The 54,889-nt window shown below is 67.5% G+C and carries 53 protein-coding genes and 4 tRNA genes (1 of these 57 cut by a window edge); 31 read left to right on the top strand and 26 right to left on the bottom strand.

What is annotated here, in order from left to right; translation table 11 throughout:
- On the top strand, nt 1-747 hold the 3' portion of the coding sequence (locus tag AB9O74_RS09240) for a UbiH/UbiF family hydroxylase (protein WP_369349111.1). 429 nt of this gene lie to the left of the window's left edge; 747 of the gene's 1,176 nt are visible here — the last part of the coding sequence; the start codon falls outside the window, past its left edge; it ends in the stop codon at nt 745-747.
- A 9-nt stretch (nt 748-756) separates the two neighbouring features.
- On the opposite strand, the gene AB9O74_RS09235 is transcribed toward AB9O74_RS09240, so the two are convergent.
- From AB9O74_RS09235 to AB9O74_RS09220, 4 genes are all read right to left on the bottom strand, one after another.
- Nucleotides 757-1,152: an EF-hand domain-containing protein gene (locus AB9O74_RS09235; protein WP_369349110.1), complete on the bottom strand. Its 396-nt coding sequence runs from the start codon at nt 1,150-1,152 to the stop codon at nt 757-759.
- A 113-nt stretch (nt 1,153-1,265) separates the two neighbouring features.
- Nucleotides 1,266-2,312 carry a 23S rRNA (cytidine(2498)-2'-O)-methyltransferase RlmM gene (gene rlmM / locus AB9O74_RS09230; RefSeq protein ID WP_346491311.1) on the bottom strand — a complete coding sequence of 349 codons (1,047 nt, stop codon included), beginning with the start codon at nt 2,310-2,312 and terminating at the stop codon, nt 1,266-1,268.
- Between the two features lie 24 nt (nt 2,313-2,336).
- Entirely contained in the window at nt 2,337-2,897 is a 561-nt protein-coding gene (locus AB9O74_RS09225; RefSeq protein ID WP_369349109.1) for a nucleoside deaminase, read from the bottom strand.
- A gap of 202 nt (nt 2,898-3,099) precedes the next feature.
- Nucleotides 3,100-4,848, bottom strand: a complete 1,749-nt coding sequence (locus AB9O74_RS09220) for a glutamine--tRNA ligase/YqeY domain fusion protein (protein WP_369349108.1) — start codon at nt 4,846-4,848, stop codon at nt 3,100-3,102.
- Between the two features lie 210 nt (nt 4,849-5,058).
- On the opposite strand from AB9O74_RS09220, the gene AB9O74_RS09215 reads away from it, so the two are divergent.
- Nucleotides 5,059-5,325: a DUF2007 domain-containing protein gene (locus AB9O74_RS09215; RefSeq protein WP_176990334.1), complete on the top strand. Its 267-nt coding sequence runs from the start codon at nt 5,059-5,061 to the stop codon at nt 5,323-5,325.
- A gap of 30 nt (nt 5,326-5,355) precedes the next feature.
- Complete coding sequence (gene msrA / locus AB9O74_RS09210; RefSeq protein WP_369349251.1) at nt 5,356-6,009, top strand: peptide-methionine (S)-S-oxide reductase MsrA; 654 nt, start codon at nt 5,356-5,358, stop codon at nt 6,007-6,009.
- Between the two features lie 182 nt (nt 6,010-6,191).
- Here the strand turns inward: msrA and AB9O74_RS09205 are convergent, their stop codons facing one another.
- The 5 genes from AB9O74_RS09205 to ahpC form a co-directional block, all read right to left on the bottom strand.
- Entirely contained in the window at nt 6,192-7,154 is a 963-nt protein-coding gene (locus AB9O74_RS09205) for a transaldolase (protein WP_369349107.1), read from the bottom strand.
- Between the two features lie 53 nt (nt 7,155-7,207).
- Nucleotides 7,208-7,615 (bottom strand): nucleoside diphosphate kinase regulator, encoded by a 408-nt coding sequence (gene rnk, locus AB9O74_RS09200; RefSeq protein WP_019182413.1) that lies wholly within the window; start codon nt 7,613-7,615, stop codon nt 7,208-7,210.
- 138 nt (nt 7,616-7,753) lie between these two features.
- Entirely contained in the window at nt 7,754-8,710 is a 957-nt protein-coding gene (oxyR, locus tag AB9O74_RS09195) for a DNA-binding transcriptional regulator OxyR (protein ID WP_346478247.1), read from the bottom strand.
- 90 nt (nt 8,711-8,800) lie between these two features.
- Nucleotides 8,801-10,393, bottom strand: a complete 1,593-nt coding sequence (gene ahpF / locus AB9O74_RS09190; protein ID WP_369349106.1) for an alkyl hydroperoxide reductase subunit F — start codon at nt 10,391-10,393, stop codon at nt 8,801-8,803.
- A 151-nt stretch (nt 10,394-10,544) separates the two neighbouring features.
- The gene (gene ahpC / locus AB9O74_RS09185) at nt 10,545-11,108 is read right to left on the bottom strand and encodes an alkyl hydroperoxide reductase subunit C (protein WP_176990330.1); all 564 of its coding nucleotides are present in this window, start codon (nt 11,106-11,108) and stop codon (nt 10,545-10,547) included.
- A gap of 426 nt (nt 11,109-11,534) precedes the next feature.
- Between ahpC and prmC the strand changes: the two genes are divergently transcribed.
- Nucleotides 11,535-12,380 (top strand): peptide chain release factor N(5)-glutamine methyltransferase, encoded by an 846-nt coding sequence (gene prmC, locus AB9O74_RS09180; RefSeq protein ID WP_369349105.1) that lies wholly within the window; start codon nt 11,535-11,537, stop codon nt 12,378-12,380.
- A gap of 102 nt (nt 12,381-12,482) precedes the next feature.
- Nucleotides 12,483-13,427: a prolyl aminopeptidase gene (gene pip, locus AB9O74_RS09175; RefSeq protein WP_121044630.1), complete on the top strand. Its 945-nt coding sequence runs from the start codon at nt 12,483-12,485 to the stop codon at nt 13,425-13,427.
- Between the two features lie 89 nt (nt 13,428-13,516).
- On the opposite strand, the gene AB9O74_RS09170 is transcribed toward pip, so the two are convergent.
- Nucleotides 13,517-14,404, bottom strand: a complete 888-nt coding sequence (locus AB9O74_RS09170; RefSeq protein WP_369349104.1) for a LysR family transcriptional regulator — start codon at nt 14,402-14,404, stop codon at nt 13,517-13,519.
- A gap of 109 nt (nt 14,405-14,513) precedes the next feature.
- Here AB9O74_RS09170 and AB9O74_RS09165 point away from each other — a divergent pair, with 109 nt between their 5' ends.
- Nucleotides 14,514-15,959, top strand: a complete 1,446-nt coding sequence (locus AB9O74_RS09165; RefSeq protein WP_369349103.1) for an MFS transporter — start codon at nt 14,514-14,516, stop codon at nt 15,957-15,959.
- Between the two features lie 4 nt (nt 15,960-15,963).
- The gene (locus tag AB9O74_RS09160; RefSeq protein ID WP_369349102.1) at nt 15,964-16,629 is read left to right on the top strand and encodes a hypothetical protein; all 666 of its coding nucleotides are present in this window, start codon (nt 15,964-15,966) and stop codon (nt 16,627-16,629) included.
- Nucleotides 16,630-16,682: 53 nt separating this feature from the next.
- Here AB9O74_RS09160 and AB9O74_RS09155 read toward each other — a convergent pair whose 3' ends face one another.
- The 4 genes from AB9O74_RS09155 to AB9O74_RS09140 are packed head-to-tail and all read right to left on the bottom strand — an operon-like array spanning nt 16,683 to nt 19,575.
- Nucleotides 16,683-17,492, bottom strand: coding sequence for an N-formylglutamate amidohydrolase (locus AB9O74_RS09155; protein WP_369349101.1), 810 nt, complete (start codon nt 17,490-17,492; stop codon nt 16,683-16,685).
- Entirely contained in the window at nt 17,485-18,036 is a 552-nt protein-coding gene (locus tag AB9O74_RS09150; RefSeq protein ID WP_369349100.1) for an NUDIX hydrolase, read from the bottom strand. The genes AB9O74_RS09155 and AB9O74_RS09150 overlap by 8 nt, the downstream gene beginning before the upstream one ends.
- Nucleotides 18,033-18,971, bottom strand: a complete 939-nt coding sequence (locus tag AB9O74_RS09145; RefSeq protein ID WP_179460999.1) for a 5'-3' exonuclease H3TH domain-containing protein — start codon at nt 18,969-18,971, stop codon at nt 18,033-18,035. The genes AB9O74_RS09150 and AB9O74_RS09145 overlap by 4 nt, the downstream gene beginning before the upstream one ends.
- A 28-nt stretch (nt 18,972-18,999) precedes the next feature.
- Entirely contained in the window at nt 19,000-19,575 is a 576-nt protein-coding gene (locus tag AB9O74_RS09140) for a nitroreductase (RefSeq protein WP_369349099.1), read from the bottom strand.
- Nucleotides 19,576-19,905: 330 nt separating this feature from the next.
- Here AB9O74_RS09140 and AB9O74_RS09135 point away from each other — a divergent pair, with 330 nt between their 5' ends.
- The gene (locus AB9O74_RS09135) at nt 19,906-22,224 is read left to right on the top strand and encodes a DUF1631 domain-containing protein (RefSeq protein WP_369349098.1); all 2,319 of its coding nucleotides are present in this window, start codon (nt 19,906-19,908) and stop codon (nt 22,222-22,224) included.
- A 71-nt stretch (nt 22,225-22,295) separates the two neighbouring features.
- The gene (locus tag AB9O74_RS09130) at nt 22,296-23,378 is read left to right on the top strand and encodes an NAD(P) transhydrogenase subunit alpha (RefSeq protein WP_369349097.1); all 1,083 of its coding nucleotides are present in this window, start codon (nt 22,296-22,298) and stop codon (nt 23,376-23,378) included.
- Between the two features lie 50 nt (nt 23,379-23,428).
- On the opposite strand, the gene AB9O74_RS09125 is transcribed toward AB9O74_RS09130, so the two are convergent.
- The 3 genes from AB9O74_RS09125 to AB9O74_RS09115 are packed head-to-tail and all read right to left on the bottom strand — an operon-like array spanning nt 23,429 to nt 24,758.
- Nucleotides 23,429-23,851 carry a DUF3106 domain-containing protein gene (locus AB9O74_RS09125; RefSeq protein ID WP_369349096.1) on the bottom strand — a complete coding sequence of 141 codons (423 nt, stop codon included), beginning with the start codon at nt 23,849-23,851 and terminating at the stop codon, nt 23,429-23,431.
- On the bottom strand, nt 23,851-24,162 hold the full coding sequence (locus tag AB9O74_RS09120) for a hypothetical protein (RefSeq protein WP_369349250.1): 312 nt from the start codon (nt 24,160-24,162) through the stop codon (nt 23,851-23,853). Before AB9O74_RS09120 ends, AB9O74_RS09125 begins: the two co-directional genes overlap by 1 nt.
- 20 nt (nt 24,163-24,182) lie before the next feature.
- A complete protein-coding gene (locus AB9O74_RS09115; protein WP_369349095.1) occupies nt 24,183-24,758 on the bottom strand; it encodes an RNA polymerase sigma factor in 576 nt (191 codons plus the stop codon).
- Nucleotides 24,759-24,888: 130 nt separating this feature from the next.
- Between AB9O74_RS09115 and AB9O74_RS09110 the strand changes: the two genes are divergently transcribed.
- Together AB9O74_RS09110 and AB9O74_RS09105 are read left to right on the top strand one after the other, a co-directional pair.
- Nucleotides 24,889-25,197: an NAD(P) transhydrogenase subunit alpha gene (locus tag AB9O74_RS09110; protein WP_121044596.1), complete on the top strand. Its 309-nt coding sequence runs from the start codon at nt 24,889-24,891 to the stop codon at nt 25,195-25,197.
- Nucleotides 25,194-26,648: an NAD(P)(+) transhydrogenase (Re/Si-specific) subunit beta gene (locus AB9O74_RS09105; protein WP_176990317.1), complete on the top strand. Its 1,455-nt coding sequence runs from the start codon at nt 25,194-25,196 to the stop codon at nt 26,646-26,648. Before AB9O74_RS09110 ends, AB9O74_RS09105 begins: the two co-directional genes overlap by 4 nt.
- A 201-nt stretch (nt 26,649-26,849) precedes the next feature.
- Here the strand turns inward: AB9O74_RS09105 and AB9O74_RS09100 are convergent, their stop codons facing one another.
- Nucleotides 26,850-27,269, bottom strand: coding sequence for a hypothetical protein (locus AB9O74_RS09100; RefSeq protein WP_369349094.1), 420 nt, complete (start codon nt 27,267-27,269; stop codon nt 26,850-26,852).
- Between the two features lie 118 nt (nt 27,270-27,387).
- Between AB9O74_RS09100 and sufT the strand changes: the two genes are divergently transcribed.
- The 3 genes from sufT to AB9O74_RS09085 all read left to right on the top strand — a co-directional run bounded on the left by sufT (nt 27,388) and on the right by AB9O74_RS09085 (nt 31,370).
- Nucleotides 27,388-27,939, top strand: a complete 552-nt coding sequence (gene sufT / locus AB9O74_RS09095; RefSeq protein WP_313212203.1) for a putative Fe-S cluster assembly protein SufT — start codon at nt 27,388-27,390, stop codon at nt 27,937-27,939.
- Between the two features lie 57 nt (nt 27,940-27,996).
- Complete coding sequence (locus AB9O74_RS09090; protein ID WP_179460833.1) at nt 27,997-29,094, top strand: branched-chain amino acid aminotransferase; 1,098 nt, start codon at nt 27,997-27,999, stop codon at nt 29,092-29,094.
- A 530-nt stretch (nt 29,095-29,624) separates the two neighbouring features.
- Nucleotides 29,625-31,370, top strand: a complete 1,746-nt coding sequence (locus AB9O74_RS09085) for a S8 family peptidase (protein ID WP_346479633.1) — start codon at nt 29,625-29,627, stop codon at nt 31,368-31,370.
- 76 nt (nt 31,371-31,446) lie between these two features.
- Here the strand turns inward: AB9O74_RS09085 and AB9O74_RS09080 are convergent, their stop codons facing one another.
- From AB9O74_RS09080 to wrbA, 3 genes are all read right to left on the bottom strand, one after another.
- Entirely contained in the window at nt 31,447-31,932 is a 486-nt protein-coding gene (locus AB9O74_RS09080; protein WP_121044584.1) for an asparaginase domain-containing protein, read from the bottom strand.
- Between the two features lie 103 nt (nt 31,933-32,035).
- On the bottom strand, nt 32,036-32,383 hold the full coding sequence (locus AB9O74_RS09075; protein WP_369349093.1) for a DUF2069 domain-containing protein: 348 nt from the start codon (nt 32,381-32,383) through the stop codon (nt 32,036-32,038).
- Nucleotides 32,380-32,970 (bottom strand): NAD(P)H:quinone oxidoreductase, encoded by a 591-nt coding sequence (gene wrbA, locus AB9O74_RS09070; RefSeq protein WP_019186096.1) that lies wholly within the window; start codon nt 32,968-32,970, stop codon nt 32,380-32,382. Before wrbA ends, AB9O74_RS09075 begins: the two co-directional genes overlap by 4 nt.
- A 105-nt stretch (nt 32,971-33,075) precedes the next feature.
- Here wrbA and AB9O74_RS09065 point away from each other — a divergent pair, with 105 nt between their 5' ends.
- Nucleotides 33,076-34,350 carry a YihY family inner membrane protein gene (locus AB9O74_RS09065; RefSeq protein ID WP_369349092.1) on the top strand — a complete coding sequence of 425 codons (1,275 nt, stop codon included), beginning with the start codon at nt 33,076-33,078 and terminating at the stop codon, nt 34,348-34,350.
- Nucleotides 34,347-34,910: a TlpA family protein disulfide reductase gene (locus AB9O74_RS09060; protein WP_369349091.1), complete on the top strand. Its 564-nt coding sequence runs from the start codon at nt 34,347-34,349 to the stop codon at nt 34,908-34,910. The genes AB9O74_RS09065 and AB9O74_RS09060 overlap by 4 nt, the downstream gene beginning before the upstream one ends.
- 150 nt (nt 34,911-35,060) lie before the next feature.
- Here AB9O74_RS09060 and ppk2 read toward each other — a convergent pair whose 3' ends face one another.
- From ppk2 to hemA, 4 genes are read right to left on the bottom strand one after another with little or no spacing between them, the layout of a single operon-like run.
- The gene (gene ppk2 / locus AB9O74_RS09055; protein ID WP_369349090.1) at nt 35,061-35,840 is read right to left on the bottom strand and encodes a polyphosphate kinase 2; all 780 of its coding nucleotides are present in this window, start codon (nt 35,838-35,840) and stop codon (nt 35,061-35,063) included.
- A gap of 50 nt (nt 35,841-35,890) precedes the next feature.
- Nucleotides 35,891-37,600, bottom strand: coding sequence for a tetratricopeptide repeat protein (locus tag AB9O74_RS09050; RefSeq protein WP_369349089.1), 1,710 nt, complete (start codon nt 37,598-37,600; stop codon nt 35,891-35,893).
- Nucleotides 37,601-37,625: 25 nt separating this feature from the next.
- On the bottom strand, nt 37,626-38,711 hold the full coding sequence (prfA, locus tag AB9O74_RS09045; RefSeq protein WP_176990860.1) for a peptide chain release factor 1: 1,086 nt from the start codon (nt 38,709-38,711) through the stop codon (nt 37,626-37,628).
- Entirely contained in the window at nt 38,689-39,987 is a 1,299-nt protein-coding gene (gene hemA, locus AB9O74_RS09040) for a glutamyl-tRNA reductase (protein WP_176990861.1), read from the bottom strand. Before hemA ends, prfA begins: the two co-directional genes overlap by 23 nt.
- Before the next feature lie 65 nt (nt 39,988-40,052).
- On the opposite strand from hemA, the gene AB9O74_RS09035 reads away from it, so the two are divergent.
- The 9 genes from AB9O74_RS09035 to AB9O74_RS08995 all read left to right on the top strand — a co-directional run bounded on the left by AB9O74_RS09035 (nt 40,053) and on the right by AB9O74_RS08995 (nt 49,062).
- Entirely contained in the window at nt 40,053-41,741 is a 1,689-nt protein-coding gene (locus AB9O74_RS09035; RefSeq protein ID WP_369349088.1) for a tetratricopeptide repeat protein, read from the top strand.
- The gene (lolB, locus tag AB9O74_RS09030) at nt 41,738-42,397 is read left to right on the top strand and encodes a lipoprotein insertase outer membrane protein LolB (RefSeq protein ID WP_369349087.1); all 660 of its coding nucleotides are present in this window, start codon (nt 41,738-41,740) and stop codon (nt 42,395-42,397) included. Before AB9O74_RS09035 ends, lolB begins: the two co-directional genes overlap by 4 nt.
- A 2-nt stretch (nt 42,398-42,399) precedes the next feature.
- Nucleotides 42,400-43,263 (top strand): 4-(cytidine 5'-diphospho)-2-C-methyl-D-erythritol kinase, encoded by an 864-nt coding sequence (gene ispE / locus AB9O74_RS09025; RefSeq protein ID WP_369349249.1) that lies wholly within the window; start codon nt 42,400-42,402, stop codon nt 43,261-43,263.
- A 9-nt stretch (nt 43,264-43,272) separates the two neighbouring features.
- Nucleotides 43,273-43,349, top strand: a tRNA-Gln gene (locus AB9O74_RS09020).
- A 136-nt stretch (nt 43,350-43,485) separates the two neighbouring features.
- Entirely contained in the window at nt 43,486-44,445 is a 960-nt protein-coding gene (locus AB9O74_RS09015; protein ID WP_026070235.1) for a ribose-phosphate diphosphokinase, read from the top strand.
- Nucleotides 44,446-44,556: 111 nt separating this feature from the next.
- Nucleotides 44,557-45,171, top strand: coding sequence for a 50S ribosomal protein L25/general stress protein Ctc (locus AB9O74_RS09010; RefSeq protein WP_102789571.1), 615 nt, complete (start codon nt 44,557-44,559; stop codon nt 45,169-45,171).
- Nucleotides 45,172-45,252: 81 nt separating this feature from the next.
- Complete coding sequence (gene pth, locus AB9O74_RS09005) at nt 45,253-45,831, top strand: aminoacyl-tRNA hydrolase (RefSeq protein ID WP_176990864.1); 579 nt, start codon at nt 45,253-45,255, stop codon at nt 45,829-45,831.
- A 121-nt stretch (nt 45,832-45,952) separates the two neighbouring features.
- Entirely contained in the window at nt 45,953-47,044 is a 1,092-nt protein-coding gene (gene ychF, locus AB9O74_RS09000; protein ID WP_088434937.1) for a redox-regulated ATPase YchF, read from the top strand.
- Between the two features lie 695 nt (nt 47,045-47,739).
- The gene (locus AB9O74_RS08995) at nt 47,740-49,062 is read left to right on the top strand and encodes a DKNYY domain-containing protein (RefSeq protein ID WP_369349086.1); all 1,323 of its coding nucleotides are present in this window, start codon (nt 47,740-47,742) and stop codon (nt 49,060-49,062) included.
- A 101-nt stretch (nt 49,063-49,163) separates the two neighbouring features.
- On the opposite strand, the gene AB9O74_RS08990 is transcribed toward AB9O74_RS08995, so the two are convergent.
- On the bottom strand, nt 49,164-51,911 hold the full coding sequence (locus AB9O74_RS08990) for a TonB-dependent receptor plug domain-containing protein (protein ID WP_369349085.1): 2,748 nt from the start codon (nt 51,909-51,911) through the stop codon (nt 49,164-49,166).
- A 168-nt stretch (nt 51,912-52,079) separates the two neighbouring features.
- Between AB9O74_RS08990 and AB9O74_RS08985 the strand changes: the two genes are divergently transcribed.
- The 6 genes from AB9O74_RS08985 to AB9O74_RS08960 all read left to right on the top strand — a co-directional run.
- A complete protein-coding gene (locus AB9O74_RS08985) occupies nt 52,080-53,096 on the top strand; it encodes a cyanophycinase (RefSeq protein ID WP_369349084.1) in 1,017 nt (338 codons plus the stop codon).
- A gap of 90 nt (nt 53,097-53,186) precedes the next feature.
- Nucleotides 53,187-54,200, top strand: a complete 1,014-nt coding sequence (locus tag AB9O74_RS08980; protein ID WP_369349083.1) for an isoaspartyl peptidase/L-asparaginase family protein — start codon at nt 53,187-53,189, stop codon at nt 54,198-54,200.
- Nucleotides 54,201-54,338: 138 nt separating this feature from the next.
- A tRNA-Tyr gene (locus tag AB9O74_RS08975) sits at nt 54,339-54,424 on the top strand.
- A 28-nt stretch (nt 54,425-54,452) separates the two neighbouring features.
- Nucleotides 54,453-54,526: transfer RNA gene (locus tag AB9O74_RS08970), tRNA-Gly, on the top strand.
- Nucleotides 54,527-54,573: 47 nt separating this feature from the next.
- A tRNA-Thr gene (locus AB9O74_RS08965) sits at nt 54,574-54,649 on the top strand.
- 41 nt (nt 54,650-54,690) lie between these two features.
- A partial coding sequence (locus AB9O74_RS08960) for a GTP-binding protein (protein WP_229767397.1) occupies nt 54,691-54,889 on the top strand: 199 nt, incomplete at its 3' end.

Raw genomic sequence — 54,889 nt, 5'->3', positions numbered from 1 at the left:
GGGGTGCGCCTGCGCCTGGACGACGGCCGTCGGCTCGAAGCATCGCTGGCGATCGCCGCCGACGGTGCCGAATCCACCCTGCGCCGCCTGGCCGGGCTGGAGGTGACCCGCCAGGATTACGGCCAGCGTGGCGTGGTGGCGTATGTCGACACCGAAAAGAACAACGAAGCCACCGCGTGGCAACGCTTCCTGGTGACCGGGCCGCTGGCGGTGCTGCCGATCAGCGCGCAGCGCAGTTCGATCGTGTGGACGCTGCCCGATGCCGACGCCGAGCGCGTGCTGGCACTGGATGACGCGGCATTCGGACGCGAACTCACCAACGCCTTCGCCGGCCGCCTGGGCGCGATGACGCTCGCCTCCAGGCGGGCGGCCTTCCCGCTGCGCCGGCAGCTTGCCACCGGCTACGTGGCCGGCCGCGTGCTCGCACTCGGTGATGCAGCGCACGTGGTGCACCCGCTGGCCGGGCAGGGCGTCAATCTCGGCCTGCGTGATGTCGCTGCCTTGCGGGCGATGGTGCTGGCGGCGCAGCAGCGCCGCCAGGACTGGATGTCGCCGCACCGGTTGCAGCGCTGGGCACGCGAACGCCGCAGTGAGAACACCGTCGCTGCGTACAGCTTCGATGCGATCAACACGGTGTTCTCCAATGATGAGATGCACCTGACCCTGGCGCGCGGCCGCGCGCTGGGCTGCGCCGGCAAGCTGCCGCCGCTGGTGTCGCTGTTCTGGAAGCGCGCGGCGGGGTTGTGACCCGCGCGCTCAGTCGATCAGCCAGCCGGCCAGATCGGCGCGGTCCAGCTTGCCGCGGCGCTTCACGTCCAAGGCGTTGAATTCATCGGCCAGGGTCGGGTTGGCCTGCGCCTCGGCCCGGCTGATGAAGCCGTCGCCGTCGACATCCAACGCCGCGAATGCGATGCGGTACTGGCCGACCACGCTCACCGGCTGCACCGAACGCACCGTCACCGCCGCCTCCCCGGCCGGGGCGGCCAGCGTCACCTGATGGGTGACCTCGCCCTGCGACAGCGGCTGCGCGCGCACGCTCGCCGGCACCTCGCGCAACGGTTCGCTGACCGCCGGTGACGGGTTGCGGACCTGGGCCAGGGCGAGCGTGGGCAGCAGCGTCAGTAACAGGATGAGGCGGGATCGGCGTCGCATGGAAACTCCGTTCTTGACGTAGGGGGCGCCGGGCGCCCGGCGCGTGCTTCGATCATTGCGCGCGTTGCGCGGCCAGCCGGGCATGGCCCGGCGCTACCGGTGGTGCGCGTGGGTCAGCGCAGCGGCGAGGCCAGCACCGTGATCTCTTCGCGGTCGTGGTACAGCTGCTTGGCGCGCAGATGCAGCGGCTTGCCCGCCTGCTCCTGGAACAGCTCCAGGCACATGCGGGTTTCATCCCAGCGCTTTTTCATCGGCAGCTTGAGATTGAAGATCGCGTGCCTGCACCAGCCTTCGCGGAACCAGGTGGCCATGCGTTCGGCCACGCGGCGCGGTTGTTCGACCATGTCGCAGACCATCCAGTCCAGCGGCGTCTCCGGCTGCCAGTGGAAACCATCGGCGCGCAGATGTTCGACCAGGCCGGTCTCCAGCACGTGCTCGCGCAGCGGGCCGTTGTCGACGCTGATCACCCTGACGTGCTGGCGGGTCAGCACCCAGGTCCAGCCTCCCGGGGCGGCGCCCAGATCGGCCGCGCGCATGCCCGGCTTGACCAGCAGTTCGCGCTCTTCCGGTGTCATCAGCGTGAGCAGTGCTTCATCCAGCTTCAGCGCCGAGCGCGAAGGCGCGTCGGGCAGCAGCTTCAGGCGCGGGATGCCCAGCGGCCACGGCGCGCTGTCGCGGGTATCGGCCACGCACACGAAGGCATGGCGTCCATCGACGAACACGATGTGCAGGCGCGGCAGGCCGGTGTTCGGCTTGTCGGTCAGCAGGCCGGCCTTGCGCAGCGCCGGGCGCAGCGCATTGCCGAATGCGCGGGCCAGGCCGGCCAGCGGCTTGCCTTCGTCCGAATCGGGATGCTCGACCCACATGTCGCCGAAGCGCTGCTGGCCCTGCAGGGCGGCGATGATCGGGGTGATGCGGTCGGCGGCATCGAGCTGGGGCAGCTCGGCCAGCACCTGCAGCTTCTGCCGGGCGAAGATCAGCGAACGCCAGGACAACGCCTTGGACAGCGCCGCGCCTTCCTCGGTGACGAACACCACGTAGCCGTCGTTGCGCTGGGTGCGCGCGTAGCCGGCGACGTTGGCATAGGCCGCGCGCTCGGACAGCTCGGCGGCCAGCTCCGGCTCAAACCCCTGGCGGCACAGGCACAGCAGGCCGCTCATCGCTTCGCGCCTGAAGCGCGGGAATCAGTAATGTGCACCGTTGGTTTCTCCATACTGGCGCAGGACCGCGCGCGCTGCATCGCGCTCGATGTCGCGCACGACCTCGATGCCACGCTTGTTGAGTTCGCCGATCCAGTCCGCCGGCAGCGGGCCTTCATCGAACGGGGTGAGTTCTTCCACATCCTCGGCGCTGGCACCGATCAGCAGGCGATCGATGCCGGCCCAGACGGTCGCGCCGTAGCACTGGCAGCACGGCTGCGAGGAAGTCGCCAACGTGATCGGCGACAGCACATCGTTCAGGCGCGGCGTCTGCAGGCGCTGCTGGGCCAGCATGTAGGCCATGTTTTCGGCATGCGCCAGCGAGGTCGTATGCGGGACCACGCGGTTCACGCCAGCGGCGATCACGCGATGATCCGGCCCAAACACCACGGCGCCGAACGGGCCGCCAGTCTGCGCCTCGACATTCAGGCGCGACAGCTCGATCGCCAGCGCGACCTTGTCGGCATCCTCGGGATAGACACGGCCCATATCGATCTGGTCGTGGATCCAGGCGGGCAGGGTGAGATGGACTTGCGCGTACAGCATCGGGACATGGACCTCGTGGAAGATGGAGCAGCGGCAGTGTATCGGGCCGTGCGTAGGGATGCCGTGCCCGCGCTGAACGCGGCCACGCGGGCGCCGGCGCAGGGCTGCGCCGATCGCAGGAGTGCTGGAGCGCAGGCCCTGCCGTGGCAGGGCCGCGCTGGAAATGCACGGTGGCCGGTGCCAGGCACCGGCCGGGTGCCGCTTACGCCGACCAGGTATCGCGCAGGGTCACGCTGCGGTTGAACACCGGCTTGGCCGCGGTGTGGTCGCGGCGATCGGCGACGAAGTAGCCGGTGCGCTCGAACTGGAACGACTGCTCGGGCGCGGCGCTGGCCGCGGCCGGCTCGACATAGCCGGTGACGGTGCGGCGCGAGTCCGCATTGAGGTAATCGCGGTAGGTCTTGCCGTCGGACTCGTCGTCCGGGTTCGGCACCGAGAACAGACGGTCGTACAGGCGGATCTCGGCCGGCACCGCGTGCACGGCGCTGACCCAGTGGATGGTGCCCTTGACCTTGCGGTTGGCGCCTTCCATGCCCGGGCGCGATTCCGGATCCAGCCAGCCGCGCAGCTCGGTGATGGTGCCGTCGGCGTCCTTGATCACCTCATCGCAGCGGATGATGCCGGCGCCGCGCAGGCGCACTTCGCCGCCCGGCACCAGGCGCTTCCAGCCCTTGGGCGGGACCTCGGCGAAATCCTCGCGCTCGATCCACAGCTCGCGCGCGAACGGCACCTCGCGGGTCCCGAACGCCTCATCCTTGGGATGGTTGGCGAAGGTCAGGGTTTCTGCGTGGCCCTCCGGCAGGTTGGTCAGCACCAGCTTGACCGGATCGACCACCGCCATGCGGCGTGCGGCGGCACTGTCCAGGTCTTCGCGCAGCGCGCCTTCGAGCACGCTGAAGTCGATCAGCGAGTTCTGCTTGCTGATGCCCACGCGCTCGGCGAACAGGCGCATCGCTGCCGGGGTATAGCCACGACGACGCAGGCCCTGCAGGGTAGGCATGCGCGGGTCTTCCCAGCCATCCACCAGCTGCTCGGTGACCAGCGCCATCAGCTTGCGCTTGCTCATCACCGTGTAGTTGATGTTCAAGCGCGAGAATTCGATCTGGCGCGGCTTGGCGGCTTCACGCGGCAGGCCGCGATCGACCAGCGGCTGGGTCAGCGCATCGTCGTGGGCGAAATCGACGTTGTCCACGCACCAGTCGTACAGCGGGCGGTGGTCTTCGAACTCCAGCGTGCACAGCGAGTGGGTGATGCCCTCGATGGAATCGCCCAGCGCATGCGCGAAGTCGTACATCGGGTAGATCGGCCACGCATTGCCGGTGTTCTGGTGTTCGACGTGCTTGATCCGGTACAGCGCCGGGTCGCGCAGGTTGATGTTGCCGCTGGCCATGTCGATCTTGGCGCGCACGGTGCGCGCACCATCCGGGAACTCGCCCGCGCGCATGCGGCGGAACAGATCCAGGTTCTCTTCGACGCTGCGCTCGCGGAACGGCGACGGACGGCCCGGCTCGGTCAGGGTGCCGCGGTAGGCACGCACTTCCTCGGCGGACAGGTCGCATACGTACGCCTTGCCATCGCTGATCAGCTTCTGCGCGGCCAGGTAATAGGCATCGAAATAGTCCGAGGCATGGCGCAGCTCGTTCCACTCGAAGCCCAGCCAGCGCACATCGTCCTGGATCGCGGCCACGTACTCCGGATCTTCCTTGGCCGGGTTGGTGTCGTCGAAGCGCAGGTTGCACACACCGTTGAACTCGCCGGCGATGCCGAAGTTCAGGCAGATCGACTTGGCATGGCCGATGTGCAGGTAGCCGTTGGGCTCCGGCGGGAAGCGCGTCTTGATCGCGGCATGCTTGCCGGCCGCCAGGTCCTCGCGGACGATCTGACGGATGAAATCCCGTTTTTCCTGGGCTTCCGGAAGGGCGTCGGTGGGGGCGGCGGTAGACTCGGACATGATGCGCGGTCGCAGTTAAAAGGCAGAAAGACCAACAGTTTAGCCTGTCGCAGCGCGACAGGCTAAACGGGTAGGTGCCGACCGTTGGTCGGCACGCCTTTCGCTGGCCGGCACGACCGGATCCGGTTGCGCCTGGATGATGACCGCCGTTGGTCGGCACGCCTTCAGCCCCCGGGCGTATGCTGGCCCCATGCCCTCCGGAGCCCGCCCATGCACGTGATCTACCAGGCCGACAACCTGTTCGACGCCCATCTGGTCAAACACGCCCTGGAGGACGCCGGCATCCCTGCGTTCGTCTTCGGGGAATCGCTGCTGGGCGGGATGGGCGAGCTCCCGCTGTTCGGCGTCCTGCGCGTCTGCGTTCCCGATCTTGCCCGTCCCGAAGCGGAAGACATCGTCGCCCAACTGGACTTGGGCACGGCCCCGGACGACCCCATATTCGACGGAGACGAAAGCGCCGGCCTGTTGCCGGCCTAGGAGAACGCCATGTTGGGTATTGGAAACGGTCTGTTGGGCATCGGCGCCTTCAAGCAGCGCCTGCCGCGTCCGGACGAAGCGTTGCCGGGCCGCGACCAGCCCCTGCCGCTGCTGCACAACCAGCATTACGTCAACAGCCATCCGCTCAAGGACAGCTTCACCGGCCTGGCGCGCATCCGCTTCGCCATGGGCTGTTTCTGGGGCGCCGAGCGCAAATTCTGGACCATCCCGGGCGTCTACTCGACCTCGGTCGGCTACGCCGGCGGCGTCACCCCGAACCCCACCTACGAAGAAGTCTGCTCCGGCCTCACCGGACACACCGAAATTGTCGAGGTGGTCTACGACCCCGCCATCGTCCCGCTCGAGCGCCTGCTCCAGGTCTTCTGGGAAAGCCACGACCCCACCCAGGGCATGCGCCAGGGCAACGACACCGGTACCCAGTACCGCTCCGCGATCCACGCCACCACCCAGGCCCAGCTCGACGCTGCCCTGGCCAGCCGCGACGCCTACCAGCAGCGCCTCAACGACAGCGGCTACGGCCCGATCACCACCGACATCGTCTTCCCCGCGCCCGAGTACTACTACGCCGAGGATTACCACCAGCAGTACCTCGCCAAGAACCCCAACGGCTACTGCGGCATCGGCGGCACCGGCGTCAGCTGCCCCATCGGCGTGGACGCCTGATACCCCGGAGCCGACCCACGGTCGGCTCTACCAGGCCCAACGGACAGCAAAGGGTTCGCTGCTCTACTGCCCTCCCCAACGCGCCAACCCCGACGAAAGTGAGCGGTTGCCGTCGCCGTAAGCGCCAAAAACGAAAGGCCCCGCAGAGCGGGGCCTTTCGTCGTCCAGCCAACCGCCAGCGCTTACAGCCGCTCGCGGATCGTCTGGCGCAACGCTTCCAGATCCTTGGCGAACGCATCGATGCCGCTTGCCAGCTTCTCCGTCGCCATCGGGTCGGCCGCCAGATCCGCCGCAAACCGCGCGCCATCGATCGGTGTCACCTGGACGGATTCGGCTGCACCGGCCACCAGCCTGCGCGGCAGCTCACCGTGATCGGCGTCCAGCTTCTCCAACAGCTCCGGCGAGATCGTCAGACGATCACAGCCCGCCAGTGCCTCGATCTGCGCCGTCGAACGGAACGACGCGCCCATCACCACCGTCGGCGAACCGCGACGCTTGAACTCCGCGTACACCCCGCGCACGAACACCACGCCCGGGTCTTCGTCGATGGTCGCCGGCGCCTGCCCGTTGGCCACATACCAGTCCAGGATGCGGCCGACGAACGGCGAAATCAGGAACGCCCCGGCCTCGCTGCAGGCCAACGCCTGGGTCGGGTTGAAGATCAGCGTCAGGTTGCAGTCGATCCCCTCGGCCTGCAGCTGGCGTGCCGCCTCCACGCCTGCCCAGGTCGCCGCGATCTTGATCAGCACCTTGCTGCGCGGCACGCCGGCCGCTTCGTACATCGCGATGAACTGGCGCGCCTTGGCCACCGTCGCCGCCGTATCGTGCGCTTGGTCCGCATCGACCTCGGTCGAGACCCGGCCCGGCACCAGCGTGCTGAGCAGCGTACCCACGCCCACGGTCAGGCGATCCGCCACCGCGTGCACGATGGTCTCGCGCTCGCCACCCTGCTCGCGGCCCCAGGCCAATGCGCTGTCGATCAGATCGGCGTACACCGGCAGATCCAGCGCCTTCTTCACCAGGGTGGGATTGGTCGTGCAGTCGACCGGCTTCAAGCGCTTGATCGCCTCGTAATCGCCGGTATCGGCAACCACCACGGACAGATCACGCAGCTGGGAGAGTTTGGACAGCGAAACGGTGCTCATTGCAACTCCTGGGACGAATCGGTGGAACCTGCGCGACGACGCAGCAGGCGGGATCAGGCGTGGGGCTGGTGATGGACGGCGGTCACCCGCAGGCGCAGCTTGCGCCCACCCGGGGCCACCCAATCCATGGTCTGGCCGATCGACAGGCCCAGCAGGGCGGTGCCCACCGGCGCCAGGATCGATACCTTGCCCTGTTCAACATCGGCCTCACGCGGATAGACCAGCGTCAGAACATGCTTTTCGTTCTGCAGCTCATCTTCGCACTCCACGCGCGAATGCATCATGACGGTGCCCTCGGGAACCTGGTCCGGCGCCACGACGGTCGCGCGGTTGAGTTCCTCGGCCAGGGCGATCCCGGCGGGGGTCTGGCTGACAGCGGGAGACTCGAGCATGGCGTCCAGGCGGTCCATGTCGTGGCTTGAAACGATGATCGAGGGGGGCAGTCCGCTGGAAGTGGACATGGTGTAGCTCCTTGCGTTTGTGGAAGACCCATGCAAAAAGGCGGCGCCTGCTGGCACCGCCTCGTCCTATTGTGCTGACAATCGTAGACGGATGCGACCCGTCCGGCGTATCGGCCGCGTCGGCCGGTTCAGGCAGGCTCAGCCGGCGCGTGGCAGCGGCGTGGCGGCGGCCACCGGGACATCGGTGGACTCCAGCGCGAACAGGCCCTGCGGCAGCCGTTTGAACTGCTGGGCCAGCTGCTCCAGGAAGCCGGTCATCGCCGAACTGCGGCGCCACGCCATCGCGATGCGGCGGCTGGGGCGGTCATCGCCGCTGAAATCCAGCAGGCGGATGTTGTCCGAGCGCGGCACCGGCGGCTTGACCGAGAGCGTCGGCAGCAGGGTGATGCCCACATCGGCGGCCACCATCTGCCGCAGCGTTTCCAGGCTGGTCGCGCGGAACTCCGATTTCTCGTTGGCCCCGAACAGCCGGCATACCGCCAGCGCCTGGTCGCGCAGGCAGTGCCCGTCCTCGAGCAGCAGCAGCTTCTGCGACGACAGCTCCTGCACGTCCAGGTGCTGGCGGCGCGCCAGCGGGTGCTGCTGCGAGACCGCCAGCAGGAAGGGCTCTTCGAACAGGAATTCGGCATGCAGCTGGTCATCGTCCAGCGGCAGCGCCAGCAGGGCGGCATCCAGCTTGCCCTCGCGCAGGCGGGTCAGCAGCTCGTCGCTTTTTTCCTCGACCAGCAGCAGTTCCAGCTGCGGGAAGCGCTCGCGGATGTTGGGGATCACATGCGGCAACAGGTACGGACCCAGCGTCGGGAAGATGCCGAGCCGGACCGTGCCGGCCTCGGGATCGCGACTGCGCCGCGCGGCTTCTTTCATCTGCTCCACTTCGGCCACGATCGTGCGTGCACGCGCGGCGGCTTCCACCCCGGCGGGGGTCAGCATGACCTTGCGCGGTGCACGCTCCACCAGCGGCAGACCCAGCTCATCCTCGAGCTTGCGGATCTGGGTGGACAGGGTGGGTTGGCTGACGAAGCAGGCGGCGGCCGCCTTGCCGAAATGGCGGTGGTCGGCCAGCGCCACCAGATACTTCAAATCACGTAGGTTCATTTCCTTGGACCTCTCACGGCAATGGACCGGGTGATGGCGTGGCTACCCAGCAGACAGACAAGGTTCCCGGCGAACCGGGAACCGGACGTTTCAGGCAGCTTCGGCGACAGCGCCGCTGCTCTTGGGAACGGAGGTGCGGATCAGGTGATCGAAGGCGCTCAGTGCCGCAGTGGAACCGGCGCCCATCGCGATGACGATCTGCTTGTACGGAACGGTCGTGCAATCGCCTGCGGCGAAGACACCCGGCACGCTGGTCTGGCCGCGGTCGTCGATCAGGATCTCGCCACGCGGTGACAGGGCCACCGTGTCCTTCAACCATTCGGTATTCGGCAGAAGACCGATCTGCACGAAGATGCCTTCCAGTTCCACCCGGTGCGAATCGCCCCCGACGCGGTCCTGGTAGACCAGGCCCTTCACCTTCTGGCCATCGCCCAGCACTTCCTGGGTGAGGGCGCTGGTGATGATGGTGACGTTGCCCAGACTGCGCAGCTTCTTCTGCAGCACTTCATCGGCCCGCAGTTTGTCATCAAATTCCAGAAGGGTCACATGCGTCACCAGACCCGCCAGATCGATCGCCGCTTCCACGCCGGAGTTGCCCCCGCCGATCACCGCGACACGCTTGCCCTTGAACAACGGACCGTCGCAATGCGGGCAGTACGCCACGCCCTTGTTGCGGTACTGGTCTTCGCCGGGCACGTTCATCTGGCGCCAGCGTGCGCCGGTGGACAGGATCACCGAACGCGACTTCAGCGACGCGCCGTTCTCCAGCTTGATCTCCACCAGGCCATCGTCGCCTGCCGGCACCAGTGCGGTGGCGCGCTGCAGGTTCATGATGTCCACCTCGTACTCGCGGACATGCTGTTCCAGCGCCGCGGCCAGCTTCGGACCTTCGGTTTCGGTGACGGAAATGAAGTTCTCGATCGCCATCGTATCCAGCACCTGGCCACCGAAACGTTCGGCCGCCACACCGGTGCGGATGCCCTTGCGCGCGGCATAGATCGCCGCGGCCGCGCCGGCCGGACCGCCGCCCACCACCAGCACGTCGAACGGTGCCTTGGTGCTGAGCTTTTCGGCATCGCGCTTGGACGCACCGGTGTCCAGCTTGGCCACGATCTGCTCGAGCGTCATGCGGCCCTGGTCGAACACTTCACCGTTGAGGTACACGGTCGGCACGGACATGATCTGGCGCGCTTCGACCTCGGCCGGGAACAGCCCGCCATCGATCGCCACGTGCTGGATGCGCGGGTTCAGCACCGCCGCCAGGTTCAGCGCCTGGACCACGTCCGGGCAGTTCTGGCAGGACAGCGAGAAGTAGGTTTCGAAGCGGTACTCGCCCTCCAGGTTGCGCACCTGCTCGATCAGCTCGGCCGTGGCCTTGGAGGGGTGGCCGCCGACCTGCAGCAGCGCCAGCACCAGCGAGGTGAACTCATGGCCCATCGGCAGGCCCGCGAACACCAGGTGGATGTCCTGGCCCGGCGTGGTCAGCGCGAACGAGGGCGTGCGCTCGCTGCTGTCGCGACGCACGTCCAGGCTGATCTGCGTCGACAGCGAGGTCAGCGTGTTCAGCAGCTCGAGCATCTCCTGCGACTTGGCGCCGTCATCCACGTGCGCCGTGATCTGGATCGGACGGGTGACACGTTCCAGATAGGTCTTCAGCTGGGACTGGAGGTTGGCATCCAACATCGAAAAACTCCTTGATTCAGGCAAGGGAACAGCGTCGACGAACCCCGCGGGTGCATCTGCGCGACATGGGGGTGAACCGAAACCGACGCGTGGGGCACCGGCTTGGGTTCACCCCCACCCCCGGCGGGCGGGGATGGGGATGAGAAGCGGCTTAGATCTTGCCGACCAGGTCCAGCGACGGGGTCAGGGTCTTTTCGCCTTCCTTCCACTTCGCCGGGCACACCTGGTTCGGGTTGGCGGCGGTGAACTGGGCAGCCTTCAGCTTGCGCAGGGTCTCGGAGACGTCACGGGCGATCTCGTTGGAGTGGATCTCCAGGGTCTTGATCACGCCTTCCGGGTTGATGATGAAGGTGCCGCGCAGGGCCAGGCCTTCTTCCGGAATGTGCACGCCGAAGGCGTTGGTCAGCTGGTGGGTCGGATCGCCGACCAGCGGGAACTGGGCCTTGCCGACGGCCGGCGAGGTTTCGTGCCACACCTTGTGCGAGAAGTGCGTGTCGGTGGTGACGATGTAGACCTCGGCACCGGCCTTCTGGAACTCGGCGTAATGATCGGCAGCGTCTTCGATCTCGGTCGGGCAGTTGAAGGTGAACGCGGCCGGCATGAAGATCAGCACGGACCAGTGACCCTTCAGGGTGGCGTCGGAGACCTTGATGAACTCGCCGTTCTGGTAGGCGTTGGCTTCAAACGGCTGGATCTGGGTGTTGATGAGCGACATCGTTGTTCCTCTTGGTGAAGGGGGTGGGTGAAGCGACCAACACAGGTTAGCGGCTCCATTCCCATAAGGACAATCCATTGATTGCATCTATGCGATAGTCATAGACTATCAAAAGCAGCTGATCCTGCGATGAAGGGTGGCGGCGCTATCCGTCAGAACCGTTGCAGCGCAATGACCACGCCCGAACAGGCGGCGGGCGGTGCCATAGCTTCTGCATATCCGGGGGAGCAGCAACCTGAACGGTTGCGCGGGCCGGGCGGCCGACGGCCCCGGATTTCGGACTGAAATCGATAGTGGCCACAGATCCATATATGAGTGCCGATGCGTGGATTCAATCGGTTGCCGGTCGCGGACAGCCCTGGCGCGGGGCCGGCCCCCATGGCCCCGTGGACTACACTGCGCGCCCCACCGCTGTTCCGTCCCGCCATGACCGCCGCCCCTGACATCCGCCAGCTGCTCGCCGATGCCGCCAACCGCCTGCCCGGCGTGGAAGGCCGGCATGAAGCGGAACTGCTGTTGCTGCACGTCCTGGAGCGCGAGCGCAGCTGGCTGTTCGCGCACGCCACCGATCCGGTCGAGCCGGCGCATGCCGCCGCGTTCGAGGCCCTGCTCGCCAAGCGCGTGGCCGGCGCGCCGGTGGCCTACCTGCTGGGCCGCCGCGGTTTCTGGACCCTGGATCTGGAGGTCAGCCCGGCCACCCTGATCCCACGCCCGGAGACCGAGCTGCTGGTCGAGCTGGCGCTGGCGCGGTTGCCTGAAGATGCCGCCTTGCGGATCGCCGACCTGGGCACCGGCAGCGGCGCGATCGCATTGGCGCTGGCCAGTGAACGGCCGCAGGCCAGTGTCATCGCCACCGACCTCAGCGAGGCCGCATTGGCGGTCGCGGCGCGCAACGCGCAGCGTCACGCGCTGGGCAACGTCAGCGTCCGGCAGGGCGCGTGGTATGCCCCGCTGGCCGGTGAGCGGTTCGATCTGATCGCGACCAACCCGCCGTATATCGCCAGCGACGACCCGCACCTGGTGCAGGGTGACCTGCGTTTCGAGCCGGCCACCGCGCTGGCCTCCGGCCTTGATGGGCTGGATGACATCCGGCTGATCATCGCCGGTGCGGCAGCGCACCTGCTTCCCGGCGGCTGGCTGCTGATCGAACACGGCTGGGACCAGGGCGAGGCGATCCGCGCGCTGCTGCGGAGCGCCGGTTTCCAGTCGGTCGCCACCGAGCACGATCTGGAACAGCGCGACCGGGTGAGCCTGGGCTGTCTGCCGGCCTGACCGCGTGCCGTCCCTGCGGTGACCCCGAGGCTAGAATGACCTGTCCACCGGGCCGCCGCGCAGCGTGATGCGGCGACTGTCATTCCACATGGAGTTCCTGTCATGCGTACGCTGTATCCCGCCATCACCCCTTACGACGTCGGCACCCTGAAGGTCGATGACCGCCACACGCTGTACTTCGAGCAGTGCGGCAATCCCGACGGCAAGCCGGTGGTGATGCTGCACGGTGGCCCGGGCGGCGGCTGCAGCGACAAAATGCGCCAGTTCCACGACCCGGCCAAGTACCGGATCATCCTGTTCGACCAGCGCGGCGCCGGCCGTTCCACGCCGCACGCGGACCTGGTCGACAACACCACCTGGGACCTGGTCGCCGATATCGAGAAGCTGCGCGAGCATCTCAAGGTGGATCGCTGGCAGGTCTTCGGCGGCAGCTGGGGCTCGACCCTGGCGCTGGCCTATGCCCAGACCCACCCGCAGCGCGTGACCGAACTGGTCCTGCGCGGCATCTTCATGCTGCGCCGCTGGGAGCTGGAATGGTTCTACCAGGAAGGCGCCAACCGCCTGTTCCCGGATGCGTGGGAGCATTACCTCCAGCCGATCCCGGCCGTGGAGCGCCACGACCTGATCTCCGCCTTCCACCGCCGCCTGACCAGCGACGATGAAGCCACCCGCTTGGCTGCGGCCAAGGCGTGGAGCGTGTGGGAAGGCGCGACCAGCTTCCTGCACGTGGACGATGACTTCGTGAACAGCCACCAGGATCCGCAGTTCGCACTGGCCTTCGCCCGCATCGAGAATCATTACTTCGTCAACGGCGGTTTCTTCGAGGTGGAAGAGCAACTGCTGCGTGACGCGCACCGCATCGCCGATATTCCCGGCGTGATCGTGCACGGCCGCTACGACGTGGTCTGCCCGCTGCAGAGTGCGTGGGAACTGCACAAGGCGTGGCCGAAATCGACGCTGGAGATCAGCCCGGCGTCGGGTCACTCCGCGTTCGAAGCCGAGAATGTCGACGCGCTGGTGCGTGCGACGGATCGCTTCGCGGGTTGATGGAGGCGTGCCGACCAACGGTCGGCACCTACCGGGTCACCCCCTGACGTCGCGCGGTAGATCACGACCGTTGGTCGTGATGCGGCGGGTTACCAATCACCGCCCAACAAAGCCTCCGCCAGCACCTGCAGCTTCGGTGAGGCCTGGCGCGAGGGCGGATACACCAGCGACAGCACCCGGCTGCGCCCCTCGAACGGTTGCAGCACCCGCTGCAGCCGGCCGTCGGCGAGCGCATCGGCCACCGCGAAATCCATCACCTGCACGATGCCGATCCCGGCAAGCGCGCCTTCCACCAGCGGGTCGCCGCTGTCGAACACCATCCGCGCCGGCGGGGTGAACTCGCGCAGCTGACCGTCGGTCTCGCGGAACTGCCAGTCCACCAACCGCCCGCTGCGCAGATTGCGCACCGCCAGGCAGGCGTGATCGTGCAGTGCGTCGACGCTGGCCGGTTCTCCGTGCCGCGCGATATAGGCCGGCGAGGCGACCGTGACCCAGTTCAACGGCCGCAGCGGCCGCGCCACCATGCGCACATCGCTGATCGGCCCGGTGCGCAGCGCCGCATCGAAACCTTCTTCGACCAGATCGACCAGCCGGTCGTTGAGCACCAGCTCGAACTGCAACTGCGGGTGCGTGGCCATCAACTGCCCGGCCAAGGGCACCAGCACCTTGCGCCCGAACATCGACGGCGCGGTCAGCTTCAATACGCCCGAGGGCGTAGACGGCCGATCGCCCAGGCGCCGTTCGGCATCCTCCAGCCCGCTCAGCAGCGGCGCGCAGTGTTCGACGAACTGGCGGCCATCCGGGGTCAGGCTGACGTTGCGGGTATTGCGGTGGAGCAGGCGCACACCGAGCGCGCTTTCCAGCCGCCCGATCGCCCGCGACAGCCCGGACTGGCTGATCCCCAGCTGGCCGGCGGCGACCGTGAAGCTGCGTGCTTCGGCCACCTGCACCAGCATGCGCACGGCGTTGAGGTCCATCGCTCCTCCGATTCATGCAGATATGCATGACAGATATCGAAGTATCCGGGTTTATTTATGCAGCGTCATCAATGAGACTGCCCACCTTCTTACGTCCCACCGAGTCGGCATGACCTCCCCCCTGTCTCCCGCTGGCGCCCCGGCGCTGGCGTTCCCCCGCCTGGCCCTGGCCCTGCTCGCCACCGCCCAGCTGATCATCGCGCTGGATTCCACGATCATCTTCGTCGCCCTGCACGAGATGGGCGCGCAGCTGCACATCAATGCCCAGCAGCTGCAGTGGATCGTCAGCGGCTACACGGTGGCGTTCGGCGGCTGCCTGCTGCTCGGCGGCCGCGCGGCCGATCTGCTGGGGCGCCGCCGGATCTATCGGCTGGGCATGGCGCTGTTCGCGCTGGCCTCGCTGGTCGGCGGCTTCAGCAACAGCGCCTGGCTGCTGATCGCCGCCCGCGCGGTACAGGGCATCGGTGCGGCATTGCTGTTCCCGGCCACGCTGGCGCTGATCAATACGCTCTACGCCGAAGGCGCGCCGCGCAACCGCGCGCTGGCGATCTGGTCGATGGCCAGCGCCGGCGGCCTGGCCCTGGGCACGTTGCTCGGTGGCGTGCTGACCCAGAGCTTCGGCTGGGCCTCGGTGCTGCTGGTGATCGTGCCGTTCGCCGGCGGCTGCGCGCTGCTCGGTGGCTGGTGGCTGCCGCGCGACGCCGCGCCGCTGGCCGGCCGCTCGTTCGATCTGGCCGGCTGTATGACGGTGACCGTCGGCGGCAGCCTGCTGGTGACCACGCTGGTGCAGGGCCCGGAGTGGGGCTGGCTGGCGCCACGCACGCTGGTCTGCCTGGTCGTGTCGGCCGTGATGCTGGCGGCCTTCGTGCAGATCGAACGCCGCAGCCGCGACCCGCTGATGCAGTTCGCGCTGCTGCGCCTGCGCAGCCTGCGTGCGGCGATGCTGCTGACGATGCTGTTCATGAGCAGCTACGGCGTGCAGTACTACTTCCTCGCGCTGTACTACCAGGACGGCTATGGCTGGAGCGCGCTGCAGGCGGGGCTGGCGTTCCTGCCGCCGACCCTGGTGTGCACGTTCGGCATCCGCATCGCCGAGCGCATGCTTGCCCGGCGTTCCCCGCGCCAGGTGCTGACGGTGGGCATGCTGGCCGGCGCGGTCGGCATCGCCGCTGTCGCCGTCGCGCTGCCCTATGGCGCGACCTACTGGGCGCTGCTGCCGGGCATCGTGGTGCTCAGCCTCGGCCAGGGCATCACCTGGACCTCGATGTGGATCGTAGCCGGGCAGGGCGTGCCGGCCGCGCAGCAGGGCGTGGCCTCCGGCATGGCCGCCACGGCGCAGCAGATCGGTGGCGCGCTGGGCCTGGCGCTGCTGGTGATGGTGGCCAATGCCGGTCGTGGCAGCGCGGGCGCCAGCAGTGACGCGGCCCTGCAGGGCATGATCCACGCGCAGTACGGCGCGGCGCTGTTCGCGCTGCTGGGCGTGGGCGTTGCGCTGTGGCTGCGGCCGCAGGAAGATGCCGCGACGGCGGCGCCGGTATGCGCGGGTGAAGGATAAGGCGATGACCGACCTTCTTGCCTTGGGCCAGGCGCTTGAGGCCATCGCGGGATGCAGCAACGACCGCGACGTGTGGGACCGGTATGGCTGGGTCTACGCAACCGACGGCGACGAACGTGATGCCCGGTTCTGGTTGTCCGACCATGACGCTGAGCATGACGACCCCAGCGTGGAGGCGTTCGCTGCCGAGCATGCGCTGAGCACGTATCTGGAGGCCGCCACCTTCGCCGATGTGCTGGACGTGCAGAAGCGCCAGCGTCCGTTGTCCACGCTGGACGACTACGCGCAGGCGCTGGCGTACTACAGCGAGTACGACGCGTTCCTGCAGGTGGCGGGCATCGATGAGGCACTGGGCGAGGCGACGGCCGAGGCACGACAGGCCGCGCGTGCGCTGGGCGTGGGGCGTGGGATTTTCGCCGCGTTCGACGTGGCGCTGGTGCAGTGCCCGGCATCGAAGGTGAAGGACGCTGCCCGCATCGTTGCAGCGGTGCTGGATGTTCCGGTGGGCCGGGCGTTGGCGTTGTGCCGTGACCTGCCGGTGGAACTCGGTCGCGACCTGGAGCGCCCACGTGCCGCTGCGATTGTGGCGGACTTCCAGGCGGCCGGCATCACGCTGGAAATGCGCGGATACCGTGCGTTTCCGTGGATGGAGGCGCCTGCGCTGGGGTGATGTTGGGTTGCCGGCCAGCGGCCGGCACTACCGGCGCTGGTTGACAGTACGCCTTATGCCGCTGGCACTGCGACCAGCTGCGGCTGCAGGGCGGTGAAGATGCGCGCCAATCGCTGCGCCCAGGCCTGCTGGCCGGCGGCATCGGCAATCAGGTCCTGTCGGATTTCCAGCTCCACGTGCAGCAGCCCACGGCCTTCGCCATGCACCGGCACGGCATAGTCGCTGGTGCTGTTCACCGCGTAGGGCTGGTTGTCGCCCACCACCAGGTCGCCTTCATCGCGCAGCGCATCCAGCAGGCGATGTGCGAACCGCGTGTCGCGGTGGTACAGCACGCCGGCATGCCACGGCCGCTCGGCGTCATTCATCACCGGGGTGAAGCTGTGCATCATCACCAGCAACGTCGGCCGCGCCTGCGCCTGGCGCGTGTCCAGCTCGGCATCGATGCGCGCATGGTAGGGCGCATGGATCGCCTCGACGCGCTGTTGCCGCTGCAGCGCCGACAGGCCCTGGTTGCCCGGCACCACGGTGAGATCGCTGACCGCCGGCATCAGCGTGGGCGAGGCCAACGGCCGGTTGCAGTCGATCACCAGCCGCGAGTACGTCTGGGTGACCGCCCACGCATCCAGCAGGCGCGCCAGTTCCACGGTGACCCCTGCGATACCGATGTCCCAGCCGATGTGGCGGTCCAGTTCGGCCTGCGGCAGGCCGAGCCCGCCCAGTGACGCCGGCACCTGCTGCCCGGCATGGTCGGCGATCAGCAGGAACGGTGAGCGGCCCTGCGTCTGGTGCACGGTGAACGGCGCCGGGTCGGCCGGCCCCAGCAGGGCCGTGGGGGTGTCCGGATGGGCCAACGAATCAGCCACGCGGGGTGCCGTCCAGGTGATGTTCGATCATCCACAGGCCGGCCCACAGCTTGGCATCCAGCTCGTAACCCTGGCCCATCTTCTCGACCAGCCATGCCGCGGCGCGGGCGCGCGGAATCTCGTGCACGGTGATGTCTTCGCTGGCATCGCCACCGCCCTCACCCACCTTGCGCAGGCCGGTGGCGCGCACGAAGGCGATCTTCTCGCTGCTCGCACCGGAGGAGGTCGGGCCGATCATCAGCACCTCGGCGTGCTCGGCGGTCCAGCCGGTTTCTTCCTCCAGCTCGCGCACGGCGGAAACCTCGATCGACTCGCCGGCATCGATGTCGCCGACCAGCCCGGCCGGCATCTCGATGGTCCTGGCCTGGAGCGGGATGCGGAACTGTTCGACGAACAGCACGGTGTCTGCCGGGGTGACCGCGATGATGATCGCGGCCAGGCCGCCGGCGTGGGTGCGCTCGCTGTATTCCCAGGTGCCGCGCACGACCATGCGCTGGTACTTGCCTTCAAACACAACTTTCGGTTCTTGCGTAGTAGGGCTCATGCGAACTCGCTGGCAACGGAGGAGGAATCGGACAGGCCGGCGGCGGTGAACAGGCGGCGACGGGTCAACGGCCCGAACCGCAGTGCATCGCACAGGCCCTGCAGCATCTGCGCATCGGCCACGCCGCGGCTGAAATCAACGGCGGCGCCCTCCAGCGGGGCATCCAGCGCGATGGTGGTCAGCTGGCGCCACAGCAGCGCATGCTCGCGCTGTTCGCGCAGCCGCACCGCCATCTGCGCCGCACCGCGCAGGCGCAGGAAGGGCACTTCGTCCAGGCGCTCATACAACACGTCCATGCTGCCGAAATGCGCCAACAGAACGGCAGCCGATTTGGCGCCCACGCCGGTCACGCCGGGGATGTTGTCGACCGCATCGCCGCACAGCGCCAGGTAGTCGGCGATCTGGTGCGCATGCACGCCGTGGCGGGCTTTGACACCGGCCATGCCCCAGCGCTGGTTGCGCGCGTAATCCCACTGCTCGTCATGCTCGAACAGCAGCTGCGAGAGGTCCTTGTCGGCGGAGATGATCACCCCGCGCATGCCGGCGTCGCGGCGCGCGTGCAGGGCGCTGCCGATCAGGTCGTCGGCTTCGTATTCGTGGTGGGCCAGCACCGCCAGGCCGAGCGCGGTGCACAGCGCCTTGCAGTGCGCGAACTGGCGGCGCAGCGCATCCGGCGCGGGATCGCGGTTGGCCTTGTAGGCGGCATAGATGCGGTGGCGGAAGCAGCTGTCCAGCGCCTCATCGAACGCGATGGCGATGTTCGCCGGCCGCTCGCGCTCGAGCAGGTCGAGCAGGAAGCGCGCGAAGCCGTGCACGGCATTGGTCGGCCAGCCCTGCTGGTCCTGGAACTCATCCGGCATCGAATGCCAGGCGCGGAACACGTACAGGCTGGCATCGACCAGGTACAACGGCGCACGCAGCGGCGGCGGGGCCATGCCGGGGCCGGCAGCAAGGGCGGACATCTCAGCCCTCCCAGTCCTGCAGCAGCGCGGCGGGATCCGGGCGCTCGCGCTCGGGAACCGCGGTCTTCGGCGTGCCGATGTGGATGAAGCCGGCGATCTGCTCGCCCTCGGCCAGGCCGAGGTGGGCGTGCACGGCGGGGTCGAAGGCCATCCAGGCGGTCAACCACTGGGCGCCGAAGCCCAGTGCCTGCGCGGCCTGCAGCAGGGCGAAGCAGACGCAGCCGGCGGTCATCAGCTGTTCGGCCTCGGGCACCTTGGCGTTCGGGCGCGGGCTGGCGATGACGGTGATGACCAGCGGGGCATGGGAGAAACGCTGGCGGTCCTTGTCCAGCTGGGCCGGCGACACCTGGGGGTCGCGCTGGACGGCGCGCTCGGCCAGGAACGTGCCCAGACTGTGACGCGCATCGCCGGCGATCCGCAGGAAGCGGTAGGGCACCAGCTTGCCGTGGTCGGGCACGCGCACGGCCGAGGCCAGCATCCGCAGCAGGGTCGCCGGGTCGGGGCCGGGCTCGCCGAGTTGCTTGGCGGGGACCGAACGGCGGGCGTCCAGGGCATGCAGCGCGGGGGGAACGGACATGGGCTCTCGATCTGGCTTCACGGTGCCCCGATTATAGTCGCGACGGTTTGTGACACGGTCCTGGGTATCTCGGTGCAATTTGCGACAAAGCGTGATGAACATCACCTAATCAGCGGACTTCCTTCACGTGGCTGTACTCGCTTCCGGGGCCTGCTGCGCTTACGATACAAAGCCTGCCGGGCCACCGGTAACGAGGTTTAAAGTGTCGACTGTTTCACTGTCTCTGACCGGTCGGCCGGCCTACCATCCGAACGTGGGCGCATGGGGTGCGCCGGCGATCGTTGTTTCCATGCTGTACTCAGTGCCTGCGAGGGTGGGGAGCCTTTTCGCATGATTGCCACGCCCAATGTAGGGGGGCACCCGGGCCGTGACCCGGCGTTGTTGAAGATGGCCCGCGAGGCCGTGCTGCCGGGGCTGGTCGAGTCGTTCTCGACGGTGCTGGCGCGCTTCGATGATGTGCTGTTCGACCGTGCCGGTACCGCCGGCGCGTCGCAGTTGCTGTTCCTGGACGGCATGCGCGAGCTGCGCCGCCGCCGGGAGGACATCGTGTCCGGCTTCCGCGCCCACCTGGCCCAGGCCTGGGACGCGCTGGAGCGGGGCGAGCCGCTGTCGGCCGAGGCCACCCTGGCCGGCCAGATCGAGGACGGGCTGAGCCTGGTGCCCGAACACGTGCTGGAATCCCGGCTGGCGGTGCGCAACTTCGCCACCGTGCTGCTGCGCGACTTCAAGCCGGTGCTGTCGCGGCTGGACCGCCGCTTGGGCGTGATCGCCGGCGGCCTGGAACTGCAGGCCGATACCAATCCGATCAGCCCCGAGCACCTCGGCGTCGCCATCCATGAGGCCTTCGCCGACTGTGAACTGGCCCCGGAAGTGCGGCTGGTGCTGATCAAACTGTGCGAGCGCGACCTGCAGCAGCCGATCGGCAAGCGGTACGAGTATCTGGACGAACAACTGGCCGCGGCTGGCGTGATGCCGCAGATGGCCGCGCGCCGGCCTGCGCCGCGCGCACCGTCGCCGCCACAGCGCGATGACCGCGACGCCTTCGATGGGTTCGAGACCGAGGCCGGGCTGGGCGCGGCGGGCGACGAGGGGCAGGCACCCGCCTGGGCCCGTCGTTTCGCCGACCGCTGGGCCGAGAGCCGTGGCCGCCTCCAGGGTAGCGGCGGCGCGCAGGACGGGTATGGCGAGGGCGGTGAGAGCCTTGGCGGCAACCAGGGCATGCTGCTCGATGCCCTGCATGAACTCCTGCAGCAGACCCGCCACGTGCGCGAGGACGCCACGTCGGCGGCCAGTGTCGCGGTGGGCCAGCAACGCCCGTTGAGCCAGCGCGAGATGATGTCGGTGCTCTCGCTGCTGCAGGCCACGCCGAGCGCGACCCTGCGCGCGGCGATCGGCGAGGACGGCGAATCGCTGGCGCAACGCCTGAAGAGTGAAGTGCTGTCCGGCGCGACCCGGCTCGGGGTCGATCCCGCGCAGGCGCGGCTGGACCCGCAGGACGAGGATGCGATCGACCTGGTCGGCATGCTGTTCGACGTGATGCTCGACGAGCGCGACCTGGAGGGCCGCTCGCGCGAGCTGATCGGCCGGCTGGTGGTGCCCTTCGTCAAGGTCGCCATGCTTGATCGCCGCATGTTCGTGCAGAAGACCCACCCGGCGCGCAAGCTGCTCAACTCGCTGGCCGAGGCCTGCGAAGGCAACACCGGCGAGAGCCAGGCCGAGCGCGTGCTGATGGGCAAGGTCGAGGAAATCATCGAGCGCCTGGTCGCCGAGTTCAACGAGAACCTGGCGATCTTCCTGACCCTGGAAGAAGAATTCCGCGATTTCCTGACCCAGCACCGGCGCCGGATCGAGATCGCCGAGCGGCGTGCCGCCGAAACCCAGCGCGGCCAGGAAAAGCTCGAAATGGCCCGCCAGCGCGCCAGTGCCGAACTGGACCGCCGGATCGGCGATACCACCTTGCCGCAGGCGATCGGCGAGTTCCTGCGCCAGCCCTGGCAGCACCATCTGACCCTGACCGTGCTGCGCGAAGGCGAAGACGGGGCGTCGGTCGGCGAGGCACTGAGCCTGGCCGATGGCATGCTGGAGGAAGTGGCCGAGGCGCGCCGCCATATCGTCGGCAAGCCCTGGCTGCAGGCCTGGCATCCGGCGCTGCGCAAGGTGTTTGCCAGCGTCGGCGTGCATGCCGATGCGGCGACCAGTGCGATCGATGCGCTGCACGACACCCTGCAGGGCATCGCCGAATCGCGCCCCGAGCTGGAACGCGCGCTGCCCGAACTGCCGCAGGTGGCGCTGCCGTCGCCGCCGACGCAGGAATCGGCGGCGGTGGAGCTGGGCAGCAAGGTCGATGTCAGCGATTTCGACAATGCCGATGCCGACCGCTTCCGCGGCCTGGAGATCGGCACCTGGCTGGATTTCGTCGACAAGGACGGCAAGGTCCAGGCCGGCAAGCTGTCCTGGGTGAGCCCGATTTCCCAGCGCCTGCTGTTCGTCAACCGGCGCGGGGTGCGCTTCTGCGTGGCCTCGCCGGAAGAACTGGCGGTGATGGTGCGTCTGGGTCGCCTGCGGGCGCATATCGACGATGGCGCGTTCGACAGCGCCATGCAGGGCGTGATCGATCGGCTGGATACCAGGAACGCCACCGTGCATTGAGCCGCCGGGCCACGCTGGCCCGGCGATCAGGTTACGATCAGCCCACAATCCGCTGATCGTCGGGGACAGGCATGGCTGTCGAGGTGTTGGTGGTAAAGGAACATGCGCCGGGGGAACGGCGCGTGGCGATGACGCCGGAAACGGCGCGCAAGCTGATCGCGCTCGGCGCGGGCGTGTCGTTCGAGCCCAACGCCGGGTTGGCTGCCGGCTTCCCCGATGCGTTGTATCAGGAGGTGGGGGCGCAGCCCGCCGATGACACCCGCCTGGGCCAGGCCGACATCGTGCTGTGCGTGCAGCCACCGTCCAACGACCGCCTTGCGCGGTTGAAATCCGGCGCCAGCCTGATCGGCATGCTGCACCCGCAGGCCGATGCCGAGCGGGCGGGCCTGATCCAGTCGCGCGGCCTGCAGGCGTTTCCGCTGGAACGCTTGCCGCGCACCACGCGGGCACAGTCGATGGACGTGCTCAGTTCGCAGGCCGGCATGGCCGGTTATAAAGCCACGTTGATCGCCGCCCAGCGCGCGCCGCGCTTCTTCCCGATGCTCACCACCGCCGCCGGCACGATCCGTCCCTCCAAGGTGCTGGTGGTCGGCGCCGGCGTGGCCGGCCTGCAGGCGATCGCCACGGCGCGTCGGTTGGGCGCGCAGGTGGAAGGCTTCGATGTGCGCCCGGAAACCCGCGAGCAGATCGAATCGCTGGGCGGCAAGTTCCTCGACCTGGGTGTCAGCGCGGTCGGCGAAGGTGGCTATGCGCGCCCGTTGACCGATGAAGAACGCGCCGAGCAGCAGCGTCGCCTTGGCGAGCATCTGCGTACGGTGGATGTGGTCATCTGTACCGCCGCCGTGCCGGGGCGGCCGGCGCCGAAGATCGTCAGCACCGCGATGGCGCGTGGCATGAAGCCGGGCAGCGTGATCGTCGATCTCGCCGCGGAAACCGGCGGCAATTGCGAGGCCACGCAACCGGGCGAGGTGGTGGACCTGGACGGCGTGCTCATCGATGGCCCGCTCAACCTGGCCAGCCAAGGCGCGGTGCATGCCAGCGAGATGTACGCCCGCAACCTCTACAACTTCGTCGCCCTGTTCCTGAAAGAGGGCGCCGTCACCTTCGACTGGGACGACGAACTGCTCGCGAAAACCCGCTGGGTCGCCGCCTGAAAAAACGGGGACGGAGGTAGTTAATAATCCCCTCCGTCCCCGTTAATTGCTCAGCGCTTCGGCGGCGGCGGGGCGGGGTTCGCCTTGAGCCAGGCCTTGCGTTCGTCCGGGGTCATCCGCGCCCAGCGGTCGCGCAGGTCCTGGCGCTGTTCCGGAGTCATGCCGCGCATCTGGCCGAACAGCGCACGTGCCTGTTCGCGCTGTTCCGGCGTCATGTTCTCGAAACGGTGCCGGCCCCGGTGCGCCTGCGCGCGCTGTTCCGGGGTCATGGTCAGCCAGCGCTCGCCATGCTGCAGCATGCGTTCGCGCTGCGGCGCCGGGGCGTCGTTCCAGCGGTCGCGCACGGGCGCGATCAACGCCTCGCGCTGCTGCGGGCTGAGTTTGTCCCAGTCCGGCAGCGGGGCGGTCTGGGCCCACGCGGCCGCACTCAGCGTCAGCAACACCAGCCCCAGGGACAGTCGCGGTTTCATCATCACTCCATTGCCAGGTCGGTGCCGCCCAGCCACAAATACAGATCGGGATTCTCGTCGAGGACATCGCTGCCGTCATCTGCCGCGCTCGCCACGACCGGTGCCGGCGGGGTGGTCGATTCGCCGAGGAGGAAACTGTAGCCCAACGCGAGCGCGACCACCGCCGAACAGGCCGTGGCCATCCACCAGGACGGGGCGTGCCGCTTGGCCGGCGAGGCGGCATGACGCGCGCTGCGCAGCCGCGCCAGCGTAACCGGCGAGAGGGTATCCAGCGCCTGCGCATGCAGCTGCCGCAGGGCGGCATCGTCATGCATCGAAGGGGGCAGGGGGCGGTTCACAGGGCGATCTCCAGAGACTGCTGCAGCGCGTGGCGGGCGCGCGAAAGATGGGTTTTGACCGCGCCTTCGCTGCAGCCCATGGCCTTGGCCGTGGTGGCGCCGTCCAGGTCCTGCAGCACGCGCAGGGTGAAGGCCTCGCGCTGGCGGGCGGGCAGCTCCCGCAGCGCCTGCACCAGCTGCGCGTACTGGTCGCGCTGCTCGTGGGCCTGGGCCGGGCCGGGCGCGCTGTCGGCCCAGTCGACGTCATGCTCGCCGCCGGCCTCGTCGCTGCTGCGCCAGAATTTCAGGCGGAATCCGCGGCGGCGCTGCAGGTCGACCACGCGGCGGCGCAGGATGCTCCAGAACAGTGGCGCCCACTCGGCGGCGGGTTTGTCGCGGTAGCCGAGCATCTTCAACATGCTGTCCTGCACCGCATCCAGCGCGTCGTCGCGCTGGCGCAGGCCGGCCTCGGCGAAGCGGAACGCGCGCGGGCCGATCCCGGCCAGGAACGCATCCAGCGACACCGGCAGCGCCACCTCGGGCGTGGCAGGCAGGTCGGCATCCGTCGACGGTAGGGGAGAGCTCACCAGCACAGGGTAGCGTTCCGGCAGGGGGATACCGTGAGAACGCGCCAGGACGGCTGCGGTTGACCGGCCCGCCCGATTGGTTCAGCGCATGGTTATGATGCAGGGGACGGGATGACCGCCTGGGAGAGTGACTGCAATGAGCGACGGGTTCGTGGCGTTGTACATCTTCATGCTGGCCGCCATTGCCGGCCACGTGATCATTTCACGGGTGCCGGTGATCCTGCATACCCCTTTGATGTCCGGGTCCAACTTCATCCACGGCATCGTGCTGATCGGCGCGATGGTGGTGTTGGGGCACGCGCAGACCCCGCTGGAGAAGATCATCGGCTTCATCGCGGTGGTGCTCGGCGCGGGCAACGCGGCCGGTGGTTACGTGGTGACCGAACGCATGCTCGACATGTTCAAGCCCAGCGCCAAGCGCGACGCCGGGGAGAAGACGCCTTGAACGTGACCACCGCGCAACTGCTGCAGTGGCTGGTCCAGGTGAGCTATCTGGTCGCCGCGACCCTGTTCCTGCTTGGCCTGCAGCGCATGGCCTCGCCGATGACCGCGCGCAGCGGCATCCGCTGGGCCGGCCTGGGCATGCTGATCGCCACGGTGGCGACGTTCTTCCTGCCCGAGCTGCACAACATCCCGCTGATCCTGGCTGCGGTGGCGATCGGCACCGGCGTGGCGTGGTGGTCGGCCAAGCGCGTGGCGATCACCGACATGCCGCAGATGGTGGCGCTCTACAACGGCATGGGCGGCGGTTCCGCGGCGGCGATCGGCGCGGTGGAGCTGCTGCGCTTCTCGTTCCTGGCCAACCGCGATACCACCCATTGGAGCGAGCAGGCGCTGGCCGATCTCGCCGCGCGCCAGCCGTCCGCGACGGTGCTGGCGCTGGCCGTGATCGGTTCGGCGATCGGCGCGGTCTCGCTGTCCGGCTCGATCATCGCCTGGGCCAAACTCGATGGTCGGCTCGACCGACGCGTCACCTTCCCGGGGCAGCAGGCGTTCAACCTGCTGGTCGCGCTGGCGATGGTGGTGCTGGGCATCTGGGCGGCGGTGACGCTGAGCCCGGTGGCGATCATCAGCTTCTTCGTGGTCGCGCTCGCACTCGGCGTGCTGATGACGCTGCCGATCGGTGGCGCCGACATGCCGGTGGTGATCTCGCTGTACAACGCGTTCACCGGCCTGGCCGTGGCCTTCGAGGGCTACGTGCTCGGCAACGAGGCGCTGATCATCGCCGGCATGATGGTCGGCGCGGCCGGCATCCTGCTGACCCGCCTGATGGCCAAGGCGATGAACCGGCCGATCAGCGGCGTGCTGTTCTCCAACTTCGGCGGCGGCGGGGTCGCGCAGGAGATCAGCGGCGCGCAGAAGCCGATCGAGGCCAGCGATGTCGCCGCGATGCTGGCCTTCGCCGAGCGCGTGGTGATCGTGCCCGGCTACGGCATGGCCGTGGCCCAGGCGCAGCACAAGGTGTGGGAGCTGGCGCAGCGCCTGATCGATCGCGGCATCAAGGTGAAGTTCGCGATCCACCCGGTTGCCGGGCGCATGCCGGGGCACATGAACGTGCTGCTGGCCGAAGCGGGCGTGCCCTACGACCTGATCGCCGACATGGACGACATCAACCCGGAGTTCCCGAACACCGACGTGGTGCTGGTGATCGGTGCCAACGACGTGGTCAATCCGGTCGCGCGCACGGATCCGGCCAGTCCGATCTACGGGATGCCGATCCTGGACGTGGTCAACGCCCGCAACGTGGTGGTGATCAAGCGCGGCAAGGGTACCGGCTTTGCCGGCATCGAGAATGCGCTGTTCTATGCCGACAACGCCCGGATGCTGTACGGCGATGGTGCCGGTGCGGCGAGTGCGCTGGTGAGCGAACTGAAGGCGCTCGACGGCGGGCATTGAGGCGCGGATGCAAGGGTCACGACCAACGGTCGTGACCTACGGGCGACACCGGACCTGCGGCGACACCGGACCTGGGTAGTGCCGGCCGCTGGCCGGCTCATTGCCATGCGTGAATGCCAGCGCGTTGCCGTTCTGACGCCATGAGGAGCCGGCCAGCGGCCGGCACTACCGATGGCATGCGGCGGCGGGGTGCAGGGGGCGTTACCTCGCCACCCACCAGCCCACGACCAGCGCCACACCCAGCCACAGCCACTCGACCGCGCCGTTGGCCAGCCCGCTCAGGGTCCAGGCCAGATAGGGCCCCATGCGCAACGCTGATTCCCATGGAGTGAGTCCCATCGAGCCGCCGAGGTAGGCCGAGGCGATGCCCCAGTTGGCGGCCAGCGCTACCAGCACGGTAGCCAGCAGGGTCAGTACCACCCGGGCAGCGCCTGCGCGCAGGGTCCCCAGGCGCAGCATGAACGCGATCTCCAATGCCGCAATAACCGCCATCCAGCCGGCCTGGCGGCCGGTGAGCAGGGCGATGAACAACCAGGCCAGCGTGGCCGTGACGACACCAAGCAGAAACAGCGGGGGCCAGAGCCAGTGGCGGCTCCGGACAGGCACGGACGTGGGCGACATGCAATCTTCCTGTAAGTCCGGACAGGATACCGGCTTGCGGGGTGACCGGCGCATGGGCGGCCACTGGGCTAAAATGGTCGCCTTGCGGGAATTGGCCGCGACCCCCATATCGATCCACATGTATTCCCGTAGCAGTGAACCTGTCCACTTCGAACGCGACTGCGAGGCCGTCATGGTCCCGCAGGGCGAAACGGTCACGCTGCCGGCTGGCAGCTATGGCTATATCACCCAGGCCCTGGGTGGCAGCTATACCGTCTTTGTCGAAGGCAATCTGTTCCGCATCGCCGGCAAGGATGGCGATGCCATCGGCAAGGAAGCGCCCCCGGCGCTGGAACTGCCCGCCGATGCCTCCGACGAGGAGGTCGAGAAACTGGTGTGGCAGCAGCTGCGCACCTGCTTCGACCCGGAGATCCCCTTCAATATCGTCGATCTGGGTCTGGTCTATGAAGTGGACCTCAAGCACCTGGACGACGGCCAGCGCGAGGTCGAGATCAAGATGACCCTGACCGCGCCCGGCTGCGGCATGGGCGAGATCCTGGTCGATGACGTGCGCAGCAAGCTGGAAATGATCCCGACGGTGGCCGAGGCCGACGTCGAGCTGGTGTTCGACCCGCCGTGGGGCCGCCACATGATGTCCGAGGCCGCCCGGCTCGAAACCGGCATGCTGTAACCGCCCATCGCCAGCCGGCGTCACGGCGTTCCCCGTAACCAGAACAGGAAATATCCGGTGTCCCAGTCTTCCGTGAGCTTCAACACCACCCGTTCCGCCCAGCCGCGCAGCAGCGAGGAGCGTGAGCGCATCCTGGCCGCCCCCGGTTTTGGTCTGCACTTCACCGATCACATGGTGGAAGTGCGCTGGGACAAGGACACCGGCTGGCACGATGCGGTGGTGCGCCCGTATGGCCCGCTGCAGCTGGACCCGGCCGCTGCGGTGCTGCATTACGGCCAGGAAATCTTCGAAGGCATCAAGGCCTACCGCCACGCTGACGGTTCGATCTGGACCTTCCGCCCGGAGGCCAACGGCCGCCGCCTGCAGCGTTCGGCGCAGCGCCTGGCGCTGCCGGAACTGCCGGTCGAGATCTTCGTCGAATCGCTCAAGCAGATGATTGCGGTGGACGCCAGCTGGGTGCCGTCGGCCGACGAATCCAGCCTGTATTTCCGTCCGTTCATGATCGGCGATGAAGCCTTCCTCGGCGTGCGCGGCGCGCACAAGGCCGGCTACTACGTGATCGCCAGCCCGGCCGGCCCGTACTTTGCCAAGGGCGTGGCCCCGGTGTCGATCTGGCTGTCCACCGAATATGCACGCGCGGGCAAGGGCGGCACCGGCGCGGCCAAGTGCGGTGGCAACTACGCCGCCTCGCTGCTGCCACAGCAGAAGGCGCAGGCGCAGGGCTGCTCGCAGGTGCTGTTCCTGGATCCGGTCGAAGGCAAGTACCTGGAAGAACTGGGTGGCATGAACGTGTTCCTGGTCTACAAGGACGGCACCTTGGTGACCCCGTCGCTGTCGGGCAGCATCCTGGAAGGCATCACCCGCGAAAGCATCCTGCAGCTGGCGCGCGACCGCGGCATGAAGGTCGAAGAGCGCAAGGTCACCCTCGATGAGTGGAAGGACGGCGTGACCTCCGGCGAGATCGTGGAAGCGTTCGCCTGCGGCACCGCTGCGGTGGTCACCCCGATCGGCCAGCTCAAGGGTGAAGGCTTCTCGGTGGGCGACATCAACGCCCCGGCCGGCGAAGTGACCATGTCGCTGCGCAAGGAACTGACCGACATCCAGTACGGCCGCCTGCCGGACCGTCATGGCTGGCTGGTCCGCCTGGACGCCTGAGTCCTTGGGGGTCTGAACTGAAGCATCGAAACCCGCCTGGCGACAGGCGGGTTTTTTGTTGCCGGTTCGAAATCGGTAATGCAGGCCGCTGGCCGGCTCTGCAGGATTCCGTGGAGCCGGCCAGCGGCCGGCACTACGGGATGGTCGGGCGCCGGCCAGCGGCCGGCACTACTGTCCTGCGGTGGCACTGGCGTAAGTCGTTGATGCGCAAGTGGTGTCCCGAATTTGTCGACCGCGACAGCCATTTCAGACAATCCGTGGCGCAATCGGACCACCCGAAAGGCCGTGAGTTCCTTCACTTTCACAAACCCTCGACCCGGAAAGTCTCAGATCCGACATTTCATGTCACTGAAGTGCAGCTGAAACATTGTTGATCGGCCAGCCAGCCACTAGCGTCGGGTTGGGCGGTTTGATTCAGGGGAACCGATCCACTCACCCGGCCGATCCGCGCCATCGATTTCAGCAGCCCCCGGATCGGACCTGGATTCTCAGCCGCGACGACGGCATTCACTGTCTGAAAGGGAAATCCGATGTCTCATGTCTCGCAACACCGTTTGCGTCAGCGTGCATTGGTTGTACTGGGCGCGTCCGTTCTCTCGACCCTGCTGCTGGCCACCCCGGCGTTCGCCGGCGATGTGCAGTTGAGCGGCCTGTCCTCGGCGCCGACCCATCAGCGCTTCATCGTGAAGTACAAGGACGGCAGCACCGAGGTCGCCACCCCGACCGCGCTGGCCAGCTCGCTCAAGGCTGCCGCCGCGGCGGTGCCGGCCGCACAGGGCCGCGCGCTGGGACTGCAGAAGCTGCGTCAGCTGGCGATCGGCCCAACCGTGGTCAAGGCCGACCGGCCGCTGGACCGTGCCGAAGCCGAGTTGCTGATGCGCCGCCTGGCAGCCGACCCGAGCGTGGAATACGTCGAGGTCGACCAGCTGATGCAGGCCACCCTGGTGCCCAACGACACGCGTTTCTCCGAGCAGTGGGGCTTCGGCACCAGTAATGCTTCGATCAACGTGCGCCCGGCGTGGGACAAGGCCACCGGCACCGGCGTGGTGGTCGCGGTGATCGACACCGGCATCACCAACCATCCCGACCTCAATGCCAACATCCTGCCCGGCTATGACTTCATCAGCGACGCGGCGATGGCGCGCGATGGCGGTGGCCGCGACAACAACCCCAACGACGAAGGCGACTGGTACGCCGCCAACGAATGCGGCTCGGGCATTCCGGCCTCCAACTCGAGCTGGCACGGCACCCACGTGGCCGGCACCGTCGCGGCGGTAACCAACAACAGCACCGGCGTCGCTGGCACGGCCTTCAATGCCAAGGTCGTCCCGGTGCGCGTGCTCGGCAAGTGCGGCGGCTACACCTCCGACATCGCCGACGCGATCGTCTGGGCCTCCGGCGGCACCGTCAGCGGCGTCCCGGCCAACGCCAATCCCGCCGAAGTGATCAATATGTCGCTCGGCGGTGGTGGCAGCTGCTCCACCACCTACCAGACCGCGATCAATGGCGCCGTCTCGCGCGGCACCACCGTGGTGGTCGCCGCGGGCAACAGCAACACCAACGTCTCGTCCTCGGTGCCGGCCAACTGCGCCAACGTCATCGCCGTCGCCGCGACCACGTCGGCCGGCGCCCGTGCCAGCTTCTCCAACTACGGCACCGGCATCGACATCTCGGCGCCGGGGCAGGGGATTCTCTCCACCCTCAACAGCGGCACCACGGTCCCGGGCAGCGCCTCGTACGCCTCCTACAACGGCACCTCGATGGCGGCCCCGCATGTCGCCGGCGTGGTGGCCCTGGTCCAGTCCGTCGCCCCCACCGCGTTGAGCCCGGCCTCCATCGAGAGCCTGCTCAAGAGCACTGCACGTCCCCTCCCGGGTGCCTGCTCGGGTGGCTGCGGCGCAGGCATCGTCGACGCCGATGCGGCGGTGACGGCGGCGCTCAACGGCACCGGCCCGGGACCGGGTACCGGCACCGTGCTGCAGAACAACGTCCCGGTCACCGGCCTCGGCGCCGCCAGCGGTGCCTCGCTGGCCTACACCGTGGCCGTGCCGTCGGGCAGCAGCCAGTTGAAGGTCACCATCGCCGGCGGCAGCGGCGATGCCGATCTCTACGTCCGCTCCGGCAGCGCCCCGACGGATACCGTCTACACCTGCCGCCCGTACCTCAGCGGCAACAACGAAACCTGCACGATCAGCGCCCCCGCGGCCGGCACCTGGCATGTGCGGGTGAAGGCCTACTCGACCTTCTCCGGGGTCACCCTTACCGCGCAGTACTGATCGCGTTCCCATCGCACCAACGCAGAACGCCCCGGCATGCCGGGGCGTTCGTTCGATCAACATGCTGCGCCAATGATTACGCCGCTTCGAACCGGTTGGCCGCCACGTTCTTGCGCACCTGCTCTGGATTCCAGATGCGGCCGTTCATCGCAATGTACACACCGCTCGGCAACGACTGCACCGCACCGATCGCACACCCGATGTTGAACTCCGCATCCGAGCCACGGAAGCGCGCCGGGCTCAGCGCACCGGTCATCACGATCGTCTTGTCGGTGATCGACTTCAGCACCTGGCCGGTCTGCACCATGGAGTCGGTCCCGTGCGTCACCAGCACATGCCGCGTCGGCTGCGCCGCGATCGTCGCGCGGATCAGCTCGCGGTCATCGTCGGTGATGTGCAGCGAATCCTTGCGCAGGATCGGAATCACATTGAAACGGAAGGTCACGCCCAGCTCGCGCAGGATCATCCCGATCTGCGGATCACCGATCTGATAGTCCGACTTGTCGTCGAAGTAGATCTTGTCGATCGTGCCACCGGTGGTGATGATCAGTAGTTCTTCCATTGCAAGCATCCTGGGTACCAGACAGAAGGGCACGGAACCGCCGCGCCGACCCGTAGATGATACGGCTGCCGCCCGCCGGATGCAGGCCCGCGACGCCGGGCGGTCAGCCAGCCGTTCGCTTCTGCCCGAAGCGCCGCCGCAGCCCCGGCGTGCTCGCCACCGCGATCACCGCCAGTGCAAGCCCGAGCTCGAGCCAGGCCCACAGCGCCACCTCCGGATGGCTCCAGGCGCTCATCACGCCGTGGCTGAACCAGAACAGCGCCAGCACGCCGGCCCAGAACATCGCCTTGCCGCGCCTCACCAGCACCCCCAGCGCCAGCAGCAGCGGCGGCAGGGTGAACACCAGCTGGGTGGCCAGCCAATGCTTGTCCTGCGCGAACCAGACCGCGAACAGCACCGCCAGCGCGACCAGCAGCAGGGCAAGCACGATCTCCTGCGCCCGCGTGCTCACGCCAGCCGCCGTGCGATATCAGCCACCCGCCGCCCCAGCGCCCGCGCCAGGATGCTCTCATCCTCGCTCGGCACCGGGTTGTCGTCCGCGCCGGCGACATGGCTGGCGCCATACGGCGTGCCGCCGGTGGTGGTGTGGCTCAGCGCCGGCTCGGTGAAGGGAATGCCGACGATCAGGCAGCCGTGGTGCAGCAGCGGCACCTGCATTGAGAGCAGGGTCGATTCCTGGCCCCCGTGCAGCGACGCCGTCGAGGTGAACACCCCCGCCGGCTTGCCGGCCAGCGTGCCGTTCACCCACTCCGCGCCCAGCCCGTCCAGGAAATGCTTCACCGGCGCGGCCATGTTGCCGAACCGGGTCGGGCTGCCCAGCAGCAGGCCCGTGCACTCGGCCAGGTCGGCCACGCTCACATACGGTGCGCCGTCCTCGGGCACCGGCGGCAGCGCCGTCTGGGTCACCGCCGCCACTGGCGGCACCGTGCGCAGGCGCGCACTCATGCCCGGCACCTCACCGATGCCGCGGGCAATCTGGCGGGCAAGCCGTGCCACTGAACCGCCACGGCTGTAATACAGCACCAGGATCTCCGCCATTTCGCTTCCATCTCGTTGAGTCCGATGCGGCCAGTATGGCAACGCAGCCCGCTCAGGGCGAGGTCCGTGCATGCCGCACACCCGTCATCGGGTACCCTTGCGCCGATGGAACCTCTCGATACGATCAACCTGTGGATCGAACGCGTCCGGGACCGCGCACGCGCGACCAGCTTCGGCCGCTTCCTGTGGCGCCGCTTCCTCGATGACCGCCTGTTCCAGGCGGCCGCCTCGCTGGCCTACACCACGGTGTTCGCGCTGGTGCCGCTGGCCATCGTCGTGTTCGGGGTGCTCTCGGCGTTCCCGGTGTTCGATCGCTGGAGCGATACCCTCAGCGACTACGTGTTCTCCAACTTCGTGCCCAACGCCGCGCGCGCCGCCGAAGGCTATCTGCGGCAGTTCTCGGCCAGTGCCGGGCAGCTGACCGCCGCAGGCTTCATCGCCCTGGTGGTGTCCCTGCTGATCACCCTCAACAGCGTGGAGGAAACCTTCAACCAGATCTGGCGGGTGAGCTCCACCCGGCCGAAGCTGACCCGCTTCCTGGTCTATTGGACCGTGCTCACCCTCGGCGCGATGCTGGCCGCCGCCTCGCTGGCGGTCTCCGCGCGGGTGTTCGCGCTGCCCCTGTTCGGGACCAGCGAAGGCCGCTGGCTGGCCAACGTGTCGTTGACGGTCGCCCCGATCCTGATCGAGTTCATCTGCATCATGCTGGTCTACCGCGTGGTGCCGCACCACACGGTCAAATGGCGGCATGCCATTCCCGGTGCGATCCTGGCCGCGATCATGCTTGAGCTGGTCAAGTGGGGCATGGGCGCCTACCTGGGCAGCTTCCAGTCCTATCAGAAGCTCTATGGCACGGTCGCCTTCGTGCCGATCCTGCTGCTGTGGATCTACCTGTGCTGGGTGTCGGTGCTGCTCGGCGCCTCGCTGGCCTCTTCGATCGCCGCGTTCCGGTATCAGCCGGCCGACCTGCGCCTGCCGGTGGGCTATGAGATCTACGGCCTGCTGCGCCTGATCGGCCGGTTCCACAAGGCACGCGCCGAAGGCCGCAGCCTGGATGACGACGAGATCCTGAGGCTGGAGCCGATGCTGACCGACTCGCTGCTGCAGACCCTGCTCTGCGACCTTGAAGCGATCCGCGTGGTCCGTCGCGACGAGCGGGGCGAATGGCTGCTGGCACGCGATCTGGACAAACTCACCCTGGCCGACCTGTACGAGACCACGCAGATGCGTATCCCGATCAAGGAAGCCTACCTGCCGTATCGCGACGACAGCCTCGGCACGGCCTCGGTGGCCGCGCTGGACACGCTGCGCCTGCCGCTGCGCGAACTGCTCAAGCGCCGCGTCAGCGACATCTACACGATCCCTGGAGAAAAGCCATGACCGCCAAGCCCCTGCTGCTGGCCCTGGGCCTGCTGACGCTGGCCGCCTGCAACAAACCCGCCGCCCAGAGCGAGGCCGTCGCGCCCGCCGCCCCGGCGCCGATCGAAGAACCGGCCACGCCGCCGACGGAGGCCGTTCCGGCCACCGAGCGCAAGACCGTTGAACAGCCCACGCTCAAGGCCAAGGCGCTGGATGGCACCGAGTACGACCTGGCCGCGCACCGCGGCAAATGGGTGGTGGTGAACTTCTGGGCAACCTGGTGCGCGCCGTGCCGCAAGGAAATGCCCGAGCTGTCCGCGCTGCACGCGATGCGCAGCGAGATCGAAGTGGTCGGCCTGGCTTTCGAGGACATCGAGCCGGCCGAGATGAAGGCCTTCCTGGAGAAGCGTCCGGTCACCTATCCGATCGTGATCGTGGATACCTACAACCCGCCGGAAGACTTCGCGATCCCGCGCGGCCTGCCGATGACCTATCTGATCGCGCCGGATGGCAAGGTCGCCAAGGAATTCCTCGGCCCGGTCACCGCGCATGATATCGAAGCGCGGATCAAGGAAGGCTGAGCTTCACGGGCGTGCCGGCTGATACCCGGCACGCCTGCGCCTCGCTGTGGCGATAGATCCACGCCATGCGTGGATACGGGACGCAGCGCCCGGGAGATCCACGCCAGGCGTGGATACGGGACGCATGAAGCATCCACGCATGGCGTGGATCTACGCGGCGACGAAGGGTTCAATGGGCTTCAAGACCCCGAAGTGCTCCTTGTGCAGCTTGCCCTTCAGCGGCGGCAGCGCCAGCACGGGTTCGTCCACGCGGGTATCGGGCAGGCGGTCGAGCAGGTTGCGGATCAGGCCCAGGCGCCCGCGTTTCTGGTCATTGAAGTCGACCAGGGTCCACGGCGCCGCGTCGTTGTGGGTCGCGCGCAGCATCGCTTCGCGGCTCTCGGTATAGGCGCTGTACTTGCTGCGTGACTTGAGATCCACCGGCGACAGCTTCCAGCCCTTGAGCGGATCGAGGTGACGCTCGGCGAAGCGCTTTTCCTGCTGCGCCTGGTCCACGCTCAGCCAGTACTTGAACAGCACGATGCCATCGTCGATCAGCAGCTTCTCGAACACCGGCGCCTGTGCCAGGAAGCTGCGGTACTGGGCTTCGGTGCAATAGCCCATGACATGCTCGACGCCGGCACGGTTGTACCAGCTGCGGTCCATCAGCACGATCTCGCCGGCCGCAGGCAGGTGGGAGACATAGCGCTGGAAATACCACTGCGTGCTTTCGCGGTCGGTCGGCTTGGGCAGCGCGACCACCTTGCACTGGCGCGGATTGAGATGCTCGGCGATCGCCTGGATCGCGCCTCCTTTGCCGGCCGTGTCGCGGCCTTCGAACAGCACCAGCACGCGCTGCCCGGTGTGCTGCACCCAGCGCGCCATCGCCGCCAGTTCCAGTTGCATCGGTTCCAGCAGGGCCTGGTAGTCCTTGCGCTTGAGCTTGCCCATCGGCGTGCCTCGGTGATCCACGGAGAGCCCGAGCCTAGCGCAGCCGATGCTCAGGCGATGTGTGGGCCCTGCCAGCCACGCTCACGGGCAAGCGTTTCGATCACCTCGGTGAGGTCGTGCGCGAAGCCGGCCATGTCGAACAGACCGCTGTCCTCGCGCCGGCGTGCCAGCGTGGCGCGCGCCGCCTCCAGTGCAGCCGGGTCGTTGCCGAGCCGGAGGGCGGTGGCCACGAACGCCGCGTCGTCGGCCACGTTGAAATCGTGCATGCCCAGATGATGATTCAGGCTGCCAGCCACGCGCGAGGCGAACGTCGCGCCGGGACAGGTCAGCACCGGGCAGCCGGCCCACAGCGCATCGGAGGCGGTGGTGTGGGCGTTGTAAGGGTGCGTGTCCAGGAACAGGTCGGCGTGCTGGTAACGCGCCAGATACTGCGGGTGGGGCAGGCGTGGCATGAACACCAGCCGCGCCGGGTCCAGCTGTGCCTGGCGGGCCGCGCTGCGCAGCCGCGCATCGGCATTGCCCGGGCCGGACAGCAGCCACAACACGCTGCCGGGCACGCCCTGCAGCACCGCGAACAGCCGCTGCATGCTGCGCGGGTTGAGCTTGTAGCTGTTGTTGAAACAGCACAGCACCACGCCCTGCGCGGGCAGACCGCAGTCCTCGCGCGAGGGCACCGGCTGCAGCACCCGGGTGTTGTCCGACGGCTGGAACGCGCGCGGCAGCCGCAGCACGTTCTCACTGAAGGCCGGCGCCATCGCCTCGGGGAGCACGAAGGCATCGGCCAGCACGTGATCGATCCACGGCGCGCCAGAAGTACCCGGGTAAGCCAGCCAGTTGATCTGCACCGGGGCCGGGCGCATCGCCAGCACCTGCGGGGTGCCGCCGCCGCCCCAGCCACGCAGATCGAACAGCACATCGATGCCGGCCTCGCGGATGCGCCGGGCGATGATCTGGTGCGGCTGCGTGCTGACATCGTGCAGCGTGTCGGCCGCCTGCTGCAGGCGCTGTCGGATGGGGCTGCCGTCGTCCCCGGTGAGCGCGAACAGATGCAGCTCCAGCGTGCCGAGCGCACGCAGCTGCTCGAACAACGCGACGGTAAGCAGGCCGGTCGGATGTGCGCCGAAGCCGTTGGAGAGAAAGCCGACCCGCAGCGTGCCCTGCGGGCGCACCGTGGTCGGGGGCAGGCGGGCAATGCCCTCGGCCAGGGCGGCGGCGCGCTGGCGGGCGCAGGCGAGCTGCTCGGCGGCGCTGCTGTCTTCGCTGAGGAAGGCGAACGGTTCGACCACCGCCTGGCCCTGCGCGACGGCCTGGCGGACCTGCGCCGACAGCCGCTCCAGATCGCGCCAGTCGCACAGGCGGCGCTGCCAGTTGAGCAGCTGCGCGGTGATGTAGGGCTCGCCCGGCAGCAGGCGATGCGCGTGGCGATAGGCATCGGCGGCCGCTTCGGGCTGGCCGGCATCTTCCAGTGCGTGGCCGAGCCACAGGGTGATGCCGGGGTGTTGTGGGGCGCGATCCGCCGCCTGGCGCAGCAGCGTGGCCGCCTCGCCGTGGCGACCCTGCATCCAGCGTGCGCGACCCAGCCGGGCCAGCGCTTCGGGATGGTCGCCGCGCAGCTGCAGGGCGCGCGTGGCGGCCTGTTCGCCCGCCCGCACATCGCCGGCCTCCAGCTCCGCGTCGGCCAGCATCACCCAGGCGATGAAGTCCGCCGGTTGCCGCTGCACGGCCTGGCGCAGCTGCAGGCGCTGCGGATCGGCACTCATCGCTGCCGCTCGGCGGCCGCCATGCTCAGTTGCCTTCCGCGAGCCGGGCCAGCTCGTCGGCCTGGTGTTCGTGGGTCAGGCGGCTGACCAGCGCATCCAGATCGCCGGTCAGGATGTTGGGCAGGTCGTACAGGGTCAGGCCTTCCACGCGGTGGTCGGTGATCCGACCCTGCGGAAAGCTGTAGGTGCGGATGCGCTGGCTGCGGTCGCCACTGCCGACCTGCAACCGGCGGCTTTCGGCCTGGGCCGCGGCCTGCTTGCTGCGTTCGGTATCCAACAGCTGCGCCTTGAGGCGCTTCATCGCCTTGTCGCGGTTGGCGTGCTGGCTGCGCTCGGTCTGGCACTCCACCACCACGCCGCTGGGCAGGTGGGTGATGCGGATCGCCGATTCGGTCTTGTTGACGTGCTGGCCACCGGCGCCGGAGGAGCGGTAGGTGTCCACACGCAGGTCGGCCGGGTTGATCACCACGTCCTCGACATCGTCTGCCTCGGGGATGATCGCAACGGTCGCGGCCGAGGTATGGATGCGCCCCTGCGACTCGGTCGCCGGCACGCGCTGCACGCGGTGCGTGCCCGATTCGAACTTCAGCCGCGAGAACGCGCCACGGCCCACCACGCGCGCCACGACTTCCTTGTAGCCGCCGTGTTCGCCCGGGTTGTCCGATTCGATTTCGACCTTCCAGCCCTGGCGCTCGGCATAGCGGGCGTACATGCGGAACAGGTCGCCGGCGAAGATCGCCGCCTCGTCGCCGCCCGTGCCGGCGCGCACTTCCAGGAACAGGTTGCCGTCATCGCGCGGATCGCGCGGCACCAGCAGCAGGGCCAGTTCTTCGTCCAGCTGCTGCAGGCGCTGCTGCGCGGCGGTGATTTCCTCGTCGGCCAGCTCGCGCAGGTCCGGATCGTCGCGCATCGCTTCGGCGGCGGCGAGATCGGCCTTGGCCCGGCCTTCGTCGGCCAGCGCGGTGGCGACCGGCTCCAGCTGCGAGAACTCGCGCGAGAGCGCGCGGAAACGGTCGTTGTCGCCGACCACGGCGGGGTCGGACAACAGGCGTTCGAGTTCTTCGCGGCGCTCGGCCAGCGCTTCGAGCTTACGGCGCAGGGTCGGCGTCATCTTTCCTCGCTACATCGTTACGCACGGCAGGGTGCTGGTAACCCGGCTTGGCCGGGAACAGGCGCTCGGCGGCGCGGGTGAGTTCAGTATCGCCGCTGAGCGCGGCCGCGCGCAGGGCGGCGGTCGGCGGGTGCAGCAGGCGGTTGGTCAGGCCGTGCGCGAGCAGCTCGAGCACTTCCTCCGGCGATTTGCCGTGGGCCAACTGCTGGCGGGCTTTCTCCAGCATCTCCACGCGGGTCGCTTCGCCATAGGCGCGCAGCTGCCGCAGTGGGGCCTGGTGTGCGCTGGCCTGCAGGGTTTCAACGAAGCGCGCGACCTGCAGCTCGATGATCGCTTCGGCCTCGGCCGCGGCTTCCCGACGGCTGCGGCGGTTGTCTTCGACCGCGCGCTCCAGGTCGTCGACGGTGTACAGGAAGGCGTCGGCCAGTTCGCCCACGCCCGCCTCGATGTCACGCGGCACGGCCAGATCGAACAGCAGCATGGGCTTGTGCTTGCGGGTCTTCAGCGCGGCGGCCACCTGCGCCCGGGTGATCACCGGCTCACGCGCGGCCGTAGCCGAAAACACCACGTCGGCCTCGCCCAGATGACGGTCCAGCTCGCTCAGTGGCAGGGCGACCCCGCCGTGGCGGCTGGCCAGCTCCTGCGCATGCGCGAGGGTGCGGTTGGCGATCAGCAGCCGGCGCACGCGCCCTTCGCTGAGGTGGCGCGCGGCCAGCTCGATGGTCTCGCCGGCGCCGACCAGCAGCACGGTGGAATCCTCCAGCCGCGCGAACGAGTTCTGCGCCAGGCGCACCGCGGTGGAAGCCACCGACACCGGGTTGGCGCCCACGCGGGTATCGGTGCGGGCGCGCTTGGCCACCGAGAAGGTCTGCTGGAACAACCGGTCCAGGCGCTGGCCGAGCAGGCCGTGATCGCGCGCCAGGGCCCAGGCATCCTTCACCTGCCCCAGGATCTGCGGCTCGCCCAGGACCATCGAGTCCAGCCCGGTAGCGACGCGGAACAGGTGGCGTACCGCATCGGCGTCGGCGTGCTGGTAGAGGTAGCCGTGCAGCGTGCCGGCATGCGACTCCAGCCACTGCGCCAGCGCGTCACCGGATTCGGCCACCGCGTACAGCTCGGTGCGGTTGCAGGTGGAGAGCAGGACTGCCTCGGCCACCTGCGGGGTATCGCGCAGCGACGCCAATGCCTGGGGCAGGGCGTCGCCGCCAAAGGAGGCGCGTTCGCGCAGTTCCACTGGCGCGGTCTGGTGATTCAGTCCGAGCACCCACAGGGTCATTGTTCAGTTGCTTGCGATAAGCTGCTGGCCATTCAAGTCGTCATTTTAAGGCTCAGATGCCCCCGATGCCCGCATTGATTCGCATCTCCAGCGTTCTGCTGCTGTCTTTGTTCACCGCCAACGCCCTGGCCGCCCCTCCGGCAGCCCCGGCCAAGGCCAAGGACAGCGCGGTCGAGGCGGTCCCCCTGGCCCCGGTCATGGCGGGCGAATTCGCCCTGCAGGCCGGCAAACTGGGCGATGCCGCACGCTGGTACCTGGAGGCGGCCGAGGCCAGCGACGGCGATGCCGGGCTGGCCGAGCGCGCCGCCCGGATCGCCATGCTGGCCAACGATGACAAGCGTGCCGCCCGCGCGCTGGCCCTGTGGGAGCAGCGCGCACCGCGCTCGCTGGCCATGCGCAGCAGCACGGCCGCGCTGGACATGCGCCAGAACAAGGTGAAAGCCGCCCGCACCGAGCTGCAGGCCCTGCTCAAGGATCCCGACCCGACCGCGTGGAAGTTCGCGATCGGTGCCCTGGTCAGTGGCGGCAGCGATCCGAAGGTGCCGGCCCAGGTGCTCGGCGAGCTGGTCGATGCCAATGCGATCCCCGACCGTCTGGAGGTCTGGCAGGAGTTCGGCCGCCTGGCGATGCGCATGGAGCAGCCCGAGCTGGCCCGGCGCATGGTCGATGAGGTGGTCAGACGTTTCCCCGATGAACCGCGCGTGGCCCTGCTGCATGCCAGCCAGCTCAACCAGGCCGGCAAGACCGATGAGGCCCTGGCCCTGTTGAAGGACGTGGAGCCCAAGACCACCCGGGATCCCGAGCTGCGCAACGCGGTGGCGATCTCCTACGACCTGATGGGGCAGCCTGCGGCGGCCGAGCGCGTGCTGGCGGTCGGTCCGCAGGATGTGCAGACCTACGGCATGCGCGCCTCGCTGCTGGCGAAGCAGAAGGACGATCCGGGCCTGCTGGCGCTGTACACCGATATCTCGAAGCAGGCGACCAAGCCGGATCCGGCCCAACGCCTGCTGCTGGGCAAGATCGCCGAGTACCTCAAGCGCTACGAGGAGGCGGTCAACTGGTACCACAGCGTGCCCGGTGGCCCGGAACGCGATGAGTCGCGCCTGCGCGCGGCCAATGCGCAGAACGAACTGGGCCGCACCGACAAGGCGCTGGCCGAGGTGCACGCGATCCAGTCCGATGCGACCGTCGATGACGATGCCCGCCGCGATGCCTATCTGTTGGAAGCCGAGCTGCGCCAGCGCGGCAACGACGATGCCGGCGAGCTGGATGCGCTGGCCCGTGGCCTGGCCGCGTATCCGGATGAGAACGCGCTGCTGTATGCCCGCGCGCTGGCCTGGGAGCGCCGCGATGACATCCCGCGCGCCGAGGCCGACCTGCGCAAGGTGCTGGTCACCGACCCGGAGAACATCGCCGCGCTCAACGCGCTCGGCTACACCCTGGCCGACCGCACACAGCGTTATCAGGAGGCACTGGAGCTGATCGACCGCGCGCGCGTGGCCGAGCCGGACAACGCCGCCATCGTCGACAGCTACGGCTGGGTGCTGTATCGCCTGGGCCGCAATGAAGAAGCGCTGGTGCAGCTGCGCCGCGCCTGGACCCTGTCCAAGGACCCGGAGATCGCCGCGCACGTGGGCGAGGTGCTGTGGGTATTGAACAAGAAGGACGAGGCGCGCCACTTCTTTGAAGAGGCCCGCAAGCTCGACCCGGACAACCGCGCCCTGCAGCGCGTGATCGAGAAATACGGCGTATGAATCTGGTGTCCCTGAAGGCCGCGTTCGCCGCGGCCGTGGCGTTGTCGCTCTCCGCCTGCGTGTCGCTGGATGAGCGCAAGGCCCCCTCCGCTCCGACCGTGGTCAACACCGTCTCGGCCGCTGCACAGCAGGCCGAGACCGAACGCGTCGCCGCCGTGCGCACGCAGCCGGCCTGGTCATTCCAGGGCCGGGTGGCGATCAGCAAAGGTCGCAACGGCGGCAGTGGCCGCATCGACTGGCAGCAGCAGGCGGCCGGGTATGTGGTCGAGCTCAGCGCGCCGGTCACAAGGCAGAGCTGGAAGCTGACCGGCGACAGCCATCACGAGGGCGGCCGCCTGGAAGGTCTGGAGGGCGGCACGCGCGAGGGCGAGGATGCCCAGCAGGTGCTGCTGGAGGCCACCGGCTGGGATATCCCGGTCAACCAGCTGCCCGATTGGGTGCGCGGCCTGGTCGCCGACGCGGCCCCGGCCGAGCGCATCGAACGCGATGGCGACGGGCGCCCGCGTCGCGTGCAGCAGATGGGCTGGGAGATCCAGTACCTCGACTGGTACCCGGCCGAAGCCGGTCGCCCGGTGCTGCCGCGCCGGATCGAAGCGGTCAATGGCGACGCGAAGGTGCGCCTGGTGGTCGACAGCTGGGTGCTGGCCGGCCCATGAGCATGCTGGATGCGGCCGATGGCGGGTCGACCTGGCCGGCCCCGGCCAAGCTGAACCTGTTCCTGCACATCACCGGGCGGCGCCCGGACGGGTATCACCAGCTGCAGACCGTGTTCCGGCTGCTCGACTGGGGGGATCGCATCCACCTGCGGGTGCGGGACGATGGCCGGATCCGGCGTGAAGGCGTCTCCGTCGCCGGGGTGGCCGAGGCCGATGATCTGGCGGTGCGTGCCGCCCATCTTCTGAAGAATGCGGCGAATGTCGCCCAAGGCGCCGACATCGGCGTCGAAAAGGTGGTGCCGGCGGGCGGCGGCTTCGGCGGCGGTTCGTCAGACGCCGCTACCGTCCTGGTCGCCTTGAACCGTCTCTGGAACACCGGCCTGGACGTGGATGCGCTCGCCGCGCTGGGTCTGCAGCTGGGCGCGGACGTGCCGGTCTTCGTGCGCGGGCACAACGCCTGGGCCGAAGGCGTGGGCGAACTGCTCACCCCGATGGCGTTGCCGCCGGCCTGGTTCGTGCTGGTCCATCCGGGCGTTCACGTGCCGACACCGGCACTTTTCGCATCACCGGATTTGACGCGGGATGCCCCAGTGGCGAAAATAGCGGACTTCGCTTCCGGGTCTTTGCTCGGGAATGCGTTCGAGCCGGTCCTGCGCCGCCGCGAACCTGCCGTAGAGGCAGCGCTCGCAGCGTTGAGCAGTATCGGCCGGGCACGACTCACCGGGTCGGGAAGCGGTTGCTTCGTCGAGTTCGCCACGCGCGCTGCTGCAGAGCAGGGCCTGGCGCGATTGCCGAAGGAACTGCGGGCATGGGTGGCTGCGGGCGTGGAGCGCTCGCCACTGCTTGATGTACTCGAGCGTTACTGATTTTGATGCAGGGGCGTCGCCAAGAGGCCCAAGGCACCAGGTTTTGATCCTGGCATTCGGAGGTTCGAATCCTCCCGCCCCTGCCACTAGCGGATATCTGCCGCGACTCCATGCGCATGTCTGCGCGGGCGCGGTGCATACGCCGCGGTGTTGTCACCGCAGACACCTCCGGGTGCCGGCGGCCCAGTTCTCCGCCAATCGCTCCCGCCCGAGACCGTCATGATGCAAGAACACCCCAACCTGCTGGTATTTTCCGGCAACGCCAACAAGCGCCTTGCGCAGAGCATCTGCAAGGAACTGGGGGTGCGGCCCGGCAAGGCATTGGTGTCGCGCTTCTCCGATGGTGAGGTGCAGGTCGAGATCGAGGAAAACGTCCGCAAGCAGGACGTCTTCGTCATCCAGCCGACCTGTGCGCCCAGCGCCGAGAACCTGATGGAACTGCTGGTCCTGATCGATGCGCTCAAGCGCGCCTCGGTCAACAGTGTCACCGCCGTGGTGCCGTATTTCGGCTACTCGCGCCAGGATCGCCGCATGCGCTCCTCGCGCGTGCCGATCACCGCCAAGGTGGCTGCAAAGATGTTCAGCGCTGTCGGGGCTGACCGGGTACTGACGGTGGATCTGCACGCCGACCAGATCCAGGGCTTCTTCGACATGCCGGTGGACAATGTGTACGCCTCGCCGCTGCTGCTCGCCGATATCTGGCGCGCCTACGGCACGGAGAACTTGATCGTGGTGTCCCCGGACGTGGGTGGTGTGGTGCGTGCGCGCGCCGTCGCCAAGCGCCTGGACGATGCCGATCTGGCGATCATCGACAAGCGCCGCCCGCGCGCCAACGTCTCCACCGTGATGAACATCATCGGTGACGTCGAAGGCAAGACCTGCGTGATGGTCGATGACATCGTCGATACCGCCGGCACCCTGTGTGCGGCCGCTGCAGCCCTGAAGGCGCGTGGCGCCCTCAAGGTCGCCGCGTACTGCACCCACGCCGTGCTCTCGGGCCCGGCGGTGGACAACATCAACAACTCCCAGCTCGATGAGCTGGTGGTGACCGACACCATCCCGCTGCGTGAAGAGGCGCGGGTGTGCAGCAAGATCCGCCAGCTCAGCGTGGCGGAAATGCTGGCCGAGACGATGCGCCGCATCGCCTTCGGTGAGTCGGTCAGCTCGCTGTACGTGGATTGATTTTTCCGCCCGCCGGCAACGGCGGGTGGTTTCCCGGGGACATCTGGTCGCGGATGTTCCCTCATCGCTTCGCCATCACGGCGGGGCAAACAACGAAGGTAGTAAACCAGCATGGCCAAGAATCATGAAATCAAGGTCGTCCAGCGCGAACTGCAAGGCAAGGGTGCGAGCCGCCGCCTGCGTGGCGCTGGCCAGATCCCGGCGATCATCTACGGCGGCGACGTCGAGCCGAGCGTCATCCAGCTCAACCACAACGAAATCTGGCTGGCCCAGCAGAACGAGTGGTTCTACTCGTCCATCCTGGACCTGAACCTGGACGGCAAGGTCACCAAGGTGCTGCTGCGTGACATGCAGCGCCACCCGTTCAAGCAGCTGATCCTGCATCTGGATTTCCTGCGCGTGAACGAGAACGAAGCGCTGACCGCCAACGTCCCGCTGCACTTCATCAACGAAGACACCTCGCCGGCCGGCAAGGCTGCCGACGTCGTGGTCACCCACGAACTGAAGGAAGTGAGCATCACCTGCCTGCCGAAGGACCTGCCGGAATCGATCGACGTCGACCTGGCCGACCTGAAGGCTGGTGACGTGATCTACCTGTCGGATATCAAGCTGCCGAAGGGCGTCGAGATCCCGGCCCTGGCCCAGGGCAAGGACCATGACGACGCGATCGTCACCGCCAAGCTCGGCAAGGAAGAAGCTGCCGACGAAGCGCCGGCTGCAGAGTAAGTGATTGCGGCGCCTGTCCTTCGGGGCAGGCGCCGTTTCTGTATGTACCGGCACAGGGCTGGTACCGACGAAAGAAGAGTAATGACAGGATTGCGATTGATCGTTGGTCTGGGCAACCCCGGACCCGAGCACGCCCAGACCCGGCACAATGCCGGGTTTCGTTTCATTGACGCCCTGGTCGAACAGGCCGGCGCGCGCTGGAGCGTGGACAGCAAGTTGTTCGGCGAGACCGCCAAGGTCGAGATCGCCGGCCAGCCGGTATGGCTGCTCAAGCCCGCCACCTTCATGAACCTCAGTGGCAAATCGGTCACCGCGGCGCAGCGCTTCTGGAAGATCGAACCGGAAGAGACGCTGCTGGCGCACGACGAGCTGGACCTGCCGCCCGGCGTGGCACGGCTCAAGTTCGACGGTGGCCACGGCGGCCAGAATGGCCTGCGCGACACCATCCGCTTGCTTGGCCATGGCCGGTTCCACCGCCTGCGCATCGGCATCGGCCATCCCGGCCACAAGGACCGCGTGGTCCCGTGGGTGCTGGGGCGTGCCAGCAAGGATGATGATGTGCTTATCGGCCATGCGGTCAACGATGCCATCGACGTCCTGCCGCTGGCAGTACGCGGCGATTTCAGTGAAGCGATGAAGCGGCTGCACACCCCGAAGTAGCGTGGCCGGTAGCTGACGTGACCGGTAGGTACCGACCGTTGGTCGGTACGGAGAATGATTGGAAAAGCAGCGCCGAACGTCGCTGCTTCCCCAATCACTTTCACCCCAGAGGTTGTCAAAGATGGGTATCAAATGCGGCATCGTCGGTCTGCCCAACGTCGGCAAATCGACCCTGTTCAATGCGCTGACCAAGGCGGGCATCGCGGCGGCCAACTTCCCGTTCTGCACGATCGAACCGAACGTCGGCATCGTGCCGGTGCCGGATCCGCGCCTGAACGAGCTGGCCGCGATCATCAACCCGCAGAAGGTCATCCCGACCGCGGTGGAGTTCGTCGACATCGCCGGCCTCGTCGCCGGCGCTGCCAGTGGTGAAGGCCTGGGCAACAAGTTCCTGGCCCACATCCGCGAAGTGGATGCGATCACCCACGTGGTGCGCTGCTTCGAGAACGCCGACGTCATCCACGTCAACAACAAGGTCGACCCGCTCTCGGACATCGACACCATCGATACCGAACTGGCCCTGGCCGATCTGGACAGCGTCGAGAAGGCCCTGAACCGCGCCGAGCGCGCTGCCAAGGGTGGCGACAAGGAAGCGGCCGCCCGCAAGCCGGTGCTGGCCAAGCTGCAGGCCGCGCTGGCCGACGGCAAGGCCGGTCGTACCGCCGGCCTGGATGAGGAAGAGAAGGCGCTGGTCCGTGACCTGTTCCTGCTGACGCTCAAGCCGGTGATGTACATCGCCAACGTGCTGGAAGACGGCTTCGAGAACAACCCGCACCTGGATGCCGTGCGTGCCCGTGCCGCCGAAGAGGGCGCGCAGGTCGTGCCGGTCTCGGCTGCGATCGAAGAAGAGCTGTCCCAGCTCGACGACGAAGACCGCGATACGTTCCTGGCCGACCTGGGCCTGTCCGAGCCGGGCTTGAACCGCGTGATCTACGCGGCCTACCAGCTGCTGGGCCTGCAGACCTACTTCACCGCGGGCGTGAAGGAAGTCCGCGCGTGGACCGTACGCAAGGGCGCCACCGCCCCGCAGGCCGCCGCCGTCATCCACACCGACTTCGAGAAGGGCTTCATCCGCGCCGAAACCATCGCGTATGACGACTTCATCAAGTACAAGGGCGAAGCCGGTGCCAAGGAAGCGGGTCGTCTGCGTCTGGAAGGCAAGGAATACCGCGTCCAGGAAGGCGACATCCTGCACTTCCGCTTCAACGTCTGAGTTCCTCGCCCGTTGATGCCCGAACGCCCCGCCTCGCGCGGGGCGTTTGCGTTTGTGCCGAGCACATTCCGCACCAGAGTGGGCTGGATAAAAAATGACCAGGCATCGAAACCCTTGCCTGGTATGTCTCCGCCTCACTTGTCCACAGCAAACCCCCACGCCTCTCCACGCACCGTGTGGAAAACCCCTGCGCGGTAGTGTCGGCCGCTGGCCGGCACCCCGGCGCACCCGCCCGCACGCGACGTGGTCAATTTATGACCACCACTGAAAACCGTTGCAGTGCATCGCTCACCCGGGGTTGTCCACAGCAAACCCCCATCGCTTTCCACGGTGTGTGTGGAAAACCGCGATCTGCGGCTGGACAAAATATCGCCACGCCCTGAAAGCGTTGCGCTGCATGGCTTGCATGCACTTGTCCACATCAAACCCCCATGGGTTTCCACGGGGGGTGTGGAAAAGACGCCGGTGCATGCAGTGTTTCCCGCGGCATGCATCGTCAAGGGCAGAAGCGCCGCACGGTCTCGGGTGCTAGGCCGACTCGTCCACGTCGCGCACCTGCTTCAGGATACCGACAAGGCTGATTGCTCTTTATCAAGTAGTTGTATGGCCGCGTGGCCGGCCCGGCTGGATAATTCCGCGGCGCCAGCCCACACGATGGATTCATTCGCTGGCAGCCACCTTCATCCGGAGCACCCGTGAGCGAGCCTCTCTCAATTGCCGCGCAGATCCATGTCCCCGCCGCGCTGTTCGAGCAGTGGCTCAAACAGCCGTTGCCGGACGAGCGGCAGGTGCTCGATGCCCTTGCAGACCTGCTCGACACTGCGGACTGCAACCCGGAAGAGCTGTTCCTTTGCCAGTACCTGCCCGAACAGCAGGTGCTGCTGTTCTTTCTGAGCGATGGCAGAAATCTGCAGGACGCGGCTCCCCGACTGGATCTGTTCCGGTGTCTGGCTTCACTGGCAGGGGAGGAGGCCAAAGGCTACGTGGCTGTGGGTCGGTATCCCTATGGTGGGATGGGCGAGGAGGGCGTGTGGCGCGTCGGCAAGGGCAGGCTGCACAAGGTACGGGGCCTGTCATCAGATGCGATGGCGGAGTTGGATCCTCTGCTTGCCAAGCTGATTGCGTGGATGCCCGAGCAGCAGCGCCATCAGAAGGCGCTCTACTTCCGAAAGCTGATGCTGCGCTTCAACAAGCGTGGCAACGCCTTCGTGCGCAGGGCCACGCCAGGCCGCCCCCTGTGGTTTGGCGACGAGTACATCACCGACGGGAAGCACGTGTACTACGGGTCCTCCCGCCTCGCATCCGCTCGGCGAGTCGAAGAAGCGGATCCTTTTCACTTCCGTCGGGTGGCTGGCCTGATCTGGCGGGACGGCAACTACCTGTATTTCAAGGATCGACCCATCGCCGGATTGCAGGAGCGTTTCCGCGTGGTTGGAAACGCGGTAGTGGTGGGCAATCACGCATACCTTGCGGACCGCGATGGCCGTGACTTCGCCTGCGATGAGGTTGACCCGGCGCGCTTCAAACGCTTGTGCAGGGACAGCGACTACTACGGCGACGGCGCCAGGATCTGGTACGGCATGGAACGTCTTCCCGAATCCCCGGATACGTTCGAGATTCTGGAGGCAGGTATCGCGCGTGGGCGTAACGCTGTGTATCGACATGGGGTGGTCTGCGCGGGCATTGATGCTGCATCGCTGGTGCGCCTGGGGAATGGTTTCTTCCAGGACCGTGAGCAGCTGTGGTTCCACGACTCGACCGGATCCATGTTCATTGCACTGGGACGCTGCGCGCCAGGGGCGCCCAAGGTGCAGGGTCCCTGGTGCAGGGACGACACCCGCGTCTGGTTCCATGAGCATCAGCTTGCTGACGCGGATCCCTGCTCCTTTCAACCCGTGAGCTACCCCTACGCAGCTGATGCCCGCCATGTGTGGTGCCAACAACGCCGTGAGGTTGACCCCGAGGTGATTGCTGCGGTACGCGCCGCGTGGACCAGGTTGGCATCCGCAGGGGACTGACGCTGGCCACAGCAGCCCTGTCCGGGTCGTGGCCAAGCGCAGGCCACGAAAAGCACAAAGCCCGCCATGCGGCGGGCCCTGTGCAGGTCCAGAAACCGCGCTTACAGCGCCGAACCGCCAAACTTGTGCGTGTACTGCAGGTTGATCGTGCGTCCCACCGTATCGAACCAGGACACGTCGTAGTACGGATACGGCGTATACGTCGCATCCTTCGGCGGCAGCTTGTTGGCGATGTTGACCACCGACAGCGACAGGCGCGAATGATCGTCGAAGCGGTACTGCAGCGACACGTTGTAACGGTACGTCGCGCCGATCCACGGGCTGTCGCCGCTGTCCGGATCGAAGCTCTGGTCGTAGCTGTCGTAGGTCGGCAGCCTGCCCAGGCGCGAGCCGTACAGCGTGGCCGACCACGCCGCGTTCTCCCAGGTCACGCTCGCACTGGTTTTGGTGCGCGGGATATCGAAACCGCTGTTGACCGCGAACTGGTCCTCGACCACATCGCCCTCGAACTGCTGGAAATCGTGCGTCTTCACCCAGGTGTGGTTGCCACTGAAGATGAAGTCGCCGATCCCGGTGCCCAGGCGGTAGCGCAGGCCCACGTCGATGCCGCGCGTGGTCTCGCGCGCGATGTTGATCGGGCTCACATGCACGCCATAGAGGCGGCCATCGCTGGTGCGGGTGACCCGGCTGATCGCATCCACGCAGGTCGGCGAGGCCGCATCGGCGCCGCCCAGGCGGCAGGCCGCCTCATCGCGCAGGATCGTGCTCACGTCCATGTCCTGCACCTGGTCGCGCATGTCGATGTCGAACCAGTCCACCGACAGGTCCAGCCCCACCGCTGGCGACCACACGAAGCCGGCACTCCACGAGGTGCTCGTTTCCGGATCCAGCTTGCGATTGCCTTCGCGCGTGCGGATGAGGTTCTCTTCGTAATCCGAGCAGTCATCACCGCCGTCCACCGCACAGGCGTAATAGTCGTTGGCGCTGGTTTCGTCATTGCCCGGGCCGGCATACACGTAGTGCAGGTCCGGCGCGCGGAAGGCGGTGCCGTAGGAGCCGCGCACCAGCAGGGTCTCGATCGGGCGCCATTCCAGGCCGCCGCTCCAGGTCGCCTTGCCGATGGTGTTGCCCGAGTAGCGATACTGGTCGAAGCGGCCGGCCACGCTGAGGTTGAACGTGTCGTGCAGCGGCAGGCGCAGCTCGGCCGCGGTCGCCCAGCGATTGCGGCTGCCGTGGCCGTCCGAGTCCTTCCAGCTGTAGTAGTAGTACTGCGTCGCCAGCGGGTCCGGATTCAGTGCATAGGACTGGTTGCCGAACTCGGCTGTCGCCGCGAAACCGGCCTTGCCGCCCGGCAGCTCGAACAGCTCGCCGTTGGTCAGGGTCAGCGCGGCGGTATCGGTGCGCGACTTCGGCGTATAGGTGGTGCGTGCGGCGATCGAGTCGTACTCGCTGCGGCTCAGCGGCCGGTACAGGCGCGCCGGGTCGGCGTTGAAGACCGGGAACACGTTGTCGTCGTCATCGGTGTACTCGCCCAGCTGCTCGCCCAGGAACAGCGCATTGGCCTTGGCAGCGATGATCTGCGGCCAGCGGATGCGGGACTGGTACTGCGAGTGGCTCAACGACGCCTCGTACTCCCAGTCCGCACCGAGTGCGCCCTTGAAGCCGGTGGTCACGCTGAAGGTCTTCTGCGTGCTGCGCACCATGCCGTTGTTCAACCCGCCCATCTCTTCCGGAGAGAACTGGCGCTGCCAGAACTCCACCTGGTCGGTGGCCTGGTTGTAGAAGTAGCCGTCTTCATTGCCGTCGGCGGCCATGCGGCCCCATTGGGTCACATCGCGCATCAGCGCCAGGTCGTGGTAACCCATCTGCACATCGGCGAACCATTCCGCGCCGTTGTCGAAGGCGTAGCGCAGCGCGGCATAGCCGTTGGCGCCGCGGCGCTTGCTCAGGATCGTGCCGTAGCCGATCGACCGGTCGCTGCCGCAGTAGAAGCCGTAGCGCGCACGCTCGGCGTACTGGGTGCTGCCGTTGTTCTGGCCGGCCAGCGCATCGCAGGTGGCCTGGCCCGGATCGAGGTAGTCATCGTTGTAGTCGGTGCGCAGGTAGGCGCGCCGCGCGGCACGCGCGCTCTCGGTCGGCGCGTCCAGCGTGGAATCCTGCTGGCCACGCTCATACGCCCACAGCGGCGTCTGCGACTGCAGTTCCAGGCTGTAGACCGCGCTGAAGCGGCCGGCGTCGAAGCCACTGGCGATGCTCATGTCGAAGGACTCACCGCCGCCTTCGCTGGTGGTGCCCATGCGCATGTCGACCGTGGTGCCATCCACCTGCTTCTTCAGGATGAAGTTCACCACGCCGGCGATGGCGTCCGAGCCGTAGATCGCCGAGGCACTGCCGGTCAGCACTTCGATGCGCTCGATCATCCCGATCGGGATGTTGGAGACGTCGGTGAAGTTGCTGCGGCCCTGGAAGGGCATCGGGAAATCGGCGATGCGGCGGCCGTTGACCAGCACCAGGGTGTGGTTGGGGCCGAGGCCGCGCAGGTCGACCTGCTGCGCACCGGGGGAGAAGTCCGCGCCGCTGGAGGACTGCTGGCTCTGGGTCTCACCCCCGTTCTGGGTCATCGAGCGCAGCACGTCCGGTACGCTGGTGAAGCCGCTGGCCTGGATCTGCTCGGCGGTGATGACGGTGACGGGGGCCGGCCCCTCCACCTGCGCGCGCGGGATGCGCGAGCCGGTGACCTGCACCGTATCCAGTTGTTGCACCCCGGGGGCGGACGTCTGGGCAGCCGCGGTTGCGGCCACACCCATCAACGCCAGCTGGATCGACCACGCCATCGCCTGTTTACGCATGAGAATTCTCGAGAAGAAAGTGTCGGCCTCGAGGGAGGCCTGTCCCCCATTCACATTTCGCGAATGGACGGCGCGCATTTAACGCCTTTTTTACGGGGTTGACCACTGCCAATTTCTCTGGCAAAGAGTGAAAGCGCTTTCAGGCCCGTTTTATTCAGGGAGGTCAACGTGCACAAGGGTTTCCGGCCGATCCATTCCCTCCTGTGGCTGTTGCTCGCCGCGCTCTCGCTCCCCCTCCACGCCCAGGATTCGCGCAGTCTGCAGGACCCGGGCTATCGCTATTACGAGGTGGGCGCCCTGGACGCCCCGCGCGCCACCCATACCGAGCCGGCGATGATGCTGATGGGCGGTGGCGAGTGGGTGCCGGCCGCGTTCCAGTGGTGGCTGGCGCGTGCCGGTCACGGCCGGGTGGTGATCCTGCGCGCCTCCGGCGCCGATGAGCTGCAGAGCCGGCTCTACCGGGAGATCGGCGGGGCGGCCTCGGTACAGACCCTGGTGTTCAACAGCCGGCGCGCGGCGGACGACCCGGCGGTGCTGGGGGTGATCGCCGCTGCCGATGCGATCTTCATCGCCGGTGGCGACCAGTCGCGCTATATCCGTTTCTGGAAGGGCACGCCGGTGAACGAGGCGCTCAATGCGCACGTCCGCGCCGGGCGGCCGATCGCCGGGACCAGTGCCGGGTTGGCCATCCTGGGGGGCTACAGCTACGGCGCCCTGGATGGCGGCAGCGTGACGTCGCGGCGCGCGCTGCGCGATCCGATGGGCCGGGCGGTGACGCTGGACAGCGATTTCCTGACCATGCCGTACCTGGCCAACGTGGTCACCGATACCCATTTCGGCAAGCGCGACCGGCTCGGCCGCCTGATCGTATTCGTGGCCCGTGCCGCCCAGCGCAGCGGGCAGCAGGCCATGGTCGGCCTCGGCGTGGATGAAGACACCGCGCTGTGCGTGGAAGCCGACGGCACCGGCCAGGTGTACAGCCGCGATGGCGGCTATGCGTGGCTGGTGATGCCGCAGCACACCGCCGATCGCCTGCGCGGCGGTAAACCGCTGGATTTTCTCGCCATCCCGGTGACCGGGGTAGGCGAGGGCAGTCGCCTGCACCTGGATGGCTTCCGGGTGGACGACGCGGCGTTCGAGATCACGGCTGACATCCGTGCAGGGCGCCTGCAGCTGCGCCGGTAGATCCACGCCATGCGTGACAAAACAGCCACGCGCGTGGGTGGCCCGCCGCGCGTGCCATGATGGGGCCTCGTCCCTTGAGAGTGCCTGCCCATGTCGCGTTCTGCTGTGGTGGTGTTGTCGCTGTGCCTGTCGCTCCCGCTGGCGGCCACCGCCGCCGAGCCGGTGCTGGTCATCCATGGCGGAGCGGGAGTGGAGCGCAAGGATCTCTCGCCCACCGAGGAAAAAGCCGCGCGCGCGGCCCTGCAGCAGGCGCTGTTGAAAGGCCATGCCGCGCTGGCGGCGGGCAAGCCGGCGCTGGAAGCCGTCACCGCGGCGATCACCGTGCTCGAGGACGATCCCACCTTCAATGCCGGCAAAGGGGCGGTATTCACCCACGACGGTCGCAATGAACTGGATGCCTCGCTGATGGACGGCGCCACGCTCAAGGCGGGCGCGGTGGCCGGCGTGCAGCGCGTGCGCAATCCGATCCTGCTCGCCGAAGCGGTGATGCAGCATTCTCCGCACGTGATGATGGTCGGGCAGGGCGCCGAGGCGTTCGCCAGCAGCCAGGGCATTGCCCTCGTGGATCCGTCCTACTTCCGCACCGACAAGCGCTGGCAGCAGCTGCAGAAGGCGCTGAAAGAAGAGGCCGGTGGCCAGGCCCATGCGGATCTGGAAACGGCGCGCCATTTCGGCACGGTTGGCGCGGTCGCACTGGACAAGGACGGCAAGCTCGCCGCGGGCACCTCCACCGGCGGCATGACCAACAAGCGCTATGGCCGTGTCGGCGACTCACCGATCATCGGCGCCGGCACCTATGCCGATGCAGGGTGTGCGGTGTCCGGCACGGGCTGGGGCGAGTACTACATCCGCACCGCGGCCGCGCACGATATCTGCGCGCGCATGCAGTACCTCAAGCAGGGGCCGGTGGAAGCCGGGCGTGCGGTGATCAACGAGCGCATTCCCGCCCTCGGTGGTGATGGTGGCGCGATCGTGCTCTCCGCCGATGGCCGCGCCGCGACGCCGTTCAACACCCAGGGCATGTATCGCGGCTGGATCGGTGCCGATGGCGTGCCGCATGTGGCCATCTTCGCCAGCGAAACCCTGGCCTTGCCGGGCCAATAGCCCGTCCCGGCAGGGCAATTCGAAATTCATGTGAAAAAATTCAAAAAGGTTGTTGACAGAACCCCCGTTTATCCCCAAAATTCACGGCTCTTCCACCCCACACCGAAAACGCTTCGGCGCCACGGGACAGGGTGGTAAGGAGGGATACCCAAGCGGCCAACGGGGGCAGACTGTAAATCTGCTGGCTTACGCCTTCGGTGGTTCGAATCCACCTCCCTCCACCAGTTTCATGTTGTGGCAAGAGCTTCCGATGCGGGAGTAGTTCAATGGTAGAACCTCAGCCTTCCAAGCTGATGGTGCGGGTTCGATCCCCGTCTCCCGCTCCATTGAATGAGTTTGAATATATTCAAATTCGTGCCATAATACAAAACTCGCTCACGTAGCTCAGTCGGTAGAGCACCTCCTTGGTAAGGAGGAGGTCGAAGGTTCGATTCCTTTCGTGAGCACCATCTAAGTGCCACCAATTCAGACGATTTCGAGATAAGCAGCCATGGCCAAGGGTAAGTTCGAGCGCACCAAGCCGCACGTCAATGTCGGCACCATCGGTCACGTTGACCACGGCAAGACCACGCTGACCGCCGCACTGACCAAGATCGGTGCCGAGCGCTTTGGCGGTGAGTTCAAGGACTACTCGTCGATCGACGCCGCGCCGGAAGAAAAGGCACGTGGCATCACGATCTCGACCGCAC

Source organism: Stenotrophomonas sp. JAG2, from assembly GCF_041080745.1.
Lineage (GTDB): Bacteria > Pseudomonadota > Gammaproteobacteria > Xanthomonadales > Xanthomonadaceae > Stenotrophomonas > Stenotrophomonas maltophilia_AA.
This window is presented reverse-complemented; position numbering and strand designations above follow the sequence as displayed.

What these genes read in the sequence shown, in the direction of transcription:
- AB9O74_RS09235 (WP_369349110.1), bottom strand. Translation starts at nt 1,152, where the DNA reads ATGCGACGCCGATCCCGCCTCATCCTGTTACTGACGCTGCTGCCCACG.
- rlmM (WP_346491311.1), bottom strand. Translation starts at nt 2,312, where the DNA reads ATGAGCGGCCTGCTGTGCCTGTGCCGCCAGGGGTTTGAGCCGGAGCTG.
- AB9O74_RS09225 (WP_369349109.1), bottom strand. Translation starts at nt 2,897, where the DNA reads ATGCTGTACGCGCAAGTCCATCTCACCCTGCCCGCCTGGATCCACGAC.
- AB9O74_RS09220 (WP_369349108.1), bottom strand. Translation starts at nt 4,848, where the DNA reads ATGTCCGAGTCTACCGCCGCCCCCACCGACGCCCTTCCGGAAGCCCAG.
- AB9O74_RS09215 (WP_176990334.1), top strand. Translation starts at nt 5,059, where the DNA reads ATGCACGTGATCTACCAGGCCGACAACCTGTTCGACGCCCATCTGGTC.
- AB9O74_RS09205 (WP_369349107.1), bottom strand. Translation starts at nt 7,154, where the DNA reads ATGAGCACCGTTTCGCTGTCCAAACTCTCCCAGCTGCGTGATCTGTCC.
- rnk (WP_019182413.1), bottom strand. Translation starts at nt 7,615, where the DNA reads ATGTCCACTTCCAGCGGACTGCCCCCCTCGATCATCGTTTCAAGCCAC.
- oxyR (WP_346478247.1), bottom strand. Translation starts at nt 8,710, where the DNA reads ATGAACCTACGTGATTTGAAGTATCTGGTGGCGCTGGCCGACCACCGC.
- ahpF (WP_369349106.1), bottom strand. Translation starts at nt 10,393, where the DNA reads ATGTTGGATGCCAACCTCCAGTCCCAGCTGAAGACCTATCTGGAACGT.
- ahpC (WP_176990330.1), bottom strand. Translation starts at nt 11,108, where the DNA reads ATGTCGCTCATCAACACCCAGATCCAGCCGTTTGAAGCCAACGCCTAC.
- prmC (WP_369349105.1), top strand. Translation starts at nt 11,535, where the DNA reads ATGACCGCCGCCCCTGACATCCGCCAGCTGCTCGCCGATGCCGCCAAC.
- pip (WP_121044630.1), top strand. Translation starts at nt 12,483, where the DNA reads ATGCGTACGCTGTATCCCGCCATCACCCCTTACGACGTCGGCACCCTG.
- AB9O74_RS09170 (WP_369349104.1), bottom strand. Translation starts at nt 14,404, where the DNA reads ATGGACCTCAACGCCGTGCGCATGCTGGTGCAGGTGGCCGAAGCACGC.
- AB9O74_RS09165 (WP_369349103.1), top strand. Translation starts at nt 14,514, where the DNA reads ATGACCTCCCCCCTGTCTCCCGCTGGCGCCCCGGCGCTGGCGTTCCCC.
- AB9O74_RS09160 (WP_369349102.1), top strand. Translation starts at nt 15,964, where the DNA reads ATGACCGACCTTCTTGCCTTGGGCCAGGCGCTTGAGGCCATCGCGGGA.
- AB9O74_RS09150 (WP_369349100.1), bottom strand. Translation starts at nt 18,036, where the DNA reads ATGAGCCCTACTACGCAAGAACCGAAAGTTGTGTTTGAAGGCAAGTAC.
- AB9O74_RS09145 (WP_179460999.1), bottom strand. Translation starts at nt 18,971, where the DNA reads ATGGCCCCGCCGCCGCTGCGTGCGCCGTTGTACCTGGTCGATGCCAGC.
- AB9O74_RS09140 (WP_369349099.1), bottom strand. Translation starts at nt 19,575, where the DNA reads ATGTCCGTTCCCCCCGCGCTGCATGCCCTGGACGCCCGCCGTTCGGTC.
- AB9O74_RS09135 (WP_369349098.1), top strand. Translation starts at nt 19,906, where the DNA reads ATGATTGCCACGCCCAATGTAGGGGGGCACCCGGGCCGTGACCCGGCG.
- AB9O74_RS09130 (WP_369349097.1), top strand. Translation starts at nt 22,296, where the DNA reads ATGGCTGTCGAGGTGTTGGTGGTAAAGGAACATGCGCCGGGGGAACGG.
- AB9O74_RS09125 (WP_369349096.1), bottom strand. Translation starts at nt 23,851, where the DNA reads ATGATGAAACCGCGACTGTCCCTGGGGCTGGTGTTGCTGACGCTGAGT.
- AB9O74_RS09120 (WP_369349250.1), bottom strand. Translation starts at nt 24,162, where the DNA reads ATGCATGACGATGCCGCCCTGCGGCAGCTGCATGCGCAGGCGCTGGAT.
- AB9O74_RS09110 (WP_121044596.1), top strand. Translation starts at nt 24,889, where the DNA reads ATGAGCGACGGGTTCGTGGCGTTGTACATCTTCATGCTGGCCGCCATT.
- AB9O74_RS09100 (WP_369349094.1), bottom strand. Translation starts at nt 27,269, where the DNA reads ATGTCGCCCACGTCCGTGCCTGTCCGGAGCCGCCACTGGCTCTGGCCC.
- sufT (WP_313212203.1), top strand. Translation starts at nt 27,388, where the DNA reads ATGTATTCCCGTAGCAGTGAACCTGTCCACTTCGAACGCGACTGCGAG.
- AB9O74_RS09085 (WP_346479633.1), top strand. Translation starts at nt 29,625, where the DNA reads ATGTCTCATGTCTCGCAACACCGTTTGCGTCAGCGTGCATTGGTTGTA.
- AB9O74_RS09080 (WP_121044584.1), bottom strand. Translation starts at nt 31,932, where the DNA reads ATGGAAGAACTACTGATCATCACCACCGGTGGCACGATCGACAAGATC.
- wrbA (WP_019186096.1), bottom strand. Translation starts at nt 32,970, where the DNA reads ATGGCGGAGATCCTGGTGCTGTATTACAGCCGTGGCGGTTCAGTGGCA.
- AB9O74_RS09065 (WP_369349092.1), top strand. Translation starts at nt 33,076, where the DNA reads ATGGAACCTCTCGATACGATCAACCTGTGGATCGAACGCGTCCGGGAC.
- AB9O74_RS09060 (WP_369349091.1), top strand. Translation starts at nt 34,347, where the DNA reads ATGACCGCCAAGCCCCTGCTGCTGGCCCTGGGCCTGCTGACGCTGGCC.
- ppk2 (WP_369349090.1), bottom strand. Translation starts at nt 35,840, where the DNA reads ATGGGCAAGCTCAAGCGCAAGGACTACCAGGCCCTGCTGGAACCGATG.
- AB9O74_RS09050 (WP_369349089.1), bottom strand. Translation starts at nt 37,600, where the DNA reads ATGAGTGCCGATCCGCAGCGCCTGCAGCTGCGCCAGGCCGTGCAGCGG.
- prfA (WP_176990860.1), bottom strand. Translation starts at nt 38,711, where the DNA reads ATGACGCCGACCCTGCGCCGTAAGCTCGAAGCGCTGGCCGAGCGCCGC.
- hemA (WP_176990861.1), bottom strand. Translation starts at nt 39,987, where the DNA reads ATGACCCTGTGGGTGCTCGGACTGAATCACCAGACCGCGCCAGTGGAA.
- AB9O74_RS09035 (WP_369349088.1), top strand. Translation starts at nt 40,053, where the DNA reads ATGCCCGCATTGATTCGCATCTCCAGCGTTCTGCTGCTGTCTTTGTTC.
- lolB (WP_369349087.1), top strand. Translation starts at nt 41,738, where the DNA reads ATGAATCTGGTGTCCCTGAAGGCCGCGTTCGCCGCGGCCGTGGCGTTG.
- ispE (WP_369349249.1), top strand. Translation starts at nt 42,400, where the DNA reads ATGCTGGATGCGGCCGATGGCGGGTCGACCTGGCCGGCCCCGGCCAAG.
- AB9O74_RS09015 (WP_026070235.1), top strand. Translation starts at nt 43,486, where the DNA reads ATGCAAGAACACCCCAACCTGCTGGTATTTTCCGGCAACGCCAACAAG.
- AB9O74_RS09010 (WP_102789571.1), top strand. Translation starts at nt 44,557, where the DNA reads ATGGCCAAGAATCATGAAATCAAGGTCGTCCAGCGCGAACTGCAAGGC.
- pth (WP_176990864.1), top strand. Translation starts at nt 45,253, where the DNA reads ATGACAGGATTGCGATTGATCGTTGGTCTGGGCAACCCCGGACCCGAG.
- ychF (WP_088434937.1), top strand. Translation starts at nt 45,953, where the DNA reads ATGGGTATCAAATGCGGCATCGTCGGTCTGCCCAACGTCGGCAAATCG.
- AB9O74_RS08990 (WP_369349085.1), bottom strand. Translation starts at nt 51,911, where the DNA reads ATGCGTAAACAGGCGATGGCGTGGTCGATCCAGCTGGCGTTGATGGGT.
- AB9O74_RS08980 (WP_369349083.1), top strand. Translation starts at nt 53,187, where the DNA reads ATGTCGCGTTCTGCTGTGGTGGTGTTGTCGCTGTGCCTGTCGCTCCCG.